The sequence below is a fragment of the Pandoraea sp. genome (assembly GCF_004297875.1).
Taxonomy (GTDB): domain Bacteria; phylum Pseudomonadota; class Gammaproteobacteria; order Burkholderiales; family Burkholderiaceae; genus Pandoraea.
In genome coordinates, this window is sequence record NZ_SCSK01000060.1 from 1 (window position 1) to 54,890 (window position 54,890).

At 61.4% G+C, this 54,890-nt stretch carries 43 protein-coding genes, 1 tRNA gene, 1 other RNA gene and 1 pseudogene; 28 read left to right on the forward strand and 18 right to left on the reverse strand.

Annotated features, from left to right (window positions below; genetic code table 11):
- Positions 1–118, reverse strand: a pseudogene (locus EPN80_RS17090) (allantoicase); the annotation flags it as partial.
- A gap of 30 nt (positions 119–148) precedes the next feature.
- Positions 149–1,480, reverse strand: coding sequence for a C4-dicarboxylate transporter DctA (locus EPN80_RS17095; protein ID WP_293030021.1), 1,332 nt, complete (start codon positions 1,478–1,480; stop codon positions 149–151).
- A gap of 250 nt (positions 1,481–1,730) precedes the next feature.
- Here EPN80_RS17095 and EPN80_RS17100 point away from each other — a divergent pair, with 250 nt between their 5' ends.
- From EPN80_RS17100 to EPN80_RS17125, 6 genes are all read left to right on the forward strand, one after another.
- On the forward strand, positions 1,731–2,465 hold the full coding sequence (locus tag EPN80_RS17100; protein WP_293030024.1) for an FCD domain-containing protein: 735 nt from the start codon (positions 1,731–1,733) through the stop codon (positions 2,463–2,465).
- Between the two features lie 206 nt (positions 2,466–2,671).
- Positions 2,672–3,835 carry a glutamine-hydrolyzing carbamoyl-phosphate synthase small subunit gene (carA, locus tag EPN80_RS17105; protein ID WP_293030028.1) on the forward strand — a complete coding sequence of 388 codons (1,164 nt, stop codon included), beginning with the start codon at positions 2,672–2,674 and terminating at the stop codon, positions 3,833–3,835.
- 10 nt (positions 3,836–3,845) lie between these two features.
- A complete protein-coding gene (gene leuE, locus EPN80_RS17110; RefSeq protein ID WP_293030030.1) occupies positions 3,846–4,499 on the forward strand; it encodes a leucine efflux protein LeuE in 654 nt (217 codons plus the stop codon).
- A 17-nt stretch (positions 4,500–4,516) separates the two neighbouring features.
- Entirely contained in the window at positions 4,517–7,756 is a 3,240-nt protein-coding gene (carB, locus tag EPN80_RS17115) for a carbamoyl-phosphate synthase large subunit (RefSeq protein ID WP_293030032.1), read from the forward strand.
- A 177-nt stretch (positions 7,757–7,933) separates the two neighbouring features.
- Complete coding sequence (greA, locus tag EPN80_RS17120; RefSeq protein ID WP_293030034.1) at positions 7,934–8,410, forward strand: transcription elongation factor GreA; 477 nt, start codon at positions 7,934–7,936, stop codon at positions 8,408–8,410.
- Positions 8,394–8,924, forward strand: a complete 531-nt coding sequence (locus EPN80_RS17125) for a DUF4149 domain-containing protein (protein WP_293030036.1) — start codon at positions 8,394–8,396, stop codon at positions 8,922–8,924. Before greA ends, EPN80_RS17125 begins: the two co-directional genes overlap by 17 nt.
- Here EPN80_RS17125 and EPN80_RS17130 read toward each other — a convergent pair.
- Positions 8,899–9,381, reverse strand: coding sequence for a YhbY family RNA-binding protein (locus EPN80_RS17130; protein WP_293030124.1), 483 nt, complete (start codon positions 9,379–9,381; stop codon positions 8,899–8,901). The genes EPN80_RS17125 and EPN80_RS17130 overlap by 26 nt on opposite strands.
- A gap of 99 nt (positions 9,382–9,480) precedes the next feature.
- On the opposite strand from EPN80_RS17130, the gene EPN80_RS17135 reads away from it, so the two are divergent.
- The 11 genes from EPN80_RS17135 to phoR all read left to right on the forward strand — a co-directional run bounded on the left by EPN80_RS17135 (position 9,481) and on the right by phoR (position 21,320).
- The gene (locus tag EPN80_RS17135) at positions 9,481–10,134 is read left to right on the forward strand and encodes an RlmE family RNA methyltransferase (RefSeq protein ID WP_293030038.1); all 654 of its coding nucleotides are present in this window, start codon (positions 9,481–9,483) and stop codon (positions 10,132–10,134) included.
- Positions 10,135–10,251: 117 nt separating this feature from the next.
- Positions 10,252–12,132: an ATP-dependent zinc metalloprotease FtsH gene (gene ftsH / locus EPN80_RS17140; RefSeq protein ID WP_293030041.1), complete on the forward strand. Its 1,881-nt coding sequence runs from the start codon at positions 10,252–10,254 to the stop codon at positions 12,130–12,132.
- Positions 12,133–12,312: 180 nt separating this feature from the next.
- Positions 12,313–13,110, forward strand: a complete 798-nt coding sequence (folP, locus tag EPN80_RS17145; RefSeq protein ID WP_293030127.1) for a dihydropteroate synthase — start codon at positions 12,313–12,315, stop codon at positions 13,108–13,110.
- 7 nt (positions 13,111–13,117) lie between these two features.
- Complete coding sequence (glmM, locus tag EPN80_RS17150; RefSeq protein WP_293030044.1) at positions 13,118–14,467, forward strand: phosphoglucosamine mutase; 1,350 nt, start codon at positions 13,118–13,120, stop codon at positions 14,465–14,467.
- Positions 14,468–14,663: 196 nt separating this feature from the next.
- Positions 14,664–15,698, forward strand: a complete 1,035-nt coding sequence (gene pstS / locus EPN80_RS17155; RefSeq protein WP_293030047.1) for a phosphate ABC transporter substrate-binding protein PstS — start codon at positions 14,664–14,666, stop codon at positions 15,696–15,698.
- 71 nt (positions 15,699–15,769) lie between these two features.
- Entirely contained in the window at positions 15,770–16,753 is a 984-nt protein-coding gene (gene pstC / locus EPN80_RS17160; RefSeq protein ID WP_293030050.1) for a phosphate ABC transporter permease PstC, read from the forward strand.
- Positions 16,750–17,643 carry a phosphate ABC transporter permease PstA gene (gene pstA / locus EPN80_RS17165; protein WP_293030053.1) on the forward strand — a complete coding sequence of 298 codons (894 nt, stop codon included), beginning with the start codon at positions 16,750–16,752 and terminating at the stop codon, positions 17,641–17,643. The genes pstC and pstA overlap by 4 nt, the downstream gene beginning before the upstream one ends.
- Before the next feature lie 15 nt (positions 17,644–17,658).
- On the forward strand, positions 17,659–18,441 hold the full coding sequence (gene pstB, locus EPN80_RS17170) for a phosphate ABC transporter ATP-binding protein PstB (protein ID WP_293030055.1): 783 nt from the start codon (positions 17,659–17,661) through the stop codon (positions 18,439–18,441).
- Positions 18,442–18,461: 20 nt separating this feature from the next.
- On the forward strand, positions 18,462–19,169 hold the full coding sequence (gene phoU, locus EPN80_RS17175; protein ID WP_293030058.1) for a phosphate signaling complex protein PhoU: 708 nt from the start codon (positions 18,462–18,464) through the stop codon (positions 19,167–19,169).
- Between the two features lie 26 nt (positions 19,170–19,195).
- A complete protein-coding gene (gene phoB, locus EPN80_RS17180; protein ID WP_293030060.1) occupies positions 19,196–19,897 on the forward strand; it encodes a phosphate regulon transcriptional regulator PhoB in 702 nt (233 codons plus the stop codon).
- Positions 19,898–19,973: 76 nt separating this feature from the next.
- On the forward strand, positions 19,974–21,320 hold the full coding sequence (gene phoR / locus EPN80_RS17185; RefSeq protein WP_293030064.1) for a phosphate regulon sensor histidine kinase PhoR: 1,347 nt from the start codon (positions 19,974–19,976) through the stop codon (positions 21,318–21,320).
- A 56-nt stretch (positions 21,321–21,376) separates the two neighbouring features.
- On the opposite strand, the gene ppk1 is transcribed toward phoR, so the two are convergent.
- Positions 21,377–23,479, reverse strand: coding sequence for a polyphosphate kinase 1 (gene ppk1, locus EPN80_RS17190; protein ID WP_293030067.1), 2,103 nt, complete (start codon positions 23,477–23,479; stop codon positions 21,377–21,379).
- Between the two features lie 130 nt (positions 23,480–23,609).
- Here ppk1 and ppx point away from each other — a divergent pair, with 130 nt between their 5' ends.
- A complete protein-coding gene (gene ppx / locus EPN80_RS17195) occupies positions 23,610–25,115 on the forward strand; it encodes an exopolyphosphatase (protein WP_293030069.1) in 1,506 nt (501 codons plus the stop codon).
- Positions 25,116–25,181: 66 nt separating this feature from the next.
- On the opposite strand, the gene EPN80_RS17200 is transcribed toward ppx, so the two are convergent.
- Both EPN80_RS17200 and EPN80_RS17205 read right to left on the reverse strand, forming a co-directional pair.
- The gene (locus EPN80_RS17200; protein ID WP_293030072.1) at positions 25,182–26,009 is read right to left on the reverse strand and encodes a GNAT family N-acyltransferase; all 828 of its coding nucleotides are present in this window, start codon (positions 26,007–26,009) and stop codon (positions 25,182–25,184) included.
- A gap of 186 nt (positions 26,010–26,195) precedes the next feature.
- The gene (locus EPN80_RS17205; protein WP_293030074.1) at positions 26,196–26,672 is read right to left on the reverse strand and encodes a histidine phosphatase family protein; all 477 of its coding nucleotides are present in this window, start codon (positions 26,670–26,672) and stop codon (positions 26,196–26,198) included.
- A 137-nt stretch (positions 26,673–26,809) separates the two neighbouring features.
- Here EPN80_RS17205 and EPN80_RS17210 point away from each other — a divergent pair.
- A tRNA-Pro gene (locus EPN80_RS17210) sits at positions 26,810–26,886 on the forward strand.
- 158 nt (positions 26,887–27,044) lie between these two features.
- Positions 27,045–27,518, forward strand: coding sequence for a WbuC family cupin fold metalloprotein (locus EPN80_RS17215; protein WP_293030077.1), 474 nt, complete (start codon positions 27,045–27,047; stop codon positions 27,516–27,518).
- Between the two features lie 58 nt (positions 27,519–27,576).
- On the opposite strand, the gene cphA (EPN80_RS17220) is transcribed toward EPN80_RS17215, so the two are convergent.
- A complete protein-coding gene (gene cphA, locus EPN80_RS17220) occupies positions 27,577–30,159 on the reverse strand; it encodes a cyanophycin synthetase (protein ID WP_293030079.1) in 2,583 nt (860 codons plus the stop codon).
- Positions 30,160–30,179: 20 nt separating this feature from the next.
- Complete coding sequence (gene cphA, locus EPN80_RS17225) at positions 30,180–32,402, reverse strand: cyanophycin synthetase (protein ID WP_293030082.1); 2,223 nt, start codon at positions 32,400–32,402, stop codon at positions 30,180–30,182.
- 258 nt (positions 32,403–32,660) lie between these two features.
- Here cphA (EPN80_RS17225) and EPN80_RS17230 point away from each other — a divergent pair, with 258 nt between their 5' ends.
- Both EPN80_RS17230 and EPN80_RS17235 read left to right on the forward strand, forming a co-directional pair.
- The gene (locus EPN80_RS17230) at positions 32,661–34,982 is read left to right on the forward strand and encodes an ABC transporter ATP-binding protein (RefSeq protein ID WP_293030084.1); all 2,322 of its coding nucleotides are present in this window, start codon (positions 32,661–32,663) and stop codon (positions 34,980–34,982) included.
- A gap of 18 nt (positions 34,983–35,000) precedes the next feature.
- Positions 35,001–35,471, forward strand: a complete 471-nt coding sequence (locus EPN80_RS17235; RefSeq protein ID WP_293030087.1) for a DUF1854 domain-containing protein — start codon at positions 35,001–35,003, stop codon at positions 35,469–35,471.
- Positions 35,472–35,520: 49 nt separating this feature from the next.
- On the opposite strand, the gene EPN80_RS17240 is transcribed toward EPN80_RS17235, so the two are convergent.
- Positions 35,521–35,793: a hypothetical protein gene (locus EPN80_RS17240; RefSeq protein ID WP_293030089.1), complete on the reverse strand. Its 273-nt coding sequence runs from the start codon at positions 35,791–35,793 to the stop codon at positions 35,521–35,523.
- Positions 35,794–36,035: 242 nt separating this feature from the next.
- Here EPN80_RS17240 and EPN80_RS17245 point away from each other — a divergent pair, with 242 nt between their 5' ends.
- Complete coding sequence (locus tag EPN80_RS17245; RefSeq protein WP_293030130.1) at positions 36,036–36,476, forward strand: hypothetical protein; 441 nt, start codon at positions 36,036–36,038, stop codon at positions 36,474–36,476.
- A 107-nt stretch (positions 36,477–36,583) separates the two neighbouring features.
- On the opposite strand, the gene EPN80_RS17250 is transcribed toward EPN80_RS17245, so the two are convergent.
- A complete protein-coding gene (locus tag EPN80_RS17250; RefSeq protein ID WP_293030092.1) occupies positions 36,584–37,336 on the reverse strand; it encodes a YoaK family protein in 753 nt (250 codons plus the stop codon).
- Positions 37,337–37,663: 327 nt separating this feature from the next.
- Here EPN80_RS17250 and EPN80_RS17255 point away from each other — a divergent pair, with 327 nt between their 5' ends.
- Together EPN80_RS17255 and EPN80_RS17260 are read left to right on the forward strand one after the other, a co-directional pair.
- Entirely contained in the window at positions 37,664–38,455 is a 792-nt protein-coding gene (locus EPN80_RS17255; protein WP_293030094.1) for a hypothetical protein, read from the forward strand.
- A 101-nt stretch (positions 38,456–38,556) separates the two neighbouring features.
- On the forward strand, positions 38,557–41,517 hold the full coding sequence (locus EPN80_RS17260; protein WP_293030097.1) for an EAL domain-containing protein: 2,961 nt from the start codon (positions 38,557–38,559) through the stop codon (positions 41,515–41,517).
- 16 nt (positions 41,518–41,533) lie between these two features.
- Here EPN80_RS17260 and EPN80_RS17265 read toward each other — a convergent pair whose 3' ends face one another.
- Positions 41,534–41,758: a hypothetical protein gene (locus tag EPN80_RS17265; protein ID WP_293030100.1), complete on the reverse strand. Its 225-nt coding sequence runs from the start codon at positions 41,756–41,758 to the stop codon at positions 41,534–41,536.
- A gap of 97 nt (positions 41,759–41,855) precedes the next feature.
- The gene (locus EPN80_RS17270) at positions 41,856–42,380 is read right to left on the reverse strand and encodes an Lrp/AsnC family transcriptional regulator (RefSeq protein ID WP_293030102.1); all 525 of its coding nucleotides are present in this window, start codon (positions 42,378–42,380) and stop codon (positions 41,856–41,858) included.
- Between the two features lie 150 nt (positions 42,381–42,530).
- Here EPN80_RS17270 and mdeB point away from each other — a divergent pair, with 150 nt between their 5' ends.
- Complete coding sequence (mdeB, locus tag EPN80_RS17275; protein ID WP_293030105.1) at positions 42,531–45,251, forward strand: alpha-ketoglutarate dehydrogenase; 2,721 nt, start codon at positions 42,531–42,533, stop codon at positions 45,249–45,251.
- Here the strand turns inward: mdeB and EPN80_RS17280 are convergent.
- Positions 45,237–46,235 carry a LysR family transcriptional regulator gene (locus tag EPN80_RS17280; RefSeq protein ID WP_293030107.1) on the reverse strand — a complete coding sequence of 333 codons (999 nt, stop codon included), beginning with the start codon at positions 46,233–46,235 and terminating at the stop codon, positions 45,237–45,239. The genes mdeB and EPN80_RS17280 overlap by 15 nt on opposite strands.
- A 127-nt stretch (positions 46,236–46,362) precedes the next feature.
- Here EPN80_RS17280 and EPN80_RS17285 point away from each other — a divergent pair, with 127 nt between their 5' ends.
- Both EPN80_RS17285 and EPN80_RS17290 read left to right on the forward strand, forming a co-directional pair.
- Complete coding sequence (locus EPN80_RS17285) at positions 46,363–47,727, forward strand: Gfo/Idh/MocA family oxidoreductase (protein ID WP_293030109.1); 1,365 nt, start codon at positions 46,363–46,365, stop codon at positions 47,725–47,727.
- A 187-nt stretch (positions 47,728–47,914) separates the two neighbouring features.
- On the forward strand, positions 47,915–48,823 hold the full coding sequence (locus EPN80_RS17290; RefSeq protein WP_293030112.1) for a DMT family transporter: 909 nt from the start codon (positions 47,915–47,917) through the stop codon (positions 48,821–48,823).
- Positions 48,824–49,019: 196 nt separating this feature from the next.
- Here the strand turns inward: EPN80_RS17290 and ssrA are convergent.
- The 5 genes from ssrA to EPN80_RS17315 form a co-directional block, all read right to left on the reverse strand.
- Positions 49,020–49,379, reverse strand: a transfer-messenger RNA (tmRNA) gene (gene ssrA / locus EPN80_RS17295).
- Between the two features lie 29 nt (positions 49,380–49,408).
- Positions 49,409–53,239 (reverse strand): DUF748 domain-containing protein, encoded by a 3,831-nt coding sequence (locus tag EPN80_RS17300; RefSeq protein ID WP_293030114.1) that lies wholly within the window; start codon positions 53,237–53,239, stop codon positions 49,409–49,411.
- 55 nt (positions 53,240–53,294) lie between these two features.
- On the reverse strand, positions 53,295–53,981 hold the full coding sequence (gene gph / locus EPN80_RS17305; protein WP_293030117.1) for a phosphoglycolate phosphatase: 687 nt from the start codon (positions 53,979–53,981) through the stop codon (positions 53,295–53,297).
- On the reverse strand, positions 53,974–54,669 hold the full coding sequence (gene ubiG / locus EPN80_RS17310; RefSeq protein WP_293030119.1) for a bifunctional 2-polyprenyl-6-hydroxyphenol methylase/3-demethylubiquinol 3-O-methyltransferase UbiG: 696 nt from the start codon (positions 54,667–54,669) through the stop codon (positions 53,974–53,976). Before ubiG ends, gph begins: the two co-directional genes overlap by 8 nt.
- Positions 54,666–54,890, reverse strand: a 225-nt coding sequence (locus EPN80_RS17315) for a hypothetical protein (RefSeq protein WP_293030122.1), incomplete at its 5' end; no start/stop codon positions are given. The genes EPN80_RS17315 and ubiG, both read right to left, overlap by 4 nt.

The following is a 54,890-nucleotide window of genomic DNA, read 5'->3' on the forward strand; positions in this document are numbered from 1 at the left end:
TGGCGGCGAAGAATTCGTCGGTGGCAAACAGGGCCTGCGCGCCCAGCCGCGGATCGGCCAGGTTCACGTAGCGGCGCACATACTCCGGTGCGTTCGGGTCGAGGGTGACGACTGCCATGGGGGATTCCTTTGAGGTGAATGCGGACAGTTAGATGGCTTTGCGGGCGAGTTGCGGCGACGGCAGCGCATCGCTTTCCGTGAGTTCGGGGGCGACCGGCTCATACGCCAACTCACCATTTAGCACGCGGTGCGCGCGAGCCCTGTCGATATCTTTTTCCCACGAGGAAATGATCACCGTGGCGACGCAGTTACCCAGCAGATTGGTGACTGCGCGGGCGATCCCGACGAACCAGTCGACCGGCAGAATCAATACCAGGCCGAGCAACGGAATGGCGGGAATGGCCGTGAGCGTCGCGGCCAGAATCACGATGGCCGAGCCGGGGATGCCATGCGCGCCCTTGGACGTGAGCAGCGAGACGAGTACGACCAAAATCAGATCGTGCATCGACAGCGGCGTGTTGGTCGCCTGGGCAATGAAAAGCACCGCGAGCGTGAGATAAATCGAAAAGCCGTCGAGATTGAACGAATAGCCGGTCGGAATCACCAGCCCGACCGTCGAATCCTTGATTCCCATCCATTCCAGCTTGCGCATGATCTGGGGCAACACCGCGTCCGAGGAGGCGGTCCCGAGGACGATCAGCAGCTCTTCCCGGAAATAGCGGACGAACTTGAAGATACTGAAACCCGCCAAACGCATGACGATGCCCAGCACGCCCACGACGAATACCACGCAGCTCGCGTAGAACACCAGTACCAGCAGGCTAAGCTGCTTGAGCGATCCGACGCCGTATTTGCCGGTGGTGAAGGCCACTGCGCCAAGTACGCCCAGGGGGGCGAGCTTGATGATGAAACTCATGACGCGAAAAAAGACTTGCGCCAGGCTATCGATCAGACTGGCCACGGGCTTGCCTTTTTCACCGAGCAGCGACAAGGCGGCGCCGAACAGGACGGAGAAAACCAGCACTTGCAGAATGTCACCTCTGGCAAAGGCGTCGAACACCGTGTGGGGAATGATCTTCAAGATGAAGCCGGCGGTGTCTTTCAGGCTTTTCGCGTGCTCGGTATAGGTCGTCAGCGCGGACGCGTCAAGGCTATGGACGTCGACGTTCATGCCGGCGCCAGGCCGGGTGAAATATGCCAGGCCGGCACCGATCACCAGCGCGAAAGTGGTGATCAGCTCGAAATAGACAATCGACTTGACGCCGACGCGGCCGACTTTCTTGAGGTCGCCGGCGCTGGCCATGCCGCTGACCACGATACAGAACACGATAGGCGCAATCACCATATTGATGAGCTTGAGAAAGCCGTCGCCAAATGGCCGCAGACTTTCGCCGAAATGCGGGAAAAAGGCACCTAGTCCGATGCCGACGACCAGCGCGATGACGACGCGGCCAAACAAAGAATTGAGGAAGCGGGGCATGGCTTGTCTCCAACGGTTTTCATTGTACGGGGTAACACATCATACCGGTCAGACCAGTTGTGTTATGGCGGATATTAGTAATTCGATATGCGGCGGTCAAGCACTTCTTGCTCCGGGATATCCCTAGGCCCCGGCGGCGCGAGTTTGCGCCGCGCGGCATGAGGCGAGGGTGATCGGCTGCCGCGCGCGTCGTACAATGGCGTGATAAGGCCCGGCATCGGCACGGGCGCTCAACGACAGGTGATGTTGAATGAAGACAAATTCGCACGCGGTGACTGATGCGGCCGTTGCGACGATCCGGGAGCGGATCGAGCGGCAGGTCTATCCGGCCGGGGCGATGCTGCCGTCGCAGCGTCAGTTGGCCGAGGAACTCGAGATCAGCCGGGCCTCGCTGCGCGAAGCTTTGTCGACACTGGAAGCGCTGGGAATGGTGGCGATCCGGCCGGGCAAGGGGGTCTATGTCAGCGATCTGTCCGAACGCACCGGCGTGGCGTGGCGTTTTGCCGATCAGATCTCGCTGGCCGATACTTATCAGTTGCGCTATGCCCTCGAGGGGTTTGCAGCCCGTCTGGCGGCGTTGGCGTCGAGCGCCGATGAAATCGCATGGCTGGCCGATAACGTCGAATCGATGCGCATTGCGCTGAGCGAGGGGCGTTTTGACGAGGCCGCGCAACTGGATTTCGCATTTCACCTGCGCATCGTCGGCATGGCGGGCAACGGGGCGATTGCCGATATCTTGCGCGGCAGCACCGAAATCGTGATGGAGAGCCAGCGTCTGCCGTTCTATCAGCGCGAGCTGGTGCTGTCGACCTATCATGAGCATGTGGAGATACTGGAGGCGCTGCAGCGCCGCGACGCAACCGCTGCCGGGCGCGCGATGGAATACCATATCGTCAGGGCTGCGCAGCGTGCGGGCATCCATTTTCCGGTGCCGCCGACCATGCAGGCGAGCCCCGACGAAGTGCTGGCGCAGGGCGCGCCCTAACGCTATGGCTTTGAGAATTAAGGCTTTTGGGATATAATTTTAAGGTTTAAGTCATTCAACCTTCACCCTAGCGCCGACCCCATCCTAAACTTTCGTCCGTTGCCTGAAGCCGGCCGCGCGCCTTACCGAGCGCGTCTGCATTCGAGGCGAAAGCCGTTGCGGCGGACGATAGGGTGGCAGCCTGGGTGATCCCTTCAGGAGTTCCCGTGCTGCCGTCTTTTTCTCCCGCTCTGCTTGCGCTCGCTGACGGCACGGTCTTTCGCGGATATGCCATCGGCGCTGCCGGGCATACCATCGGTGAAGTGGTGTTCAACACCGCCATCACCGGCTATCAGGAAATCCTCACCGACCCCAGCTATGCCCGCCAGATCGTCACGCTGACGTATCCGCATATTGGCAACGTGGGGGTCAATCATGAGGACGTCGAGGCCGGCAAGGTGCATGCCGCCGGCTTGATCATCCGCGATCTGCCCGTGTTGTCCTCTAATTTCCGCCAGGAGCAAACGCTGTCCGAGTATTTGAAGGCCGAGGGCGTCGTGGCGATCGCTGGCCTCGATACCCGGCGCCTAACGCGTATTCTGCGCGACAAGGGGGCCCAAAACGGCTGCATCCTCGCTGGCGAAGTCGACGAAGCCAAGGCGATCGCGCTGGCGCGTTCGTTCCCCGGGCTGGCCGGCATGGATCTGGCCAAGGTCGTCTCGACCACCGAGCCGTACGGCTGGACTGACACCGAGTGGCGACTCGACAACGGCGACGGCAAGCCTGGTTTCGGCACCCTGACGGCGCCGCGCTTCAAGGTTGTGGCCTACGATTTCGGCGTCAAGCGCAATATTCTGCGCATGCTCGCCGCGCGCGGCTGCGATGTTACCGTGGTGCCGGCGCAAACCAGCGCGGCCGAGGCGTTCGCGCTCAATCCCGACGGGATTTTCCTGTCCAACGGTCCGGGCGATCCGGAGCCGTGCGATTACGCGATCGATGCGACGCGCGAATTTCTGGCGCGCGGCATTCCCACCTTCGGCATCTGCCTGGGGCACCAGATCATGGGCCTGGCGGTGGGCGGCAAGACGCTGAAAATGAAATGCGGCCACCACGGCGCGAACCACCCGGTGAAAGATCTCGCTGACGGTCGCGTGGTGATCACCTCGCAAAACCACGGATTCGCGGTCGATGCCGATTCGCTGCCGGCCAACACGCGTGTCACGCATGTGTCGTTGTTCGACGGCACCTTGCAGGGGTTCGAGTTCACCGACAAGCCGGCGTTCTGCTTTCAGGGCCACCCGGAGGCGTCTCCCGGACCGCACGATGTGGGGTACCTGTTCGACCGCTTCATCGCATTGATGGACGCGGCGAAAGCGGCCGCCAAGGCGTGAGGGAGATCCCGTGTTTGCCGAATCGTTCGGGATTGTGAACCTGTGGACCTATCTGGCCGGCGTGATCGTTATCGTGCTGCTGCCTGGGCTGAATTCGCTTTACGTGCTGTCGGTAGCCGCCCAGCGGGGCGTGCGTCGCGGGTACCAGGGCGCGTGCGGCGTGTTCCTGGGCGACACGGTGCTGATGACGTTGTCGGCCGCCGGCGTGACCTCGCTGCTCAAGGCCAATCCCGCGGTTTTCTTCGCCGTGAAGTACGCAGGCGCCGCTTACTTGCTCTACATGGGCGTGAACATGCTGCGCGCTGCCTGGCGCAAGACGCGCGCAGCGGTGCCGCAGAGCGTCGCGGCGCCGGTGGATGACCGGCAGCCGTTTTCGAAGGCGTTGGTGATCAGTCTGCTCAATCCCAAGGCGATATTGTTTTTCGTTTCCTTTTTCATCCAGTTCGTCGATCCGGCCTATGCCCATCCAGCGTTGCCGTTTGCCATTCTTGGCTTGATTTGCCAGTTTTTCAGCTTCCTCTATTTGAGCACGCTGATTCTCGCGGGGGCGCGTCTTGCCGAGCATCTGCGCCGTCGGCGCAGGCTGAGCGCCGGCGCGACCGGCAGCGTCGGCCTGCTGTTCCTCGGCTTCGGCCTGAAGCTGGCGACGGCGACACTGAGCTAATTTTTATCGAGATCGTTATGCCAAAGCGCACAGACATTCAAAGCATACTCATTATCGGCGCAGGCCCGATCATCATCGGGCAGGCATGTGAATTCGATTACTCCGGTGCCCAGGCCTGCAAGGCGCTGCGCGAAGAGGGTTACAAGGTCATCCTGGTCAACAGCAATCCGGCCACGATCATGACCGACCCGGACACCGCCGACGTGACCTATATCGAGCCCATCACGTGGGAGGTCGTCGAGCGCATCATCGCCAAGGAACGACCCGATGCGATCCTGCCGACCATGGGCGGGCAGACGGCGCTGAACTGCGCGCTCGACCTGCATCGGCATGGCGTGCTCGACAAGTACAAGGTTGAACTGATCGGCGCCTCGCCCGAGGCGATCGACAAGGCCGAAGACCGTCAGAAGTTCAAGGACGCGATGACCAAGATTGGCTTGGGGTCGGCCAAATCGGGGATCGCCCATTCGATGGAAGAGGCCCTCGCGGTACAGCAGGAGATCACTCGTCAGATCGGCGGCAGCGGCTATCCGATGGTGATTCGTCCGTCGTTCACGCTGGGCGGGTCGGGCGGCGGCATCGCCTACAACCGCGAAGAATTCGAGGAAATCTGCAAGCGCGGCCTCGATCTGTCGCCGACCCGCGAGTTGCTGATCGAAGAATCGCTGCTGGGCTGGAAGGAATTCGAGATGGAGGTCGTGCGCGACAGGGCCGACAACTGCATCATCGTGTGTTCGATCGAGAACCTGGATCCGATGGGCGTGCATACCGGCGACTCGATCACCGTGGCGCCAGCCCAGACGCTGACCGACAAGGAATACCAATTGATGCGCAACGCGTCGCTGGCGGTGCTGCGTGAAATCGGGGTGGATACCGGCGGCTCCAATGTGCAGTTCTCGATCAATCCGAAAGATGGCCGGATGATCGTGATCGAGATGAATCCTCGCGTGTCGCGCTCTTCGGCGCTGGCCTCGAAGGCGACTGGCTTCCCGATCGCCAAGGTCGCGGCCAAATTGGCGGTGGGCTATACGCTCGATGAATTGCGCAACGAAATTACCGGCGGCGCTACGCCGGCCTCGTTCGAGCCGACCATCGATTACGTCGTGACGAAGGTGCCGCGCTTCGCTTTCGAAAAATTCCGCGAGGCCGATCCGCACCTGACGACCCAGATGAAATCGGTCGGCGAGGTGATGGCCATTGGCCGCACGTTCCAGGAGTCGTTCCAGAAGGCGTTGCGCGGTCTGGAGGTCGGCGTCGACGGGCTCGACGAGAAGAGCGCCGACCGGGACGAAATCATCGAAGAGATTGGCGAGCCGGGGCCGGACCGCATCTGGTACGTCGGGGACGCCTTCCGTCTGGGCATGAGTCTCGAAGAGATTTACGCGGAAACCTCGATCGACCCGTGGTTCCTGGCGCAACTGGAAGATATCGTGCGTAAGGAAAGGGCGCTGCAGGGCCGTGCGCTGGCGAGCGTGTCTGCCGAGGAACTGCGCTTCCTCAAGCAGAGCGGTTTTTCCGACCGTCGTCTGGCGAAGCTGCTTGGCGCCAAGCCGGCCGAAGTGCGTGCGGCGCGTCTGGCGTTGAATGTTCGCCCGGTTTACAAGCGCGTCGACACTTGCGCGGCCGAATTTGCCACCAAGACCGCCTATATGTACTCGACCTACGAGGAGGAGTGCGAAGCGCAACCGACCGACCGCAAGAAGGTAATGGTACTCGGTGGCGGCCCGAACCGCATCGGTCAGGGCATCGAGTTCGATTATTGCTGCGTGCATGCTGCGCTCGCGCTGCACGCGGATGGCTATGAAACCATCATGGTCAACTGCAATCCGGAGACAGTGTCGACCGATTACGACACCTCGGATCGCCTGTATTTTGAACCGCTGACGCTCGAAGATGTGCTGGAAATCGTAGACAAGGAGAAGCCCTTCGGCGTGATCGTGCAGTACGGCGGTCAAACACCACTCAAACTGGCGCTCGATCTGGAAGCCAATGGCGTGCCGATCATCGGCACCAGCCCGGACATGATCGATGCGGCCGAAGACCGCGAGCGCTTCCAGAAACTGCTGCACAAGCTTGGATTGCGCCAGCCACCCAACCGCACCGCGCGCACCGAGGACCAGGCGCTCGTGCTGGCCGCTGAAATCGGCTACCCGCTGGTCGTGCGGCCGTCCTATGTGCTGGGCGGGCGAGCCATGGAGATCGTGCATGAGCCCCGCGACCTGGAGCGCTACATGCGCGAGGCGGTCAAGGTCAGCCACGACAGTCCGGTGTTGCTCGATCGCTTCCTGAACGATGCAATCGAGTGCGATGTCGACTGCATCTCCGACGGCAAGGAGGTGTTCATCGGCGGGGTCATGGAGCACATCGAGCAAGCTGGCGTGCACTCGGGCGATTCTGCGTGCTCGTTGCCGCCGTACTCTCTGTCGGAGCAGACAGTGGCCGAACTGAAGCGGCAGACGGCCGCGATGGCCAAGGCGCTGAATGTGATCGGGCTGATGAACGTGCAGTTCGCCATCCAGCAGCAAGACGGGCAGGACGTCGTTTATGTGCTGGAAGTGAATCCGCGCGCGTCCCGCACGGTGCCGTATGTATCCAAAGCCACCGGCCTGCAATTGGCAAAGATCGCCGCACGCTGCATGGTCGGGCAGTCGCTCCACGCGCAGGGTGTCGAGAAGGAAGTGACGCCGCCGTATTTCAGCGTCAAGGAGGCGGTGTTCCCGTTCGTGAAATTCCCGGGCGTCGACCCGATTCTCGGACCGGAAATGCGCTCGACCGGCGAGGTCATGGGGGTGGGCGAGACGTTTGGCGAGGCGCTGTTCAAGTCGCAACTCGCCGCCGGCTCGCGCTTGCCGGCGTCCGGCGCGGTGCTTATTACTGTGAAGGACAGCGACAAGCCGCGCGCGGTGGAAGTTGCCCGTATGCTGCATGGGCTTGGCTATCCGATCGTCGCCACGCGCGGTACCGCCGCTGCCATCGAGTCGGCCGGCATCCCTGTCAAGGTGGTCAATAAGGTCAAGGACGGCCGTCCGCACATCGTCGACATGATCAAGAACGGCGAGTTGGCGCTGGTGTTCACCACTGTCGATGAAACGCGCACTGCGATAGCCGATTCCCGTTCGATCCGGATGTCCGCTCAAGCGCACAAGGTCACCTATTACACGACCATCTCGGGCGCGCGTGCGGCCGTCGAAGGGCTGAAATATCTGCAAAACCTGGAAGTCTACGATTTGCAGGGTCTGCATGCGCGCCTGAACTAGACGCGGCGTTGCGGAGCGCGGCGGCGGGCCGTTGCGTCAGGAGCGAGCTGGCCGCCGGCTTTTTGAAACGCGTGCCTAAACCCGTTATACTGTTTTGACACAGCCGCGGTTGAGCGGCGTTCGCGAAAGCGAATGCGGCTTTGCTGCGGTAATTTTTTTGCCTTTTGGAATTTGCGTATGAGTACCGTCCCATTGACCAAGCAGGGAGCCGAGCAGTTGAAGACCGAGCTCCATCGACTCAAGACCGTCGAACGTCCGGCTGTCATCAATGCGATCGCCGAGGCCCGTGCGCAGGGCGATTTGTCAGAGAACGCAGAGTACGACGCGGCCAAGGAAAAGCAAAGCTTCATCGAGGGCCGGATCATGGAGATCGAGTCCAAGTTGTCGGCAGCGCAGATCATCGATCCTGCGCAATTGGACGCCGACGGCCGCGTGGTTTTCGCGGCCACGGTCGAGCTCGAAGATCTGCAGGATGGCAAGACCGTGGAGTATCAGATCGTCGGGGACGATGAGGCCGATCTCGATACCGGCAAGATTTCGGTAAGCTCGCCGATCGCTCGTGCGTTGATCGGCAAGTACGCCGGGGACGTGGCTGAGGTGCAGGCTCCCAGCGGCGTGCGCGAGTACGAGATCATTGATGTCCGCTACATCTGACTCGTACAACGCGGTCGGCGCACCCGTCCCGGCGAGGCTGTTTCGTTTGCTGGCGACTGTCTGGTGCGGCAGTCAATGGACCATCGGTTATCTGGTTGCGCCGACCCTGTTCTTGCTGCTGGATGATCGTCGGACGGCCGGTTCTCTGGCCGGCAGTCTCTTCCGCTCGGAGGCCATTCTGGGTGTCGTTTGCGGCTTTTTTCTGTTGCTGTTGGCCAATACGCTGTCCCGGCAGCCTGGCGGTGCAGCAGCATACCGCCCGCTGCGCTGGATCGTGGCGGGCATGATGGCGTGTGTTCTGCTCGGATATTTTGCGCTGGCGCCCTGGATGGACCAGTTGCGCGCCTCGGCCGCCGCCGCCGGAGTCGACGTCGAGCACTCCGCCTACGCGGCGCGCTTCGGTTTGTTGCATGGCGTGTCGACCGGCTTCTATGTCCTGCAAAGCCTGTTTGGGCTGGCGCTGATCTGGCGGCTCCCGGCCGGCGCCGTCATGCGTCAGATTGACGGCGCTTGACGCTGCTCTGCCGTTTTTTTGCCTTTTTGAGCAAGCCACCCGAGGTCAGCCGCTCATTGCCCCGTACCACCACTTTCTTCACCGTGGGCCGACGGCCCGGGTTGGTGCTGGACTTGATTACGGTGACCACCTTGGGGCCACGGCCCTTGCGGGTTCCAGGGGCGTCGGTCGACTTGCCGGGTTCGGCCGGGCGCCAGATGACCAGGAGTTTACCGATATGCTGAACGGGCGCGGCGTTAAGCTGGTCGCAAATCGATTCGTAAATGGCGATGCGCTCCTCGCGCTGATCGCCGAAAACGCGCACCTTGATCAACTGATGCGCGTTCAAGCCGAGATCGATCTCCTTGAGAACGGCTGGAGTCAGCCCATCCGCGCCGATCAGGACCACGGGATTCAAGGCGTGTGCCGCAGCGCGCAGTTCGGCGCGGCGGGCAGGGGAAAGAGACAAAGCGGGCATAGCGGCGGCCGGGAGAAAATCGGAGAAGCGCCCATAAAATCGTTTGCTGGGCGTGCGAAGGCGTATTATCCAGCAAATTTGCAGGGTTTTTAGAGTTTCATGGCAAAAAACCGCTTTAACCAGTCGTGGCTGCACGATCACATCAATGATCCCTACGTCAAAATGGCGCAGCGCGACGGGTATCGGGCTCGCGCGGCATACAAATTGAAGGAAATCGACGAGCAGGACAAGTTGATTCGGCCTGGACAGGTGATCGTCGATCTCGGGGCGGCGCCAGGCAGTTGGAGCCAGTACGTGCGCAACAAGCTGGCGGACGGTAAAAACCGGGTTGAGGGTGGCATCGACGGCACCATCATCGCGCTGGACCTGCTGCCGATGGCTCCTGTGGCTGACGTCCACTTCATTCAGGGGGATTTCCGGGACGACGAAGTGCTCGGCCGGTTGGAAGAAATTCTCGGCGAGCGTCAAGTGGACCTTGTACTTTCCGATATGGCCCCCAACCTATCCGGCATTGCCGTGGCGGATGCGGCGCGCGTCGGGCATATATGTGATTTGGCGCTGGAATTCTCTCAACGACATTTGAAGCCGGAAGGCGCATTGTTGGTCAAATGCTTTCATGGCAGTGGCTACAGTCAGATCGTGGAAAAATTCAAGCGGCAGTTCAAGGTGGTGGCGCCGCGCAAGCCCAAGGCCTCACGCGACAAATCGGCGGAAACGTTCATTTTGGGCAAAAACCTTAAAAATCCCGGATGATTGGCCGCAAAGCCAAGTTTTTGGCTATCGGCCGGTTAAATATTCGTTATGGCGGCACCTACGGGAGTGGATTAAAATGAAAGCTGGCGCAAAGCGATTTCATGAAGGAGTAGCGCTTTGAACAACAATATGTTTTCCAAGGCAGCGGTGTGGTTGGTGATCGCACTGGTGCTGTTTACTGTTTTCAAGCAATTCGATAAGCCACACGTTCAGAATAACGTGAGCTACTCGCAATTCATGAACGATGCCAAGGACGGCAAGGTCAAGGGCGTGGTCGTCCAAGGACGCAACCTCCAGGTCACCCCCGTCGAAGGTCAGAAATATTCGATTGTGTCGCCCGGCGATATCTGGATGGTGGGCGACCTGATGAAATACGGCGTTCAGGTGTCCGGCAAGGCGGACGACGAACCCAACCTCCTGATGTCGGCGCTCTACTATCTGGGGCCGACGCTGCTCATCATCGGCTTCTGGTTTTACATGATGCGACAGATGCAGGGGGGCGGGAAAGGCGGTGCCTTTTCGTTTGGCAAGTCCCGTGCGCGACTCATCGACGAGAACAATAACGTCATCACTTTTGCCGACGTCGCGGGCTGCGACGAGGCCAAATACGAGGTCGGCGAATTGGTCGACTTCCTCAAGGATCCGCAAAAATTTCAGAAGCTCGGTGGTCGAATTCCGCGCGGTGTGCTGTTGATCGGTCCGCCAGGCACCGGTAAGACATTGCTTGCCCGAGCCATTGCCGGCGAAGCCAAGGTACCGTTTTTCAGCATCTCCGGTTCGGACTTCGTTGAAATGTTCGTTGGCGTTGGCGCGGCGCGTGTGCGCGACATGTTCGAGAACGCGAAGAAGCAGGCGCCCTGTATCGTTTTCATCGACGAAATCGACGCCGTCGGGCGGCATCGCGGCGCCGGCATGGGCGGCGGTAACGACGAGCGCGAGCAGACGCTGAACCAGATGCTGGTCGAAATGGACGGCTTCGACGCCAATTCGGGCGTCATCGTGATTGCCGCGACCAACCGTTCCGACGTGCTTGACAAGGCACTCCTGCGTCCTGGCCGTTTCGACCGTCAGGTGTATGTCGGCCTGCCCGATATTCGCGGCCGTGAGCAGATTCTCAAAGTGCATTTGCGCAAAGTGCCGATCGCTAATGATGTCGATCCGTCGGTGATCGCTCGCGGTACCCCCGGTTTCTCGGGAGCCGATCTTGCCAATCTCGTCAACGAGGCGGCGCTGTTTGCCGCGCGCGGCAACAAGCGCATCGTCGAGATGCAGGATTTCGAGGATGCCAAGGACAAGATATTCATGGGGCCGGAGCGCAAGTCGGCCGTGATGCGCGAGGAAGAAAAGCTGGCAACGGCCTATCACGAATCGGGGCACGCCGTGGTGGCCAAGATGCTGCCAAACGCCGATCCGGTGCACAAGGTCACGATTATGCCGCGTGGTTGGGCCTTGGGCGTGACCTGGCAGTTGCCCGAACATGACACCTATTCGGAATACCGCGACACCAAGTTGACTCAGATTGCCATTCTGTTCGGCGGTCGCGCCGCGGAGGAAGTATTCCTCAACAAGATGTCGACGGGGGCCTCGAACGATTTCGAGCGTGCCACGAAATTGGCGCGCGACATGGTCACACGCTACGGCATGTCCGATGCGTTGGGGCCGATGGTCTACGTCGACACCGAGCAGGAATCCGTGTTCGGGCGCATGTCGGCCAAGTCGGTATCCGAGGCCACGCAGCAGAAAGTCGATGCCGAGATTCGCCGTATTCTCGACGAACAATACGCGCTGGCCAAGCGTCTGCTCGAGGAGAATCGCGACAAGGTCGAGGCCATGACCCACGCGTTGATGGACTGGGAGACGATCGATGCCGACCAGATCAACGACATCATGGACGGCCGGCCACCGCGTCCGCCGAAGAGTGGCGGCGCCTCGGGTGGCAGCACGCCGCCCGGCGGGAATGCGCCGTTGAAGCCGACCAATGCGCCGGCGACGATCTAAGACAAATACATTCAGTATCGGGGCCGGCCTAGCGCCGGCCTTTTTTATCGCGCTACCGATTGCGCTGCGCCCCCTGCCTGATCAACCCCGACAAACACCATGAGTTTCACTGCTGCGCTGCCAGATTCTGCCGTCTACACGTGCGGAAGATTCACCTTTGACCTGAGTCGTCCGTTGGTGATGGGTATCCTCAACATCACGCCGGATTCATTCTCCGACGGCGGTCGATTTATCACTCGGGATAGCGCATTGCAGCAGGCCGAGCAACTCCTGGCGGAGGGTGCCGATATTATCGATATCGGCGGCGAGTCCAGCCGGCCGGGGTCAGACCCCTTGCCGCTGGAGCAGGAGCTGGAACGGGTCATTCCGGTCGTGGAGGCACTCAGGGAGTGCGGCGTGCCATTGTCGATCGATACCTATAAGCCGGCCGTCATGCGGGCCTCGCTCGATGCCGGCGCCGATATGATCAATGACATTTGGGGGTTTCGTCAGCCCGGTGCAGTCGACGCGATCGTCGGCAGCCGGTGCGGCGTGTGCGTCATGCATATGCTCAACGATCCGTTGACCATGCAATCGGGCCCCAGTTACCGCGACGTGACGGCCGAGGTGGGGCAATTCCTGGCGATGCAGGCGAGCATGCTGGAGGCGAATGGCATTGCCCGTTCCCGCATCTGTATCGACCCGGGCTTTGGATTCGGCAAAACATTGGATCACAATCTCACGCTGCTAGGTCGCCTTGGGGCGCTGGCGCACGGTCCATGGCCCGTGCTCGTAGGCATGTCGCGCAAATCCATGCTCGGGCAACTGACCGGGCGTAAAATGCCGACCGAGCGACAAGCCGCCAGCGTTGCCGCCGCCCTGTGCGCGGCCGAGCGTGGCGCTTTCATCATCCGGGTGCACGATGTGGCGCCTACAGTCGACGCATTGAAAGTGTGGCAAGCCGTCAAAGCCGCCACTCCCAAGGTAGAACAAGCATGAGGAATGCATGAAACGACGTTATTTTGGTACCGACGGAATTCGTGGCACCGTTGGGCAGACGCCCATTACACCGGATTTTGTGCTTCGACTCGGTTACGCGGCGGGCGTCGTGCTGGCCGCGAATGCGCCGGCATCGGGCCGCCCCACCGTACTGATCGGCAAGGACACCCGAGTGTCCGGCTATATGCTTGAAGCGGCGCTCGAAGCCGGCTTTGCCGCTGCCGGCGTAGATACGATGCTCGCCGGGCCAATGCCGACTGCCGCGGTGGCCTACCTCACCCGCGCGTTGCGCTTGAACGCCGGCGTCGTCATCAGCGCCTCGCACAATCCCTACCAGGATAACGGCATCAAATTCTTCTCGGCCGATGGCAACAAGCTGGCCGATCAGATCGAAGCCGATATCGAGCGTCAACTCGCCGAACCCATGCAGTGCGTCGCCTCCGAAGAGCTGGGCAAGGCCCGCCGCCTGGACGATGCGGCGGGGCGCTATATCGAGTTCTGCAAAAGTACATTCCCGAACGATTACGACTTGCGTGGCCTGAAACTGGTGATCGATTGCGCCCACGGCGCGGCCTATCACATTGCCCCGCACGTCTTCCACGAACTCGGCGCCGAAGTGATTGCCATCGGTAATCAACCCAACGGGTTCAACATCAACGACGGCTATGGGGCGACGGCACCCGACAACCTGGTACGCGCGGTGCAGGCGCATCAGGCAGACCTCGGCATCGCACTCGACGGCGACGCGGATCGGCTGCAGGTGGTCGATGGCAGCGGGCGTCTTTTCAACGGCGACGAGCTTCTCTACGTGCTGGCCAAAGACCGCTTGCGCCACGGCGAGATCAACGGCGTGGTCGGCACGGTCATGACAAACATGGCGATCGAGCTGGCCCTGCAGTCGCTGGGCGTGCAGTTCGTGCGCGCCAAGGTCGGCGATCGCTACGTCCTCGAACAGCTGCGCGCGCACGGTTGGCTGCTTGGGGCCGAAGGGTCAGGGCATATCCTTTGCCTCGACAAGCACACCACGGGGGACGGCATCATCTCCGCGCTCCAGGTGCTGGCGGCGCTAAAGCGCGCGCAACAACCGCTGGCACTGCTGCTCGATGGCGTCGATCTTTTCCCGCAGCGCATGATCAACGTACGGATGCCGGCCGGCTACGACTGGCAGTCCAGTGCGGCGCTGCAAAGCGAGTGCTCGCGGGTCGAGCATGAGTTGGCCGGAGTGGGGCGTGTGCTGATCCGGGCCTCCGGTACCGAACCGGTCCTGCGGGTAATGGTCGAGGCGCATCAGGCGGATATCGCCACCCAGTGTGCCGAGCGGTTGGCCAATACGGTGCAAGCCGAAATTACCGGCTGACACGATCACGCCGCCACGCGAGCAACGCCTGCCACGCTTTCGCCTGGCGGGCGTTTTTATCCTGCCGACAGGCCGAACCCGGCAAATTGGGTTGGATGACAGTCATGTGAAAGACTATAATTGACACAATATTGTCATATATCGTCGTTAAGCTTCGCGGTGTTCAAATCTCGTTCCACAAATCATTGGGGGATCCATGAAGTTCATGAAAACAGCAGTGGCTGGCTTGGCAGGTATCGTTATCGCCGGTTCGGCTTTTGCTGCCGATATCACCGGTGCCGGCAGCACGTTTGCTGCGCCGATCTATACGAAGTGGGCTGATGCCTATCAAAAGGCGACCAGCAACAAGGTTAACTACCAAGGTATCGGATCTTCCGGCGGTATCAAGCAGATCATTTCCAAAACGGTTGACTTCGCCGGCTCGGATGCTCCGCTGACCGACGAGCAACTGGCCAAGGATGGCCTGTTCCAATTCCCGACGGTCATCGGCGGGATTTTGCCGGTCGTGAACCTGAAGGGTGTCAAGCCGGGTGAAATGGTCTTGTCCGGCCCGGTTCTGGCCGACATCTACCTGGGCAAGGTCAAGAAGTGGAATGATCCGGCGATCCAGGCGCTCAACCCGAAACTGAATTTGCCCGACCAGGCCATCGTGCTGGTGCGTCGTGCCGACGGTTCCGGTACGACATTCATTTTCAGTAACTATCTGTCGAAGGTCAGCCCGACCTGGAAGAGCGAAGTGGGTGTTGGCACGTCGCTCAAGTGGCCCGCGACGTCGGCCGGCGGTAATGGCAACCCGGGTGTCGCCGCTTTCGTGCAACGCCTGCCTGGCGCGATCGGTTATGTCGAGTCCGCTTACGTGCAGCAGAACCACATGACCTACACCGCGATGAAGAACGCCAGCGGCAGCGTGGTCGAGCCGAAGGAAGAAACCTTCAAGGCGGCGGCGGCCGGCGCGGATTGGTCGAAATCGTTCTACCAGATCCTGACCGATGAGCCGGGCAAGAATGCCTGGCCGATCGTCGGCGCGACCTTCGTGCTGCTGCACACCAAGCAAGACAAGCCGGTTCAAGGTGCCGAAGTGTTGAAGTTCTTCGACTGGTCGTTCAAGAATGGTCTGAAGATGGCTTCTGACCTCGACTACATTCCGTTGCCGGAGAGCGTGATCAACCAGATCCGCCAGGCATGGAAAAAGTCGATCAAGGATGAGAGCGGCAAGGCTATCTATCAATAAGGTCTAAGTAGGCTGTAACGCTGCAAACGCCGCCCAACCCTGGGCGGCGTTGTGTTGGGAGAACTCGATTTATGGCTGATGACGCCACCTCCTCCAAGTCGTTCGCCGCGGGCATGGCACGGCCCCCCGGACATGCCGGAGATGTCGTGTTTGCGGTGGTAGTGCGCCTGGCGGCGCTGGTTGCGTTGATTCTGCTGGGCGGCATTATTATTTCGCTTTGCATACAGTCGCTGCCGACCATCCATAAATTCGGGTTCAGGTTTCTCTGGACCAGCGACTGGGACCCTGTCGCTAACCAGTACGGTGCGCTGGTGCCGATCTACGGTACCATCGTCACATCGATTATCGCGTTGATCATCGCGGTGCCGGTCAGCTTCGGCATCGCGCTGTTTCTCACAGAACTGTCCCCACTCTGGCTGCGGCGTCCGCTAGGCACGGCCATCGAGCTGCTGGCCGCCATCCCCAGCATTGTCTACGGCATGTGGGGATTACTGGTTTTTGCACCGATTTTCAGCGTCTACTTCCAGGCGCCGCTGGCGGACCTGCTGGGCAACGTTCCACTGATCGGGGCGCTGGTTCAAGGGCCGCCGCTGGGCATCGGTCTGCTACCCGCAGGCGTAATTCTGGCGATCATGATCATCCCCTACATCGCCTCTGTCATGCGTGACGTCTTCGAGGTCACGCCCGTTTTGCTCAAAGAGTCGGCATACGGCATCGGATGCACGACTTGGGAAGTGATGTGGAATGTGGTCCTGCCGTTCACCAAAAGCGGAGTCATCGGCGGCGTGATGCTCGGTTTGGGGCGCGCGCTGGGCGAGACAATGGCCGTCACGTTCATGATCGGCAACACCAATATCCTCGATAACGCGTCGCTGTATTCGCCGGGCAACAGCATCACGTCCGCACTGGCCAATGAATTTGCCGAAGCCGGTCCTGGCCTGCACACCTCGGCGCTGATGGAGTTGGGGTTGATTCTGTTTTTCATTACCTTCGTGGTGCTGTCGCTATCGAAATTGATGCTGCTGCGTCTCGAGCGAATCGAGGGCAAAAAATGAACGATCGCTCACTCGAAATCACGCCCGCCTTGAAGCAGATCAATGCCGGCACAAAACTCAGGCTGCAAGCTCGCCGTCGTCGCAAGAACGCGTTGGCGATCACCCTGTCCATGCTGGCGATGGCCTTCGGTCTGTGGTGGCTGCTCTGGATTCTTTACACCACCATCACGCTGGGTATCGGCGGCCTCTCGCTGAATCTGTTCGTCGCGGCAACGCCGCCACCCGGCTCGGCTGGCGGCGGTTTGGCCAATGCGATCGTCGGCAGCCTGATTCTCGTTTCACTGGCGACGTTGATCGGCACGCCGCTTGGCATTCTGGCTGGTGTGTATCTGGCCGAATATGGTCAGTCGTCGTGGGCGGCCAGCCTGATCCGCTTTATCAACGATATTCTGCTGTCTGCCCCCTCGATCGTGATCGGTCTGTTCGTTTATGCGGTAATGGTCGCGCACATGGACCGCTTCTCCGGTTGGGCCGGCGTCATGTCGCTGGCGTTGCTGGAGATTCCGATCATCATTCGCACTACGGAAAATATGCTCAAGCTGGTGCCTAATGCGCTGCGCGAGGCCGCTTTTGCGCTTGGCACGCCAAAATGGAAGATCATCTCCCTGATCACGCTCAAGGCTTCGGTCGCCGGCATCGTCACCGGTGTGCTGCTGGCCGTGGCCCGGATTGCCGGCGAAACGGCGCCGCTGTTGTTCACCGCGCTGTCCAGCCAGTTCTGGAGCGTTGACTTGAATCAACCGATGGCGAACCTGCCGGTCACCATCTACAAGTTTGCGATGAGCCCCTACGCGGGCTGGCAACAACTCGCCTGGGCGGGCGTTTTCATCATCACGCTTGGCGTGCTCGGATTGAACATTCTGGCGCGTGTGATATTCGCAAAAAAATAAACTGGCAAGGCGATCATGACTTCAATGTTGAGCGAAACTTCCTTCAAGCCGAAAATCGAGGTCAAAGACCTCAATTTTTACTATGACAAGTTCCATGCGCTGAAAAATGTCAATTTGCGCATCCCGGAACACAAGGTAACCGCGTTCATCGGACCTTCCGGCTGCGGCAAGTCGACGCTGCTGCGCACCTTCAACAAGATGTATGCGCTGTATCCGGAGCAGCGCGCCGAGGGCGAGATCCTGATGGACGGCGAGAATCTGCTGACGTCCAAGCAGGATATCGCGTTGCTGCGCGCCAAGGTCGGCATGGTGTTCCAGAAACCCACGCCGTTCCCGATGTCGATCTACGACAACATCGCATTCGGCGTGCGGTTGTTCGAAAAGCTCTCTCGCTCCGAAATGGACGACCGCATCGAATGGGCGCTGACCAAGGCGGCGTTGTGGAGCGAAGTCAAGGATAAGCTCAATCAGAGCGGCCACGGTCTGTCCGGCGGACAACAGCAGCGATTGTGTATTGCCCGCGGCATTGCGATTCGCCCCGAGGTGTTGCTGCTCGATGAGCCCTGTTCGGCGCTCGACCCGATTTCAACCGGCCGCATCGAAGAGCTGATCGCCGAGCTCAAGAGCGAATACACCGTGGTCATCGTGACGCACAACATGCAGCAAGCTGCACGCTGCTCCGATCACACCGCATACATGTACCTGGGCGAGCTCATCGAGTTTGGTGAAACGGAGAAGATCTTCATCAAACCGAGCCGCAAGGAAACCGAAGACTACATTACTGGCCGTTTTGGCTAACTCATGACACAGGAGAAGCCATGTCAGACAAACATCTGTCCAGCCAATTCGACTCAGACCTGAATCAGGTATGCTCGCGCGTCCTGGAAATGGGCGGGCTGGTCGAGTCTCAGATCGTCAATGCAATGCAGGCGCTGAACAATTTCGATCGTGGCCTGATCGAGACCGTGCGCGCGCAGGAGCACAAGCTCAATGCGATGGAAATCGAAATCGACGAGGAGTGCAGCAACATCATCGCGCGACGTCAGCCGGCCGCACGCGATCTGCGGTTGCTCATGGCGATTTCAAAAACCATCACCAACCTGGAGCGCGCGGGTGACGAGGCCGAAAAGATCGCCAAGCGCACCGGTCGGATCATGGACGATGCGGCTGGCCACTCATTGAATCATTCCGAGATCAAAATCGCCGGCGACATGGCGGTGGCGCTGTTGCGCCGTACGCTCGACGCTTTCGCCCGGCTCGACGTTGCCGAAGCTGCCGAGATCGTGCGTGACGACAAGGCTATCGATGATGAATTCCGCGCGTTCGTCAGAAAGCTCGTCACCTACATGATGGAAGATCCCCGCACCATTTCGGTCGGCCTCGACTTTTTGTTCATCGCCAAAGCGGTCGAGCGCATTGGCGACCACGCGAAGAATATCGCCGAATTCGTGATCTATATCGTGCGCGGCACCGACGTGCGCCATGTATCGCAGGAAGATCTGGAACGGGAAGCGTTAGGTAAATAACACCAGCGACAGTTTGAGAGGATGCAATGCCGAGCAGCATATTGATTGTCGAAGATGAGCCAGCGATTTCCGAGTTGATTTCGGTCAACCTGCAACATGCGGGTCATTATGCGATTCGAGCGTACAACGCCGAACAGGCGCAGACGCTGATCAGCGACGTATTGCCCGATCTGGTCTTGCTCGATTGGATGCTGCCTGGTCAATCAGGTGTGGCCTTCGCGCGCGAATTGCGCAATAACGAACGCACAAAGCACATTCCGATCATCATGTTGACCGCGCGCAGCGAGGAGCAGGACAAGATCATGGGGCTCGAGCTCGGCGCCGACGATTACGTCACCAAGCCGTTCTCACCCAAGGAGCTCATGGCGCGCATCAAGGCTGTGTTGCGCCGCCGGGCGCCGCAGTTGACCGAGGACGCGGTCAGCGTCAACGGCCTGCGTCTCGATCCGGCCACCCACCGCGTCACCAGCCAGCGAGAAGGCGAGGAAATCAAACTCGATCTGGGGCCGACGGAATTCCGCCTGTTGCATTTCTTTATGACGCACCCGGAGCGCGTGCACAGCCGCACTCAGTTGCTCGACCAGGTCTGGGGCGATCATGTGTTCGTCGAAGAACGCACGGTAGACGTGCATATCAAGCGATTGCGCTCAGCGCTCAAGCCGACTGGCTACGATTCCATGATTGAAACGGTGCGCGGCAGCGGCTATCGCCTGACGAAATCCGGCTGACATGCCGCGCGTGGCGGGCTGTGCCGCTGCCATACGTCATGGCAGTCACGGGGGACATGGTTCAATTGCTTAAGCTATGAATATCATCTGGGCGCGAACAGTCGCCTTGGCTTGCCTGCTCGGTGTGGTGGCGGCGGCGCTGGGCTGGCTTTTCGGATCGAAAATCGGGTTTGCCTTCGCGATCGCCGCCCTGTTGCTGCAGGTCCTGTTCAATACCTACCATGCGCAGCGCCTATGGCGGCTGCTCGACGCCCCGGTCTATGGCGAAGTGCCCAGCGCGATTGGCATGTGGGGGGAGATCTATTACCGCCTGTATCGGCTGGCCAAGCGCTGGCATAACCAGGTCAGGCAGGTCGAGCAGCAACACAATCGTTTTATCCAGGCGATTCAGGCGTCGCCCAATGGCGTCGTGATGCTCGACGAGCACAATCAAATCGAGTGGTGCAACGCCATTTCCGAGCGGCATTTCGGCCTGAATGCGCGGCGCGACGTCCGCCAGCAAATCACGCATCTGTTGCGTCAGCCGGAATTCGTTCACTACCTGGCGATGCACCGCTACGATGAGGCGCTCAGCATGCATCACATGGGTGAGCAGCACAACAACGTCCTGTCGGTGCAGGTATTCCCGTATGGCGATAATCGCAAGCTGATTCTGTCGCACGACATCACGCAACTGGAGCGCACCGAGACAATGCGACGCGATTTCGTCGCGAACGTGTCGCATGAACTGAAAACGCCGCTGACGGTGCTCTCGGGGTTTCTCGAAACGATGAAGGAACTCCCGCTCAACGAGGAAGAGAAGGCCCGTTACCTCGACATCATGCAGCGCCAGGCCGAGCGCATGAAGAACATCGTCGACGATCTTCTGACCTTGGCCAAGCTGGAGGGCAATACCTTGCCGCCGGTCGATCAGCGGCTCGACATGACTCGCATTCTGAAGCAATTGGGTATCGACGCGACGGGGCTATCCAACCAGACGCACGATATATCGGTCAATTGCGAGAGTGGATTGGCCGTGCTGGGCGCGGAAACCGAACTGCAAAGCGCTTTCAGCAACCTGGTGTCGAATGCGGTGCGATACACGCCGGCCAAAGGACGAATCAAAATCGATTGGCGCGGCACGGAAGACGGCGGCGCCATCTTCAGCGTGACCGATTCCGGATTGGGGATTCCGGCGCAACACATTCCGCGTCTGACGGAGCGCTTTTATCGCATCGACCGCAGCCGTTCGCGCGACACCGGCGGCACCGGCCTTGGACTGGCCATCGTCAAGCATGTACTGACACGCCATCAGGCCCATCTCGAAATCAAGAGTCAGGAAGGGCGGGGCAGCACCTTCTCCATCATTTTCCCGGCAAGCCGCATCGTGCGGGATCAGGTGCAGGCCGACGCGGATGCCGCCTCGTCGGTCTCGCGCGACTGAGCCGGGCTCGGCGCTTGGCACCTGTTGTGCCCGACCCGGCGGGCCCTGCGATGACGCTATTCTCCGCACAACTCCGTCAATAGCGCCTTTTGGCTGTTATAAATTCGCTTGCCGTGACGTCGCCGCTGATAGCGGCCGTCGCTTTGCATGACCCAGGCCGATTGATTGTCCCGCAGGTGGACCATCAAGCCTTCGCGAATCACACGGGCCTTGAGCTTTTTATCGAGCACCGGGAATGCGACTTCTATCCGGCGGAAGAAGTTGCGGTCCATCCAATCCGCGCTCGACAAATACACTTGCTCCGTACCGCCGGCGTGGAAGTAATAGATCCGGTGATGCTCGAGAAAGCGGCCGACTATCGAGCGCACGCTGATATTTTCCGAAAGACCCGGCACGCCGGGTTGCAGCGCGCACACGCCGCGCACGATCAGATCGATCTTGACGCCAGCCTTGGACGCCTTGTACAACTCGGCGATCACGCTTGGCTCGAGCAGCGCATTCATTTTGGCAATGATGCGAGCCTTTTTGCCGGCCTCGGCTGCGCGCGCCTCGAAGCGGATCGCCTCAAGCAATGCCGTGTGAAGCGTGAACGGCGACTGCCACAAATGACTCAGGGTAATTTGCCCGCCAATGCCCGTGAGTTGCTGGAACACCAGGTGAACGTCGCGGCACATCGCTTCATTGGCAGTCATCAGGCCGAAGTCGCTATAGAAACGGGCCGTGCGAGGATGGTAATTGCCGGTCCCCAGGTGGACATAGCGCTTGAGTCGCACTTGCTTGCCGGTTTGCGTGCGGCGCACGATCAGCAGCATCTTGGCATGGCATTTATGGCCCACGACACCGTACACCACATGCGCGCCGACCGCCTCCAGTTGTGCGGCCCAATTGATATTCGTCTCTTCGTCGAAGCGCGCCAGCAGTTCCACCACTACGGTCACTTCCTTGCCATTGCGTGCGGCTTCCATCAGTGCATCCATCAGCGCCGACTCGTTGCCAGTGCGATAGATGGTCTGCTTGATCGCCACCACGGCAGGATCCTTGGCCGCCTGAAGCAGAAGCTCCAGGACGGGCTGGAAGCTGTCGTAAGGGTGATGCAGCAGGATATCCCCCTGGTCGATCGCGTCGAAGATCACAGAGGTATTAGCGAGCCGCCTGGGCAGTGCCGGCACATGCGGCAGGAATTTCAAATCGGGCCGGTCAACCAGGTCGGGCAGTTGCATCAGCCGTACCAGGTTGACGGGGCCCTTGACCCGGTAGCAGTCCGCGTCGCTCAGGCCGCACTCGATCTGCAGTCGGCGTATCAGGCGCCCGGGGGTATTGGCGTCGACTTCGATCCGCACCGCGTCACCCAGGTGACGGGCGGGCAGTTCGCCTTGCAGTGCTGTGCGCAAATTGGTGATTTCGTCTTCGTCGACAAATAATTCGCTATTGCGCGTGACCCGAAACTGGTGGCAACCCTTGGTCGTCAGGTTCGGGAACAGCTCACCGACAAAGCATTGCATGAGAGACGACAACAGGACGTACCCGTAAGGATGCCCGGACAAGGCCGGCGGCATCGCCACTAGCCGGGGCAGCGAGCGCGGCGCTTGCACGATCGCCAATTCGGCGTCGCGGCCGAAGGCATCCTTGCCCTCGAGTTCGACGGCAAAGTTCAAGCTCTTGTTGAGCACGCGGGGAAACGGATGCGCCGGATCGAGGCCGATTGGCGTGAGCACGGGCATCAACTCCTGCTGGAAAACGTCCTTGGCCCACTGCCTTTGCGCGTCGTTCCACCCGTCCGCGCCATGAAAGAAAATTCCCTCTTTCTCCAACAGCGGCAAGAGAGTGTCCGACAGCATTGCGTATTGCCTGGAGACCAGCGACTGGGCCTGCTGGGACACTTGCGTGTAGACTTGCAGGTGCGTCATGCCGTCCTGCGTCAGTACGCCCGGATTGTCCCGCATCTGTTCCTTGAGACCGGCCACGCGGATCTCGAAAAACTCGTCGAGATTGCTGCTGACGATACAAATGAAGCGAAGTCGCTCCAGCAAGGGGGTTTCCGGATCGGCCGCCTGAGCGAGAACGCGTTCGTTGAAAGCCAAGATGCCAAGCTCGCGATTAAGCAGGGGGTAGCTCATTTTTTGCCGAGAATCGCCAGTAGTAGTATTGTGATTTTTCATACCGATTGTTACGGTTACATGACATTCATGATTTTCACGCCATTGTCATACCGCCTTCCTATTTTATCGTCGGCCTTTGCCGCTCGTCGCCTGAATCGCTCAGGTCGCCGATGACACCATGCTAGCGCTTATGACAGCACAACCTCACTTGTTGGCCGCGGTAGACCTGGGCTCAAACAGTTTCCGCCTGATTATTGGCCGGGTGGAAGAAATCGCCGCCGGCAGTCAGATTTATCAGGTTGATGCGCTGCGCGAGCCGGTACGACTCGCCGCTGGGCTCAATGCCGACAAGTATCTCGATAATGCATCACAGAAACGTGGACTCGAAGCGATCAAGCGATTCGGCGAGCGCTTGCGCGACTTTCATCCCGATCATGTGCGGGCGGTTGCCACCAACACCCTGCGGGTTGCCAAGAATGCCTCGGAGTTTCTCGCCAAGGCGGAAAAAGCGCTGGGCTTTCCCATTGAAGTGATCGCCGGGCGCGAGGAGGCGCGGCTGATCTATGCCGGCGCCTCGCATTCGGTACCGACCTGCGCCGGGCAGCGCCTGGTTGTTGACATCGGCGGCGGATCGACCGAATTCATCATCGGCCAGGACTACCAGCCGCTGATCATGGAGAGTCTGTATATTGGCTGTGTCAGCCACAGTCGTCAGTTCTTCCCCAGCGGCAACGTGGACGAGTACGCGATGAAGCAAGCCGAGCTTGCGGCGCGGCGTGAAATTCAGATCATCGCTGCAACCTATCGAGAATCCGGCTGGGCCCAGGCCATTGGATCTTCCGGCACGGCCCGTGCGTTGGCCGAATTGATCGAAGACAACAATTTCAACGACGACGGCGTCACCGGTCTTTCGCGCGTTGGGCTCGAACGCCTGAAGCGGAGTTTGATCCGCGCGGAAAACGTCAACCGGGTCAAGCTCAGCGGGCTCAAGTCGGACCGTATTCCGGTATTGCCGGGCGGCCTGGCGATCATGCTGTCGGTGTTCAACGAGTTCGATATCGACGTGATGGAAACCACCGACGCCGCGTTGCGGCTCGGCGTGCTGTATGACCTGCTCGGTCGTTCGCATCGCGAAGATATGCGCGCTGTCACGGTCGCGCAGTTCATGCGACGCTATTCGGTCGATCGTGCCCAGGCCGAACGGGTCGGGCGGCTGGCAAACGCACTGTATTCGCAGTTTCCCGAGCCGGACGAGGAGTTTCGGGCGGCCCAGCAAGCGTTGCTGCAGTGGGCTGCGTCGTTGCACGAGATGGGGCTGTCGATTTCGCACAGCGCCTACCACAAGCACTCAGCCTACATCGGCAGCAACGCGGACATGCCCGGTTTTTCCCGTCAGGATCAGGCGCGTCTGGCGGCGTTGTTGCTCGGCCATGTCGGCAAGTTGGGAAAACTGACCTCGCAGTTCCATGCGCCGGAATGGCGTTTATTGTTTTGTCTGCGGCTGGCGGTGCTGTTTTGCCGGCGTCGCACCGATACGCTACCGCCGAGAATCGAGGTGGCCGAGCTGGTCGACGGGTTCGAGGTCAGCCTGTCCAAAGCCTGGATCGACGCCAACCCCCTGACCGATTACAGCCTGACCCGGGAAGCCGCCGAGTGGGAGAAAATCGGCCTGCGTTGTCGGGTCGTCTATAACTAGCGGGCGCCGGCCAGACCGGCGAGAGCGCGGCGGTGCCGCGTCGCCGTGTCTCGACCTCGGCGCGCTTTACAAGGCCAGGGCATCGAGGGCGGCCTGGCCGAGGAAATGGCGGGCATAACGAGGATTGATCTCCGACAGCCTGAACAGCGTCAGAAAATCCGCGGTATTGAAATCAGGGTCCCACGCCGGCGCGCCGCAAATGCGTGCGCCCAGACGTAGATAACCTTTCATCAGGGCGGGCGGCTCAACTTCCAGATTCGACTGCAGATCGGCAATCGGCAGTGGAATGTGGGGCGTGGCGCGATACTCGGGCGATGACATTGCGCGCTGCTGCAACCCGGTGTACAGGCTGGCGGCGTAGTGACCGCCGTCGGCCATCGGCACGCTGGCGCAGCCCAGCATCGTCTCATAGCCGTGCTTTTTCATATAGCCTGCGAGCCCGCTCCACAACGTCATGATCACTGAGCCGCTGCGGTAATCGGGGTGCACGCAGGAGCGACCCAATTCAAGCATTTTGGGGCGCAGATGGTTGAAGCGAGAGAGGTCGAATTCCCCTTCCGCATAGAGCTTGCCGAGCCGCGCAGCCTGATGAGGCGGCAACACCCGGTATGTGCCCACTACCTTGAGCGAGGCCTTGTCGCGCACCAGCAGGTGATCGCAGTACTCGTCGTATTCATCGATGTCCAGACCAGTGGCACCTTTGAGCGTTGCGCCCATTTCGTCGGCGAAAACGCGATATCTGAGATGCTGCGCTTCGCGGATCTCCTCGCTGTCGCGAGCCCAGGCGACAATCAGGTGAGGTTGCGTCGGGTCGTCGTGACGCGGCGATACCGGTTTTCTCAGTGTCGGCGCAGGTGCGGCAATGATCACGTTCTGGTGCGGCAAATCGTGCATACAATTTCCTGTATGGCAGCTGTATTACGCACAATGTAAAAAATCGCAATGTCTATTCCGTGACAAATCCGCGATAATTCAGTGACATGAAAAATCGTTCCAGCACATCAGGGAAAATTTTTCAATTATTGAGCATATCTAAATAGATTTTCTTTACGTGCCCGACATGAGCCCGGTTGCCGGCATCTAAAGCAAGTCGGGCGTAATGGCCGCGCGCAGCACGATTTGGCCGTCGTCCTCGCGCGGCCGCGAGGTCAGCCACCAGATGCCGCCTTTCTTGATGCTCCAGTCGCTTTCCTGGCCCGCCAGCAGCAGGCTTGCCAAGCGGCCAAGCGCCGGCTGGTGACCAACCACCAGCGCGCTGGCCGGGCCGTCGGGCCAGCCGGTGGCCGCCAGCACCTCCAGCGTGCTGGCGCCGGGAGCGATCGCCCGCACGACACGGTAATTATCGGTCAGCGCCTGTGCGGTCTGAATTGCGCGCTGGGCTGGACTGCAGAGCACCACGGTGCCCTCCGGCAAGCGTTGCCTCAGCCAGGCAGCCGCACGGGTGGCCTGCTTTTGGCCGCGCGGCGTCAGTTCGCGGGCCAGATCGGCGCTTGGCCGGCCGATCAGCGAGTCGGGCAGCGATTGCGCGTCGGCATGACGCCACAGAATCAAATTCATGAGTGATATAACTGCTGAAAATAGCGCTATCTTGACGCGGTTCCGTGGCGTTATGGTGAAACGGGCGCGGAACGTCCCGGCAACACAAACGTTTCATTGACGCTGCATGTGCTTGCTTATAGAATAGCCCCCTTCGTCGGAGCGTAGCGCAGCCTGGTAGCGCATCTGATTTGGGATCAGAGGGTCGTAGGTTCGAATCCTATCGCTCCGACCACGAAACCCCCAGGGCTCATCGGCTTCGTTTGCCGCGGCCCGAATTCCCGAACGGCGTCGACGGCGACTGGCCCGAGTCGCGGGCGCTTGCCTTCAGTGGCAGCGCAAGCGCGAGCGACCGACGCCTTGCCGCGAGTCTTCCATCGCAGGAAAACTTCCGTGAAAACACTCCCTCTCGACCAACTCGACGTGCTGACCGATGCAGCCCGGCGATCGTCGCGCCTGCGCATGAACCACAACCTGCATGCGGAGTTGAGCGATCCGATCCAGCGTTTGGCCATCGCAATGGAGCCGGGTACATACATCCGGCCGCACCGCCACAGGCATACCTGGGAACTGCTCTTGCCGCTGCGTGGCCGCTTTGCGGTACTTGAGTTCGACGAGCAGGGCGCGGTGACCGGCCGCACCACGCTCGGCGCCGGCGCGGCCGTCGTCGAGACACCGCCCGACACGTTGCACACGGTCGTCTCGCTCGACGATGGCGGCGTGATTTTCGAGGTCAAGCACGGGCCGTATCGGCCGTTCGTTGACGCCGATTATGCACCCTGGTCGGCCGAGGCGAATACGCCGCAGGCAGAGGCGTTCATGACCTGGTGCAGAACGGCCGCCGTGGGCGATCGCTGGCCGGCTTGAGCCGATTACCGGACTGTGCATCGTTAGCGGGCGGCCGCAATGGCCACCCCGCCTGCGTTCACGATACGTTACCCGCTTCGGCGATCCGCTGCGCGATGTGCGTCAGCGCTTCTTCCACCTGATCCACCAGGATCAGGCACAGATCGCCTGGGGCCAGGCGTGCGAGCGCCCTGTCGATGGCAAGGAATTCGCCGTGCACTTCCTCCGTCACGGCGGTGCGCTTGGCATGTTTCAGGCCCTCGCGCAACAGCGCCAGCACCTCTCCGTCGGCACGACCGCGCTGGCACTGATCTTCATACAAAATCACTTCGTCGAAGGCATCGCCCAGAATCTCCGTCTGACGGCGGATATCGACGTCGCGCCGGTCACCGGCGCCGCTGATCACCGTCACGCGGCGCCTGGCCGGCAAGGCGTCGATGGCATCGACCAGCGCCAGAATCGCATCGGGGTTATGGCCGTAGTCAGCGATCAGGGTCGCGCCGCGGTAATCGAACATATTGAACCGACCCGGCGCGGTACCCGCGTCATTGACGAAAGTCGCCAGCCCGGCGCGGATGGTATCCCAGTCGAGTCCCAGCGCCCAGGCCGCGGCTGTGGCCGCCATGGCGTTTTCCACCTGGAAGGTGATCAGCCCGTTGGCGGTGAGCGGAATGGTGGCCAGCGCAACACGGTATTCGAGGTGCCCTTCGGCGGCGACGATATGACCATTTTCCGTGTACACCACGCGCTTGCCCTGAGCGCGGTGGGTGGCCATCACCGGATGATTGCGTTCGCGCGCGAAGTAAATCACCGACCCCGGGCATGAATCCGCCATATTGGCCACCATCGGATCAGCGGCATTCAGCACTGCGGTGCCGTGCGGGGCCACATTCTGCACGATGACGCGCTTGACCACGGCGAGATCTTCCACTGTGCTGATGAAGTTCAGGCCGAGGTGGTCGCCCATGCCGATATTGGTGACGATTGCAACGTCACAGCGGTCGAACCCGAGCCCCTCGCGCAAAATCCCGCCGCGCGCAGTCTCCAGCACCGCCGCGTCGACATCGGGGTGCATCAGCACATTGCGTGCGCTTTTCGGGCCGCTGCAGTCGCCGGTGTCGATGCGCTGCCGCTCGATATAGACACCGTCCGAATTGGTCATGCCCACGCGCCGCCCGCTGGCGGCCAGCAAATGCGCCGTGAGCCGCACCGTGGTGGTCTTGCCGTTGGTGCCGGCCACCGCGACCACCGGGATGCGCCCGTCGTCGCCACTCTCGAACATGGCCGAGATGATCGCCTCGCCCACCGCCCGGCTTTTGCCGAACGATGGACTCAGGTGCATGCGCAGACCCGGCGCGGCATTGACTTCGACGATACCGCCGCCTTGCTCCTCGAGCGGCTTGTGCACGGTCTCGCACACCATGTCCACGCCGCAGATGTCCAGGCCGACCATCTGCGCGGCGGCGATGGCGCGCTCGGCCACTTCCGGATGCACATCGTCGGTGACGTCGGTGGCGGTGCCGCCGGTGCTCAGATTGGCATTGTTGCGCAACACCACGCGCTTGCCCTTCGGGGGCACCGAGTCGGCCGTGTAGGCTTGCTTGGCGAGGGTCGCCAGGGCAATGTCGTCCAGCCGGATCTTGGTCAACGAGGTTGCGTGACCCTCGCCGCGCAGCGGATCGCAGTTGATTTGCTCGACCAGCTCACGAATTGTCTGGACGCCGTCGCCGATCACTTGCGGCGGATCGCGCCGCGCCGCGGCAACGAGTTTGTTGTCCACCACCAGCAGACGGAAATCGTGCCCCGCGATGTGCCGCTCGACGATCACTTCCGAGCTGATTTGCGCTGCGGCTTCATAGGCAGTCATGATCTGCTCGCGGGATTCGATGTTGACCGCGACACCTTTGCCCTGGTTGCCGTCGCGAGGCTTGACGACCACTTGCCCGCCGATCTCGCATGCCGCCGCCCAGGCGTCTTCGGCATCGGTTACGGTGCGCCCTTGTGGCACGGGCACGCCAGCCACCGCGAGCAGGTGTTTGGTCAGCTCCTTGTCCTGCGCGATCGACTCGGCGATCGCGCTGGTCGCGCTCGACTCGGCGGCTTGAATTCGCCGCGCCCGGCTGCCCCAGCCGAACTGCACCATGCTGCCTTCGGTCAGGCGATGATATGGAATGCCGCGCGCGACTGCCGCGCTCACGATTGCGCCGGTGCTCGGCCCCAGGCGCACGTCCTCATCGAGCTCACGCAGGCGCGCCAGCGCATCGGCCAGGTCGAACGAGGTATCTCGCTTGGCTGCGCGGCAGAGTACCTCGGCCAATTCAAAGGCGAAGCGGCCGACGGCTTCTTCGGTATATTCGACCACGACCTGGTAGACGTGCGGCTCGACCGTGGTGGCTGTGCGGCTGAAGGTCACAGGGCACCCGGCCTGTGCCTGCAGCCCGAGCGCAGCGGCTTCGAGCGCATGAGCCAACGAGAGAGGCTGCTGAATGCCTTCCGGTTGCAGCATGCCGATCTCCGGAAAGCGGGAACGCAGCCGGGCTTCGAACCCGGGCAGATTGTCGATCGAACATTCGGCCTCGGTGCACTTGACGATGGCCTCGATGGCGGTGCGCCGGCTCCATAGGTTGGGACCTCGCAACGCCCTGATTCGCGATACTTCCATGATGGCTGTGCTTTCCTGTCTTATGCGGCAGTGGCGGCGCTGCGCGCGCCCGTACTGTGATTGTTGAGGCCGCTGGCCGGCGCGGCATGATTCAGCGCGAACGTTTCGATGCCGGTGCGCAGCAGTCCCGCCGGGACGTCCAGCGCCCAGGCCGCGCCGACCGCAGCCAGCACATTCTCGACCTGCAGGCGAGGCTGGCCCGGCCGCGCGACCGGCACGGATGCCAGTTCGACCAACGGCATTTCGTCCTGGCCGCGCGCCATGATCAGATAGCCGTCGCGGGCAAACACGCATCTCCCGCCGATTGCGCGATGCGCCGCCAGCGTCGGCGAGGCGGGTACGAGGCTGAAGAAAATGACCTCGCCGTCGCACAACGATGCCATCTCGGCAACGCGCGCGTCATCAGCGTTGAGCACTGCCACGCCGTCGGGCAACACCACGTCGACCTGTGTGCGCAGGACGTTGGCCATCTGCTCGGGTTCGTGAATCGAGTATTCCGGCAATGGCGCATCGGGGTCGAGATTGGTGATTACGCCGACCTGGCAGCGGTCGTAGGCCAGACCCTCGCCCAGAATCGAGCGGCTGCCGTTCTCGCAAACCGCCGCTTCGACGGCGCGATTGAGCAGCACTTTGCGCGCGCCTTGCCAATGGGCGGCGTTACCCTGCTGGATTTGCCGGCGTCCCAGAAAGAGTCCGTCGCTGCAGGCCAGGCCGACGCGCTGGCCGTTGAGTTGCAGCAGCCGTGCCACCAGGCGCGCTACCAGGGTCTTGCCGCGCGTGCCGGTGATGCCGACCACTGGAATGCGGCCGCTGTCACCGGGCGGGAACAGGTGCTGAATAATGGCTTGCCCCACCGGACGGGGCTTGCCCTCGGCGGGCTTCAAGTGCATCAGGAGGCCCGGACCGGCGTTGACTTCGACGATCGCGCCGCGCTGGCCTTCGAGCGGCTGCGAAATATCTTCGGCTACCAGGTCGACCCCGGCAATGTCCAGGCCAACCACGCGCGCGGCCAGCGCCACGTGCGCGGCGACGCTCGGGTGCACTTGTTCGGTCACATCGATCGCGACGTTACCGTTGCGCTGGATCAGCACTGACTGGCCGGCCGGCGGGACCGAGTCTCCCTCGAACCCCTGCCGTGCAATCTCCAGCCGTGCCGCGGAGTCGAGCCGCACCGGATTGAGCGGCGAATCTTCCAGGCTGCCGCGGCGCGGGTCGGTGTTGATTTGCTGCTCGATCAATTCGCGGATGGTCGAGCGTCCGTCGCCAATGACCGATACCGGCTCGCCGCGCGCGGCGGCCACGACCCGCCGGCCGACCACCAGCAAGCGATGCTCATTGCCCGGCACGAAGCGCTCGACCAGTACGCCGCTGCCTTCCTCTTCGGCCACCGCGAAAGCCGCCTCGATCTCGGCACGCGTGCGCAGGTTGGTAAATACTCCGCGTCCGTGATTCGCATCGCACGGCTTGACCACCACCGGCACGCCGATATCCTCGGCCGCGTCCCAGGCGTCTTCGGCGCTTTCCACCAAGCGGCCCTCGGGCACCGGCACGCCGCATGCGCTGAGCAGGCGCTTGGTCAAATCCTTGTCGCGCGAGATGCTCTCGGCAATTGCGCTGGTCCGATCGGTTTCGGCAGTCCAGATGCGGCGCTGGCGGGCGCCATAGCCCAATTGAACCAGGTTGCCCTCGTTCAGGCGAATCGCGGGAATGTCGCGGTCGTCCGCGGCGTCGACGATGCAGGCGGTGCTCGGGCCCAGACACAGCGAGTCGGTCATGTCGCGCAGGCGCGTCACGGCGGCGTCGACATCGTAGCTGCGGTCCTCGATGGCGGCCATCACCAGATCGCGCGCCGCGTATAGCGCGGCACGCGTGACCTCCTCGTGCCAGGCGCGCACGATCACTTTGTAGACGCCGCGCGTCGAGGTTTCCCGCGCCTTGCCGAATCCGCCGGGCATGCCGGCCAGGTTTTGCAGCTCGAGCGTGACGTGCTCCAGAATATGACCTGGCCAGGTGCCTTCGCGCAGCCGTTGCAGAAATCCGCCACGTTCGCCGATGCTGCAGCGATGCTCGATCAGGGTCGGAAGCCACGTCGACAGGCGTTCATAGAAGCCCGGAATGGTATTGGACGGAAAATCCTCCAATTCGCCAATATCCACCCAAGCCTCGAGGACGGGGCGGTAGGTCCAGATGTTCGGTCCGCGCAGCGATTTGACATCCAGAATATCAATGTCTTTTTTGGGCATGTGGGGCGTAGTGAGCTCGTTAAGCCTGGGGGTGACCGGGAATCGGTCGAAAATTGGCGTAATGCTGGGTTAACGTCCTCGTCGGGGAATGGTTTACACAAAAATGTAAAAAATATCTGTCCTCGACCGGGCAGCCGCGGGGGTCCGCTTCGTTATACTATTGGGCGCCGATGGTGGTGGGGGTAGCCCTGCGGCACGGCGTTGTTTTGCAAAGAAAATTCATGAGATGTCCATTTTCAGGGACACTGTGTCGTACCGATGAAGACCGAATCCCCCAATCCCCGCGTTTTGGCTGTTGACGCCGGCGGCATCCCCGAGGCCTGGCGCCACGAGGTCGCCGCGCAATTGGCCGATGGCGAAAAAATCCTTGCCTGGCTTGAACTGGACGTCGATCGGCGCCTGCACTTCACGCGCGGCCTGCTGATCGTCACCGAGGTGCGGCTGTTGGCCAAAGGGCAGGAGGAGCCGCAATGGCAGGCGTGGCGCTATCGCGAGGATCTGATCCTGCGACACCGCGATCACGCAGGGGTCGGCAGCCTGGAGCTGTGCGACGCCGAGGCGCGCCTGGGTTGCTGGCATTACACGCTCGGGCGCAATAACGCGGCGCTCCGCCTGATCGATCATTTCGAACGACAGCGCGACAGTGCGGTGGCCGGGCGTCCTGCGCCGGCGCCGGCGCCCGCGACCTGCCCCAAGTGCCAGATGGAGCTCGACGCGAAGCAGGAAATTTGCCCGACATGCGACGCCGAAGCGCTGTCGCCGCCTTCGACATGGGCGTTGTTGCGGCTGTGGCGCTTTGCCAAGCCCTATAACCTGCCGTTGCTGGCCGGCTTTTTGCTGACGCTGGCGGCGACCGCCGCAACGCTCGTGCCGCCGTACCTGACGATGCCGCTGATGGATGAGGTCCTGATACCGTTCCAGGATGGCAAGGCAATCGACTACGGACTGGTGCGGATGTACCTCGGCGGCTTGCTGCTCTCCGCGTTGGCGGCCTGGGTATTGGGTTGGGGGCGCACTTATATCCTGGCGTGGGTCAGCGAGCGCATCGGCGCCGATTTGCGCACTTCCACCTATGAGCACCTGCAGCATTTGTCGCTCGAATATTTCGGTGGCAAGCGTACCGGCGACCTGATTGCCCGGATCGGCAGTGAAAGCGACCGGATTTGCGTGTTTTTGTCGCTGCACCTGCTGGATTTCGCCACCGATGTCCTGATGATCGTCATGACCGCGTTCATCCTTTGCTCGATCAATCCCTGGCTGGCGCTGGTCACGCTGGTGCCGTTGCCCTTCATCGCCTGGATGATCCACATCGTGCGCGACCGGCTTCGCCATGGCTTCGAGAAGGTCGACCGGGTCTGGTCGGAAATCACCAACGTGCTGACCGACACGATTCCAGGCATTCGGGTTGTCAAGGCATTTGCGCAGGAAAAGCGCGAAGTCACGCGATTTCGCGAAGCCAATAATCGCAATCTGGCGATCAACGACCGCGTCAACACGGTTTGGTCGCTGTTCTCGCCCACTGTCACGCTGCTGACGGAAATAGGCTTGTTGATCGTGTGGGTATTCGGGATCTGGCAGGTATCGAAGCATCAGATCACGGTCGGCGTGCTGGTTGCATTCCTTGCCTACATCACGCGTTTCTACACGCGACTCGACTCGATGAGCCGCATTGTCTCGTTCACGCAGAAGGCGGCCGCCGGCGCCAAGCGCATCTTCGACATTCTCGACCATGTCTCTAGCGTGCCCGAACCGGCCAATCCGGTGCACTTGCCGCACGTCAAGGGGCAAATCGACATTCGCAACGTCGGCTTTCGCTATGGCAACCGGGCAGTGCTGCGCGGGGTCAATCTGAGCATCTCTCCTGGCGAGATGATCGGTCTGGTCGGCCACAGCGGCTCGGGCAAAAGCACGCTGGTGAATTTGATTTGCCGCTTCTATGACGTCTCGGAGGGTTCGATCCGGATCGACGGCGCCGACATCCGGGCCTTGCCGGTGAGCGAATACCGACGCAACATCGGTCTGGTGCTTCAGGAGCCATTCCTGTTTTTCGGCACGATTGCCGAAAACATCGCCTATGGCAAGCCGGACGCGAGCCGAGACGAGATCATCGCCGCCGCTCGCGCGGCACACGCGCACGAATTCATTTTGCGTCTGCCGCACGGTTACGATTCGCTGGTCGGCGAGCGCGGCCAGGCGCTCTCGGGCGGGGAGCGCCAGCGCATCTCGATTGCGCGGGCATTGCTGATCAATCCGCGCATCCTGATTCTGGACGAGGCGACCTCATCGGTAGACACCGCCACGGAGAAAGAGATTCAGAAGGCGCTCGATAACCTCGTGCGGGGCCGTACCACTATCGCGATCGCGCACCGCCTGAGCACCTTGCGGCGGGCTGACCGGCTGGTCGTGCTCGATCGCGGCGAAGTCGTTGAAGTGGGGCAGCACGAAGAACTGATCGATCGCAATGGCGCTTACTACCGCCTGTATCAGGCTCAGGCCCGGCAGGTCGATACCGAGGACTCCGAGACGTCGGCCGACGAGGCCGCCTGGACAGAGGAAGAGGTTGTGCAGAGCGCGGCCTGAAAGAAGAGAGCACACCCGATGTCGATACATGGTTTCACATTGACGCGCAACGCGTTCGGCCGACTGGTGCTGCACGCGCAGGACGGCACCACGCACGAGGGCGTCGTGCCGGTGCGTGCTTTCCCGATTTCCTCTCCAGAGCAGGGTATCGCGCTGGTCGATGCCGATGGTCATGAGCTGGCGTGGATCGCGCAGTTAGCGGACGTGTCGCCGCAAATCCGGGCCATGATCGAGGAAGAATTGGCTAATCGCGATTTCATGCCGGAGATCCGGCGTATCCGGCAAGTCTCCAGCTTCTACACGCCGAGCACCTGGAGCGTGGAGACCGATCGCGGGCCCACCACCTTTGTGCTCAAGGGCGAGGACGACATCCGTCGGCTGGCCTCGCCGATGCTGTTGATTACCGACAGCCACGGCATCCATTTCCTGATTCGCGACCAGCATGCGCTGGACGGCGCCAGCCGCAAGATTCTCGATCGCTTCCTGTAATGCGCGAGCGCGCCGGGTCGCCTGCGCGGCCCGGTGCTGCAGGCGGCGTTCAAGCTGCCGACGATACTGTGACGAAATTGGGCGCGACCGGCGCCATCCGTGGCGCCTGAGGCGCCGATTTCTGTTTGTCGGCAACGCTTTCCACGCCGACCGTCGAGACTTCTTCAAGGAACCCGATGAGATTCCGGTAGTAATCGACTTGCAGTTGCGCCTCCAGCAGGCGCCGCTCGGCCTGGAATAACGTCAGCCGCATTTCCTGCAGTTCTTTTTCCGCCAGTTTTTCTGGCGCAGGCGAGTTGAATACGCTAAAAAATGAACGCATGTCGAGACCTCCTGACGGTCGATCGGTTGATTTGACGCCCCCCGCAGGCGTTTTCAATATAGATCAGAAGCGCGTCGTCTGCACTTGCCGAGCGTCGGGGCGTGGCGCCAAGTCGACAGCACAGGCGTCTGCGAGGATGATTTTGTAAAAAAATGTTAAAGGCCGCCGCTCGCGTCATCGATTTTGGGATGGCCGCGTTAACGAAAGACGCACGTACTTCCGTGCGCCTCTTGGGGAATGTCATGAAGAAACTGCTTTTGACGATGGCTGCAGGTACCGTTTTGGTGATGTCGAGCGCTTTCGCGAAAACGGAAGCCACGCCAGCGGCCGCGTCGGTCAGCGCGGTTTGCAAGGACGGCACGTCCTACTCCGGCAAATCAATGAGAGGCGCATGCCGTGGCCATGGCGGCGTCGATAAGGCGGCCACGGCCAAGATGAAAGAGGAACCAAAGGCAGCCCCGAGCGCGGCCGCTGGTGTAGCTCCGGGCACTGCGGCGCCTGCCGCAGCGAAAGCGCCGGCGATGGGCGGCGGTGCCGGTCAGGTGTGGGTGAACAACACGTCGAAGGTCTATCATTGCCAGGGCGATCGCTTCTACGGCAAGACCAAAAACGGCGCTTATATGAGCGAAGCCGAGGCCAAGGCCAAGGGTTTCCGTCCCGATCACGGCAAGGCCTGCAAGTAACCGGCAAGCCGCTCAAATCAAAACGCCACCGCATGTCGCGCGGTGGCGTTTTTTTTCGGCGCTCGGCTGCCGCGCTCTGGCGTCCGTCCGGCATCCGGGCCGGCGGTTCAGTGACGCAGTCGGCCGGCCAAATCATCCAGCAGAGGGACCGCGGCCAGCGCCAGCAGAATCGTCGCCAACGGTACCGTCACCACGAACCCCAAGTGCTTGAAGCCAAGCGCGCCGGACAGGCCGCCGATCATGAACATGCCGAGCAAGCCGGCCAGTAGCGCGAGCTTGGACCGGTTGGCCCAGACCTTGGGGGTGCCTGCATCGCGGTCGTGGATGTTCCAATACAGCAGCTTACCCAATTCGATACCGATATCAGTGACGATTCCCGTGACATGCGTGGTGCGGATCTCGGCTTTCGAGATCTTGGTGATGATGGCATTTTGCAGGCCCATCACGTAGCACAGCAGGAGCACCGTTATCGGCATGAACAGCAGGTGATGTCTCGCCAGATTGGCCCCAAGCAGGCCGAAGCACAACAGCAGCGCCGCCTCGAGCGTCAGCGGCAGCGCATATTCGCTATGGGTGCGGCGCCGTCTTCCCCAATTGATCAGGATCGCCGAAGTTGCCGCACCGATGATGAAGGCAAGCAGCGAGCCCAGTCCTGTGAACACCAAGCCGATCTCGCCCAGCGTCAGATTGTCGGCCAGCGACGAAACGATGCCCGACATATGCGAAGTGTATTGACCGACGGCCAGAAAGCCGCCGGCATTGGCTGCGCCGGCGACGAATGCGAGTGAATAGCCCAGGCGGCGGTTGGCCTGGTCGGTGCGGGCTGGATGGGTGAAACCGCGAAAATAGTCGATCGGCATAGTGAAAAATGATCAGGGGGCTTGGCAGGCGACGTGCCAAGTTTGCACCAAAAAACCTCGCTTCGCGTGGCTTGGATCAAGAAAACGGCAGGCATGCGCCGCGCCCATGGTGGTGGCCCGGAGCACGGGGTATGGCGCATCGCGCAGCGGTGATGCCTTGCGCGTTTTATCTGGCCCTATTTTATTTATGCGGCGCTGCTTCCCCCGAAGGCTTGCTGGTAATACCACTGTACGGTTAACGGCAAACTCGTGGCATTCTTTAGCGGTGTATCAAAAAAATACACATGACGCATTTCAGTCGTCTACCACACCCTATGGAGCCATACCATGCGCGATCAAATCATTTCCCATGCCAACAACATCAACAATACTAACCATCACCTCGCCGCCATGCTGGCACCGGCTAGCCAGACCAAGGTTGAGCGGTTGCCGTTTACGGTGCGGATTGCCCGCAGCGAGCAGGATATCGACAAGGCCGTGGCGATCCGCCATGCGGCCTACGCCCGGCATGTGCCGGATCTCGCCGCTGGTCTGAAAGAGCCCGAAGCCTATGATTTTGAAGACGGCGCAATGATTCTGCTCGCGGAATCCAGGCTCGACGGGGCTCCGCTGGGGAGCATGCGGATCCAGACCAATCGCTTCCGCCCACTGGGTCTGGAGCAGTCAGTGCAGTTGCCGGAGCGCTTCAAGGGCTGCGTGCTGGCCGAGGCGACCCGCCTTGGCGTCTCGCCCGATCGCGTCGGCCGGCTGGTGAAAACCCTGCTGTTCAAGGCCTTCTATATGCATTGCCTGGATACCGGCATCGACTGGATGGTGATCACGGCCCGCTCGCCGCTCGACCGCCAATACGAGGCGCTGCTGTTCCAGGACGTGTTTCCGCAGCAGGGCTTCATTCCCATGAAGCACGTTGGTAATATTCCACATCGCGTCTTTTGCCATGAGATCGACACGGCAAAAGAACGCTGGGCGGAAGTCGAGCACCCTTTGTATGATCTATACTTCCGGACGCACCATCCGGATATCGATGTCGGGCACCAAAATCATCTGCCCGAGTTTCTGCAGGATTTCGAGACACGCCATCGGGCCATGCCTCGTGTGGAGTTCTCGCTGGAGGCGTGATGGGTGATGCAGTACCGACAAGAATAGTCCGCGTTTGTTCGATGAAGGCCGCAGTGCCCCTCGCGGGGACTGTGGCCAACATTTTTGATTAGAGGATATGGATGTCCGCGGACACGGGGGCAACGGGTAAGCGAGCTTCGGATCGATTCATCGAATCGTTGCTTTACGCATTGTCGGTGTACCTTGCGCCGATCGGGATTGCTGCGATCACAGTTGTCGCGCTATTCCTTTGGCACTCGCAATATCCGCTGCTCGAGGGTACTCCCCTCGACGTTCATGCGCTCGTTGCTGATTCAAGCACATCGGAGCCGACGCCTGCGTTGTTGACGCAACTGGACGCCGCGCCGGCCAAACCCTTCCACCGTACTCATCTATCCACGGCGCCGGTCTGGTTCACCGTCGCGGTGCCCGTGCGCTTCGGCGCTCGCTCGGTGGTCGAATTTCCTTCCCGCCATGCCGTCGATATCGCCTGTTGGGACGCCAATACGATGCAGTTGCTTGGGCGTGCCGACAGAGGCGGGGCAAGTGGTGCGTTCATGCTTGCCAGAGCCGGTTTCGCACTGACCGGCGCTCATCTCGACGGCCAGCGCCTATTGTGCCGCGGGGACTTCGCCGGCCCGGCGCGCTTGACGGTGAGGTATTGGAATAGCGAGTCATTCGATTCGGCAACCCAGGCATTCGATCGCGATTCAGGTTTGCTCGACGGCGGGCTGGGCATCCTGGCGCTGTTCGTTCTGCTCACGGCGTTGATCAATCGCGAGTGGATTTACATCGTCTTCTCGGCCTGGCTGGTTGCCAACCTCCGGTTGGCGGCGCTTTCGACCGGATGGGACGCCCAATGGCTGGGTCAGGAAATCCCGGTGCACTGGTTGCTGTTCGCCAGAAAGCTCAATATCTCCGCCTACTACATGTTGACGGTGACTTTGTTCGGCTGGCTGTTCAGCGACGACCTCAAGCGGGTCGGCCATCGTTGGCTGCTGCGCTGGAACCAATGGACCTGCCTGCCGATGCTGGCGATGGTCGCATTGCCGTATGGCTGGTACCTGCCGGGCATGTGGGCGATGACCGGTATTGCCGGCAGCATTATTGTCTTCTACCTGTGCCGCATTTTGTTCGTGACACGCTCCAAGGTGGCGGTCTGGTTCAGCGTCTCGCTCATTATTGCGATGTTCTCCGGATTCAGCGAGGTCGTGGCGGCCTGGCTTGGATTCAAGGGCTTGCTGGTATACGTGAACAGCGTTACGGCAGCGCTTTTCTCGAGCCTGATGGCAGCCTTGGCGATTTCGCAGCAGATGCGCGACGAGCGGCTCGAGCGCCGGCGCGCGCAGGCCGAACTCAGCAAGACCTATAACGAGCTGCCGATCGGACTGTTCACGCTGGACGCCAACGGCGTGCTGCTGCGCGGCAACCCGACGCTCAAGGCCATGCTGGGGCGTGAAGTGTCATGGGCGCGGCATACCTGGGCCGACTATTTCGGGCCGGCCTCCTGGACTGCGCTGAGCCAGCGCGTTGCCGCCGGCGCGACCGCTGAAATGGAGATCGAAAGCGTCGACGCGCGGCATGCCGACATGTGGTTCATGGTGCGAGCCAAGCTGGCGGGCGCGCATATCGAGGGTTCGTTGCAGGACATTACCGAGCGCGTCCATGCCACTGAACGGTTGAGTTTTCTGGCCGACCACGATCCGCTCACCGGCGTGCTGAACCGGCGCGGCATCGAAAAGCGGCTCGATTTCGGGGTGGCCCAGGTCGCGAAAGGGCGCAGCCTGTCAGTTGGCTATCTCGACCTTGATCGCTTCAAGCTCATCAACGATCTTTATGGTCACGGCACCGGCGATGAGGTACTGCGCCAGATATGCCTCAGGGTTCAGCCCCATCTCGACGACAACGATGTGCTCGGTCGGATCGGCGGCGACGAATTCGTGCTGATTTTCATGGATAAGCCGGTCGACGCGGTGGCGGCATCGTGCCAGCAGATGATCGACGCGATCCAGACCATGCCGTTCATCATCGCGGACAAGGCGTTCCGGGTCGGCTGCTGTGTCGGGCTGGTCGAAGTCACCGATCGAATGGGGGTTGCCGAGACGATCTCCAGCGCGGACCGGGCTTGCCAGGAAGCGAAGCAGGGCAGCGCCGATCTGGCGATATGCGAGAAGGATTCGCCGGTCTTCCACCAGCTCGAGGAGGAAATGCGGATCCTCAAGAGCTTTGGCCTGGACTCGGCGCCCGACCGGCTGTTCCTGGTGATGCAGCCGTTGATGTCGCTGCGCGCGCCGTTCGCCTCCCTGAATTTCGAGGTGCTGCTCAGAATGCATGGCGAGAACAATACGGTCGAGCCGGCCTGGAAGGTGATTTCCACTGCCGAGAAAAATGGCCGTATCGCCATCATTGACCGGTGGGTCCTGGTGCATGTGCTCGAATGGATCGAAAAGCATGCCGACGCGCTTGACCGAACTCAGTTCGTTTCGGTGAATCTGAGCGGCGGCTCGCTAAACAACGAGCGCTTTATCGAGGACGCGTTCTCGATCATGGCGCAATATCCGCGTGCGGTGCACCGGCTTTGCCTGGAGATCACCGAAAGCGTGGCGGTGCGCGATATCAAGAACACCCTGCGCTTTATCGAGCGTGCCCGGGACCTCGGCGCGAAGATCGCACTGGACGATTTTGGCGTCGGCTATACGTCGTTTGCCTACCTGAGCAGTCTGTCGGCCGATTTGCTGAAAATCGATGGCTCGCTGGTCACGCAGGCGATCGCCCATCCGGCGAATCTGTCGATCATCGAAGCGATTGCCGGGCTATCGCACAACCTGGGCATGACCAGTGTCGCGGAATGGGTCGATAACCTCGATACTGTCAAGGCCATGGCCGAAGTCGGAATCGATTATATCCAGGGCTTCTGCATCGCCCGGCCGCAGTTACCCGGTGCGATCCTGGGCGCTCGCTCGGCGGCGGACTTCATTCAGGATCCGGCGATTGAAGCGTATGTAAAAACCGTCCTGGCCGGTACCGAAACCGGCGACCTCTGGGACAGCGCGGGGATATTAGCGCGGCGAGGGTTTCACTGAGACCGGGCGGCTCGCTTCAGACCGCACGGGCGCAATCGTGAATGAGCGCTCGCAGCATGTCTTCGACGGTCGCCCCGCGGATGTCCTCGTCGTCGTCACGCTCCTCGGCCAACGCGGCAAGCGCATCATTCAACGTCAACCGGCTGCGCTCCCGCCCGTGTTCCTTGAATATAACGATGCCGGTGCGCTCGAGCTGCGCTGAAAAATCGCGCGTGCCGACCGTTTCTGAGATTTCGATCATCGCTGGCCTCCAGCATCTCTGACTTATTCATTCAGTCTAGTACACCGGTGGCCGATGATCGTGCGTCACGGCCTCGCATGTTGCCGGACTGGAAGGCTCAGCGCCAGTCCGTCGAGTCGTCACCTGAGTCGATCGTCAGCCCCGACGACGGCAACGGCAGCGCAGTCTTGTAGCGCACCTGCTTGAGAGCGAAGCTGGAGCGGATATTCGAGACGCCCGGGATGGTCGTCAGACGCTCCAGGATGAAGCGCTCGAGCGCCTTGATATCGGGCATGACCACGCGCAGCAGATAGTCCGCATCGCCCGACATCAGGTAGCACTCCATCACCTCCGGCCTTTGTGCGATGGCCTGCTCGAAGCGTTGCAGCGCGTCTTCGACCTGCTTCTCGAGGCTCACCTGGATAAAAACGTTGATTCTCAAGCCCAGCGGCTCGGGATTGAGCAAGGTTACCTGTTGCTTGATCAGGCCGAGGTTCTCCAGCGCGCGTACGCGATTGAAGCATGGTGTCGGCGAGAGATTGACCGCGCGCGCCAGTTCGGCATTGGTGATGCGTGCGTTTTGCTGGAGTTCGCTGAGAATGCCGATATCGATTCGATCGAGCCGTTTGGGCGATGAAGTCATTGGATAAATATTCCATAGAATTTTATTTTGCAGTATAAATATACTGCCTAAGGCCCTGAAAATCAGTAAATGAGAGAAATATTTTTCCCTGGGATGATTAAAATATATCTCTTAACTTAGCTCTGACACTTCCTTCGGGGGAGTTCTGCCATGACGAATTTAGCCAGCGGTAGCGAGCAGATACGCGCGCTCGCCACCGAGAGGGAAGACAGCGATCCCGCAGAGACGGCCGAATGGCTCGAAGCGCTCGACGCGGTGGTCGCGCACGTGGGCAAAAGCCGCGCGCAGTACCTGTTCGATCGGCTGGCGGAGCATGCGTTGTCGCTCGGTGTCGAATCGGCGCGCGCGCGCATCACGCCCTATGTCAACACGATCGGACTCGATGAGCAGCCGCCTTATCCGGGCAATCTCGAGCTCGAGGAGCGGCTGGGGGCGGCGCTGCGCTGGAATGCGCTGGCCATGGTGGTGCGCGCCAATCAGGCCTATGGCGAGCTCGGCGGCCATATCGCGAGCTATGCGTCGGCCGCCGATCTGTTCGAGGTGGGGTTCAATCATTTTTTTCGGGCCGCTGCAGCGGGCGTCGCCGAGAGCGCAGGCGGCGATCTCGTCTATTTTCAGCCGCATTCGTCGCCGGGCGTCTACGCCCGGGCCTACCTCGAGGGGTTTCTGAGCGAGGAGCATTTGCAGCACTACCGGCGCGAAATTTCCGGACCCGGGCTGTGCTCCTATCCGCATCCGTGGCTGATGCCCGACTTTTGGCAATTTCCGACCGGCTCCATGGGCATCGGTCCGATCAACTCGATCTATCAGGCGCGCTTCATGCGGTACTTGCAGAACCGTGGCCTGGCGCACACCGAAGGTCGCAAGGTCTGGGGATTTTTCGGCGACGGCGAGATGGACGAGCCAGAGTCGATTGGCGCGTTGTCGCTGGCCGCGCGTGAAGGGCTCGACAATCTGGTGTTCGTGATCAACTGCAATCTGCAGCGACTCGATGGTCCGGTGCGCAGCAACGGGCGCATTATCGACGAGCTCGAAGCGCAATTTACCGGCGCCGGCTGGCATGTGATCAAGGTAGTGTGGGGCTCGGACTGGGACGCGCTGTTCGCGCGCGATCGCACCGGCGCGCTGGCGCGCGCCTTCGCGCAGACCGTCGACGGCCAGTTCCAGACCTTTTCGGCTAACGACGGCGCTTATAACCGCGAGCGCTTTTTCGGGCAAAATCCCGAGCTTGCGGCGCTTGCCGCCCAATTGAGCGACGAGGAGATCAACCGCTTGCGGCGCGGCGGTCACGATACGCGCAAGCTGTATGCCGCGTATGCGAAGGCGCTGTCGTGCCGCGGCCAGCCGACGGTGATTCTTGCCAAGACCATGAAAGGTTTTGGCATGGGCGTGACGGGCCAGGGCCGCATGACGACGCACCAGCAGAAGAAGCTGGGCTTTGACGATCTGAAGGCGTTTCGCGATCGTTTCCGTCTGCCGCTGTCCGACGAGGATGTCGAACAAGTGAAGTTTTACAGGCCAGCGGACGATAGCCCGGAGATGCAATACCTGCATGCCCGGCGGGAGGCCCTCGGCGGGTATCTGCCCAGACGACGCACAACGGCCTCGCAGGGCCTGTCCGTGCCTCCGATGCAGGCCTGGGGGCAATTCGCGCTACACGCCGGCGGCAAGGCGATGTCGACTACGATGGCGCTGGTGCGCATGCTCGGCGCGCTGCTCAAGGACCACGCGCTGGGCCCGCGGGTGGTGCCTATCGTCGCGGACGAGGCGCGCACGTTCGGCATGGCCAGCCTGTTCCGGCAGGTCGGGATCTATTCGCCGCTCGGCCAACTGTACGAGCCGGAGGATCTCGGCTCGATTCTCTATTACCGGGAGGACACGAGCGGCCAGATTCTTGAGGAAGGCATTTCGGAGGCGGGCGCCGTGTCCTCGTGGATCGCTGCGGCCACCTCATACAGCGTGCACGATCTGCCGATGCTCCCGTTCTACATTTATTACTCGATGTTCGGGTTTCAGCGCATCGGCGACATCATTTGGGCCGCGGCCGATCAGCGTGCGCGCGGCTTTCTGATCGGCGCGACGGCCGGCAAAACGACGCTCGGCGGCGAGGGCTTGCAGCATCAGGACGGCAGCAGCCATCTGGTCGCCTCGACGATCCCGAATTGCCGCGCGTATGACCCCGCCTTTGCTTACGATGTCGCGGCGATCGTCGACGAAGGGATGCGCGAGATGGTGGAGCGCCAGCACGACGTGTTCTATTACGTCACGGTGATGAACGAGAACACTGTCCAGCCGTCAGCCCCGGAAGGGGATTTCCAGGCAATCCGCGAGGGCATTCTCAAGGGCATTTACCGGCTGCCGTCGGCGTCGAGCGAAGCGGCGCGCGTGCAATTGCTCGGCGCCGGGGCAATTCTTGGCGAAGTGCTCATCGCACGACAGATGCTGATGGACGACTGGGGCATCGAAGCCGCCGTCTGGAGCGTGACCAGCTTCACCGAGTTGCAGCGCGACGGCATGGCCGCCGAGCGCCTGGCGCGTCTGGGCGAGCCGGCGCCAGCGCCGTATGCGAGCCAGGTGCTGGTCGCTTCGGCCGGCCCGGTGATCGCCGCCACGGATTATGTGCGGGCCGTGCCCGAGCTGATTCGCGCGTATGTGCCACGCCGCTACGTGACGCTGGGCACCGATGGCTTCGGTCGCAGCGATACGCGCGAGGCGTTGCGCCGGTTCTTCGAGGTCGACCGCGCATCGATCGTGATTGCCGCGCTAAAGGCGCTCGCCGACGACGGCGAAATCGACGCCGATGTCGTCGTCAGCGCGCGTGAGCGTTACGGCAAAAACAAACCGGTGCAAGCCGGCTCATGGCAACGGTAGATCATCTTTCGCCGGCGCGTGCATCGGCGATGCCGCGTCGGCGGGGCGGTCTGCCAGAATCTCGCCGGCGCTGGGCAGAAGCGCCGGCCGGCTGCGCGCGGCGGCCTCCTCGAGGAAGTTCTTCATTGCCCTGACCAGCGCGGGCGCACGCACTTCGGCGTGCGTGACCCACCAATACGAGCGGGTCAGGCAAACGGCCTGTGGCAGAACCCGCGCCAACTCCGGGTGCGTATCGGCCATGAAGCAGGGCAGCACGCAGAGCCCATAACCGTCGAGCGTGGCGCTGAGCTGGGTCAGGATATTCGAGATCTGCAGATCGGCCTGGCGATTGCCAAAAATCTCCTTCAGATAGTCGTGCGCGGGCGTTGGCAGGAGATCCGGGATGTAACCGATCAGCCGATGCGCGGCCGCATCTTCGAGAATGCTGAGCTGCGGCCGTGTGCGCAGATAAGCTTGGGACCCGTAAAGCCCGTATTCGTAGTCCGCCAGTTTCCTCGCCCGCAGCGGCCCGCTCTCGGGGCGGAACATCGTGACGGCGATATCGGCCTGTCGCTTGGTCAGGCTGACCGCGCCGGGATTCGCAATCAGCTCGACTTTGACTTCGGGATATCGCTTGGCGAACAGGTGCAGTTGCCGCGCCAGGAAATAGGTGCCAAAGCCTTCCGGTGTCGCAAGCCGGATCGATCCCGTCATTCGGCGGCCGGCCTCCGATAGATCCGAACAGATACGAATCGCGACGCTTTCCATCGCCTGCGCTTCGGTGGCCAGACGCTCGCCGGCCGCCGTCAGTAAATAGCCGGTCGGCAGCCGGTCGAAAAGCCTTACCTGAAGGGCGGCCTCCAGCGCCGCGATGCGCCGGCTCAAGGTCGAGTGATCGATCTGCAGCTGCAGGGCGGCGGCGGTGAGGCGGCCGGCGCGCACCACGGCCAGGAAGGAACGCAGATCGTCCCAGTCAAAGGTCGGGGTATGGGGTTTTGCGCACACCGGCTTTGCTCCTTTGCGAATTTACACAAAGGCATCGTATTGAATAATCTCTAGCGAAACAAGCATCCGTGCCCGGCCAGACGACCAACCGGCCGGGCGTTGAAATTGCCCGATCCAGGAGGAGCGCATGTCGATGTTCGCAAAATTGCAGCGCCGCGCAGCCGAAGGCAAGCCGGTTCGCGTCGGCCTCATTGGCGCCGGAAAATTCGGTTCGATGTATTTGTCCCAGGCGTGGCGAACCGTCGGCATTCACCTGACCGGCGTCGCTGACCTGTCGCCCGCGCGCGCGCAGGACGCCATGCGGCGCGTCGGATGGGCGCCGGAGCGGTTTGCCGCCAGATCGTTCGAGGAGGCGGCCCGCAGCGCGGGCACGTTCGTGACCGACGACGCGCAGGCGCTGATTGCCAGTCCCTTCGTCGATATCGTGATCGATGCGACCGGCAGCCCGGCCGCAGGCATTCGCCACGTGCTCATGGCCTGCGAGCATCGCAAGCATGTGGTGATGGTCAACGTTGAGGCCGACGCATTGGCAGGCCCGCTGCTGGCGCGACGTGCCGCGCAGGCCGGCATTATCTACTCGATGGCCTCCGGCGATCAGCCGGCGTTGATTGCCGAGTTGGTCGACTGGGTCCGCACGGCCGGTTTCGAGGTGGTGTGCGCCGGCAAGGGCACCAAATACCTGCCGGTGTATCACCAGTCCACGCCCGATACGGTCTGGGGACACTATGGTTTTACGCCGGAGCAGGTCGCCGGCGGCGATTTCAATCCGCAGATGTTCAATTCCTTCCTCGACGGCACGAAGTCTGCCCTGGAGATGGCGGCCGTTGCCAATGCCTGCGATTTGAGCCCACCCGACAATGGCCTGTCGTTTCCCCCTTGCGGCGTGGATGACCTGCCGAGCGTGCTGCGTCCGATGGAACATGGCGGCATCCTTGCCAGGCGCGGCACGGTGGAGGTCGTGTCTTCGCTCGAGCGTGATGGGCGCCCGGTGTTTCGGGATCTTCGGTGGGGCGTCTATGCCGTGTTCGACGCGCCGACCTTGTACGTGCGCGACTGCTTCAAGCAGTATGGTCTCAAAACGGACGACAGCGGCCGCTTTGCCGCGACTTACAAACCGTATCATCTGATCGGACTCGAACTGGGGACGTCGGTGGCGAGCATTGCCACGCGGGGCGAGCCAACGGGCGCTACCAATGGCTGGCGCGCCGACGTGGTGTCGATCGCCAAGCGAGCGCTCAAGCCCGGCGAGATGCTCGACGGCGAGGGCGGCTTCACCGTGTATGGCAAGGTGATTCCCGCGTCGACGTCGCTTGAACTCGGCACGGTGCCGATCGGGCTCGCGCATGGCCTGAAGCTCGAGAGGGCGGTCGCCGCAGGCTTGCCGGTCAGGTGGTCGGACGTCAGTTTCGATCGCGCCAATCCGGCGATCGGCTTTCGTCTTGAAATGGAGGCGATCTTTCGCGGGGAATGGGGCGCGCGGTCGTCACGGTGAGCCGCGGCGTCGACTTTAGCGGCTGTGCGCGCACCTGGTCCACAGTGACGGCATGGGCGTACTGCGGGCAACAGGACGACCGGCGCCCTAAAGCTCGCCGTCGAAATCGGCCTGGGTGGCGAGTGATCGGGATTTTTAAGTATTTATTGCATAATTGCGTGAAACGAAATCAAAGGTCCGACGCGTTATGCCCCCTCCCGCCTCCGGCAGCACACGCCTTAGTTGGTCGACACTCTTTCTATTGACCTTTCCGCCATTGAGTTGGGCCGGCAATGCCATTGTCGGGCGGCTTGCGATCGGCGCGGTGCCGCCAATCACACTGAATTTTGCCCGTTGGGCGTTTGCCGGACTGCTGCTGGCCCCGTACGCCTGGCGCGGGGTCGTGGCGCACCGGGCAACGCTGCGGCAAAACCTCGGCGTGATTACGGCGATGGGCGTGCTCTCGATCGCCAGCTATAACGCCCTGCAGTATCTCGCGCTCACCACCTCCTCCCCGATCAATGTCACTCTGATCGGCGCATCGATGCCGCTGTTCCTGCTGCTGGTTGGGGTGGTCTTTTTCCGCGAGCGCGTGGCGGGATGGCACGTCGCCGGCGCGGCGTTTTGTCTCGTCGGCGTGTCGCTCGTGCTGGTGCGCGGGCAACTGAGCCGTCTGGTCCAGTTCGATTTCGTGCCGGGCGATCTGTTCATGCTGGTGGCGACGATTGCCTGGAGCGGCTATACCTGGCTGCTGCGCAAGAACCGACCGGCCGTGCCGTTGGCAGTGTTTTTGTTCGCGCAGATCGTGATAGGCGTGATTGTCAGCTTGCCGTTCACGGTCTGGGAGCTGACCGTCGACCACCAGGCCATTCACTGGAGCGGGAAAGTCGTGGCGATCATGCTGTACGTCGCGACGACACCATCGTTACTGGCGTATTTCGCGTGGGACCGCGCGGTCGCCCGGGCCGGCGCACACCTGCCGGTGTTCTTCATCACGCTCACGCCGGTCTTCGCGGCGCTGCTGTCGACCTTGCTATTAGGAGATTGGCCGCATTGGTATCACGCCGCCGGACTGGTCACCATCGTCGCGGGCATCTGGCTGGGACAGCGGGCTTGACTGTCCTCGCGTCATACGTTGCGGACTTCGATGTCTGTCAGGGGCTTGGGGGCAACTGATTTTCCGGAAAGCGGGTTGCCCTCGAGTTGCCTCGCCTGTGACGCAATAACAATCGACGGGGCGATAAAGGAAAAACCCCGCGCAGCCAGGCTGGGCGGGGTTTTCAGGCTGCTCCGTGCAGCTTTGGAGGGGGTGTTGGTGGAGCCGGCGGGAATCGAACCCGCGTCCGTAAGTCTTCTGCAACCAGTTCTACATACTTAGTCCTGTCTTTTGATTTAACCGTTCCGACGCGGACAGAACACGCTTCGGCACGGCGATTCGCTAGGTTTTAGTACCGGACGTCGCGACGCCATCTGGCACGATCTGATGAAAATGACCTCGCGCGGTCTTGCGACCCTACCCCATCAGCAGGCTAGTGCGAGGTTGGCCGGTGTTAAGCGGCCAGCTGGAAACGAGAGTCGTTTGCAGTTAGTTGATTCCCATTGATTTACGAGGTGACGGGTCCTCGGTATGCCCTGAATTGCGTCACTACCCACGTCGAAACCAAGTCGGCCCCGTGTGTTCTGCAATTATCCCATAGATGGGTCACTTCAGCGAGAAATCAACCCGGGTGGTGTCACCTTTATCCTTGATTCCCTCGGCAGTGAGTTTGGGGGCCACGACGTACAGCCGGTTGGCGGCAATTTTGCCGGTGAACCATTCGCGTACCGCATTGGCGCGCGCGTTGGCCAGCGCGCGCAGATCCTGCTCGGTGACCGTCATGTTGGCGGCCAGGAGCTTCTTCATTTCAGCCGGCGGCAACGATTTGGCGAAGCCAATGAAATTGCGCGGCTTGGGGAATTTGGCTGCTTTGTAGGCTAATTCAAGGTACTTGTTGTATTCATCCGGGGCGACCGTAATCGGGCCAGTGTCGGGGTTGGCTCCCTCGGCGATCAATGCCTCGCGTTTTTGCGCGCGCACCAGACGCATGACCTTGGCTTCGCGCAGTCCCTCGGTGTCCTTGTCCGGGTCGACCCGACCAATGATGTCGAGTTGCAGTGCAGGCCGGTCGTTGAGCGCTTTGACCAGAGTTTCCAGCTTTTTGATGCTGGCCGCGTCCAGGGTCGACGAACCTGGGGCAAAGGCGACGAAGCCGAGTTGCTGGTCGCCACCACCGAAGGCCGATGCCAGCAGATTGAACGGCGCGGTCACGGCTTTGACGATCAGGTTGACGACGGCGCGCACGATCACACTGCCCAGACTGAATTGCGGGTCTGACAGCGAGCCCGACACGGGGATTTGCACGTCGATTTCGCCGCGCGAGTTCTTGAGCAGGGCGACCGCGAGCCTGACTGGCAGGTTGGTGGCGGTGTCGTTCTCGACCCGGTCGCCGAAGGTCAACTGGTCGATGAAAATATGGTTGTCGGCAGTCAGTTTGCCCTGGTCGAGCAGGTAGTGCACATCGAGGCTCAACTTGCCTTTTTCGATCGGATAGCCGGTGTACTTGTCCGAATAGGGCGTCAGGTTGGTGAGTTCGATGCCATCGGCCTTGGCTTTGATATCGACGAACGCCATCGGCGTGAGTGGATTGATTTTGCCGTTGATGTTGATCGGGGCATCATTATCCACGCTGCCTTTGAGCACGACGTCGGCCGGCGCGTTGGATTGCGTGCCGAAGGCGCCGACGCTGCCGCCGATTTGCGTGAGGTTGGCGGTGTAATTGGGCTTGATGAAGTTGTCGGTGAAGTTGATGCGTCCGCCTTGCAAGGTGACTCGCCCGATCGCGATGTCGGCCGGAATCGCTTTGCCGGCACCCGCCACCGGTGCGCCGGCGGGTGTGGCTGCAGACGTGGCTGCAGACGTGGCCGGCGTGCCTTGAGGCTCGGCGCGCGTCAGCGATTTTGGTGCTTCGGATTTTTTCGCAACGAGATCTTCCAGATTGAGCCGGCCGTTGCTGTTGATGATGATGCGCGAGTAGAAGCGGGAAAGCGACAGGGCGCCGACGTGAATCTTGGGCTCGCCGGTGCCGTAGTGTAAATCGATATGCTCGGCGCTGAGCGCGCCCCAGCGCAGAAAGCTCTCGGAAGTCAGCTTGTCGCGCATCAGGACATTGCCGAGCGTGGCATTACCGAGGTAGCTGATTTGTATTTTGTCGTGTTGTCTCGCGAATCCGAGCTTGCCTTCGGCGCTCAGCAGCGCGCTGGCGATGGAGGCGTTCAAGGTCATGTCGATGTAGGGTTCGAACGCGGCAAGATCAAGGCTTTGCGTGCGCACCGCCAGAGTGCCCTTGAGTGGTTCGGGACTCACTGTGCCGTTGACGCTTAGCGTGCCGCGACGTTGGACCGTGCCATTGATTTCGAGGTGCAGCGGCTTGGCGAGATCTTGCGAAATATCCTGCACCTTGGCGTTGAGCGAGGTGAGTTGCACCTTGACCGGATGGCCGGCAACCGCTTCATCGTCAAAGCTGACGGCGGCGTTTTCCAGACCGAGCGTCCCGATTTGCCATTGCCAAGGAGCACTGCGGCTTTGCTCCGCGGGGGGAGCTGACCGATGCCGCTCTGGCGCTTTGGCGGGGGTGCCGGCTGCGCCGTGCGCGGGGGCGGCTGCGACCAGCCTGAGCAGATTGATGGCACCGTCATGTTCGCGGCGGATCGAGGCATCGAGCCCCTTGACGGTGACGCTGCCGACGTCGACGTGCTTGCGCAGCAGGTCAAAATTCGTCAGATGAGCGCTCAGCGCCGCGACTTTGAGGGGGGTGTCGCGTTTGTCGGGGCTGCGCACGTCCAGACGATCGAGCGCGAGGCTCGCGGGGGCCACTTGCAGGTTGGGCTTTCCGGCCGCGAATTCGCCTTTGAATTTCGCTTGCGCGGAGAGTGTGCCGCCCTTGATGTCGCCCGCGAGGACGGATTTGAGCAACGGCTGGAGTGCCGACAGGGCGATGTCGTGTAGCGTGAGCTCACCGTTGGCTTGCGCGCTGGAAAGCGTGAATCCGCCCTGGGCCGCCAGGCTGCCTCCTGCGGGCAATTGTGCGCCGATATCGTAGCTGGCTGGCGTGCTGCCCAGCGTTTGCACGCCTCTGAGCGCAATATGGATATTCTCCAGCGTGGCAGCGACGGCCGGAGCGGCGCGCTCGTCACGGTAATGGAGGGTGCTGTTGGTCAGGTTGAATGCTGTGATCGCCAGATCGAGCGGAGCAGGCGCCGTTGCCTTGGCCGCCGCAGCCGAGGCGGTGTTTGCCGCTGCGGTGGACGATGCTGAGGGCGATGATGCGGGTGCGACGGACGATGGTGATGGCGCCGCTGCGGGTTTCGCGGCCGCGACTGTCTGACCAGCCGCCGAAGCAGTGCGCGCGGGTGTGCCCGGCGCGGTGACAAGTCGCTGGAAATTGAGCTTGCCGTCTTTCTCGACCACGACGGTCGGCGCCAGTCCGTCGATTCTCACGGCATTCAAATGAACGATATTGCGCAACGGCTCGACATCGCCCAGGTTGGCCTCGGCGTGCTTGAGCGAGACGAGCGGGGCGTTGCGTGCGTCGCGCAAATCGACGTTGTCCATGCCGAGCGTGCCGCTGAGCGTGATGTTCGGCGTGCTGCCGCTGCGAACGAATTGAACGCGCAAGTCGGCCGACAGCGTGCCTTGCTTGAGGTCGAATGGCAGCGCCGCAGGCGCGTAACCGAGGTAGCGCGGCAAGTCGAATTGATCGAGCTTCAGGTCGATGATGGAGTCGAGCGACGAGGCGAAGGGCTTGAGCTTGCCGGTCAAACGGAGTGGGCTGCCATCAATGGACGCTTGCAGCAGTGGCTGAACGAAGACGTTTGTGTCCGACGACAGGTTGGCGATGAACGGGATGCCGAGTTGCAGGTGCTGCACGTGATGCTGCGCATTGAGAACGCGGTCGTCGAACTGGATCGTGCCATCTCGCACCTGGACGTTATAGATGGCAAAGCGCGTCGGCTTGCTGGGCTCCTTGGGTTTTGGGCCCTGGGTGGCTTTGTCGATCAGATCGGAGAAATTGAAGCGCTGCTCGGCTGTGCGAACGATGTGAACCTTTGGGCGATCGATGGTCAACTCATCGATGACCGGAGCGAACCGCCATAACGATGACCACGAGACGTCGACGTGCAGCAACCCGATGTCGACAAACGGCTGACCCGGCTGCCGGTCCCCGATATGCACGTTGTGAATATCCAGGCGCAGCGTATAGGGGTTGACGCTGACCTCGCCGAAAGATACCGGGCGCTCGAGCCATTGACCAAGCTTTTGCGCGACGACCCGATGCATGAGCGGCGGAACACTGAAGTATGTGATCAGGCCGAACGCGAGTATGACAACCAAGGTTATCAGGCCGCCCTTGCGGGTGCGGGGCGAGCGGCCGATTTCCTGCATGCGCTGGAGGGCCAACTTCGAGCGGGTTGGGTGGTGCGCCGGATCAGCCATGGTTTTCCTTTTGGGGGTTTGCTGCGCGATCTCAGCAAGGAAGACTGGTAAACAATCAGGCCGACACGCTTGCCATATCGAGCAGGTCCATCAGATTCACGGCCGCATTCACCAATGCGTCGGCTTGCCACTCGGCGGGTGCCAGGCCATCGCCGCAGTAGCCGTAGGCCGCCGCGACGGTGGGCATGCCTGCGGCCTTGCCCGCCTGAACGTCGCGCAGGTCATCGCCTACGTAGACGATATGCTGTGGCAGGATGCCAATCTTTTCGGCAGCGAACAGCAGTGGAGCGGGGTGAGGCTTGCTGTGGGGCGTCGTGTCGCCGCAAACGACGCAGGCCGCCTTTTCGCTCAGGCCGAGCTGACGCACCAGGGGAGTCGTCAGCCACGTGATCTTATTGGTGACGATACCCCATGGCATGCCTCGGCGCTCGAGCGCCTCGAGCACCGTAGGAATACCGTCGAACAGGCGGGTGTCGACGCACAGGGCGGCGGCGTAGTTGGCCAGGAATTCCTGCTTCAGGGGCTCGTATTCGTCGTCGCCCGGTCGTCGGTCGAAGGCAGCGCCGACGAGCCCGCGGGCACCGTGCGACGCCAGCAGGCGCAAGGGTTCGTAAGGCAGCGCCGGCATGGCGCGTGCGAGGCGCATTCTGTTGATGGCCGCGACCAGATCCGGCGCGGTATCGGCCAGCGTGCCGTCGAGGTCGAAAAGCACTGCGTGGATGGGGTGAGGCAATTTAGGCATCTCGCGTACAGGCAATCAGATAATTGACATCGGTATCGTCGTTGATCGCGTAGCGTTGCGTGAACGGGTTGTAGGTCAGACCCTTGATGTCGGCCAATTGCAATCCACTGCTGCGCGCAAAGCCTGCCAACTCGGCGGGGCGGATGAACTTGGCGTAGTCGTGAGTGCCACGCGGCAATAGCCGTAGCACGTACTCGGCGCCGATGACGGCGAACAGGTACGATTTCAAATTCCGGTTCAGCGTGGAAAAAAACACGTGACCGCCAGGTTTGACCAATGTCGCGCACGCGGCGACCACAGCGGCAGGATCCGGCACGTGTTCGAGCATCTCCATGCATGTCACTACGTCGTAGTGCCCTGCTTCGCGGGCAGCCAGCGCTTCGGCTGCGATTTCCTCGTACGCGACGGTCAGGCCACTTTCGAGGCTGTGCAGATCGGCCACGCCGAGCGCTTTTTTCGAGAGGTCGATACCTTTGACGTGGGCGCCTTGGCGCGCCATCGACTCGGTCAGGATGCCACCGCCGCAGCCAACGTCGAGGACTTGCTTGTCGGCCAGCGAGACGTGCTGCTCGATCCAGTCGAGCCGCAGCGGATTGATTTGGTGCAGAGGCTTGAATTCGCTATGCGGATCCCACCAACGGTGGGCCAGCTCACTGAATTTCTGCAATTCTTGGGGATCGGCGTTCATGCGGTCTTTTTCAACAGGCAAGCAGGCGAGACGATAGCGGGCAATCCTTGCCCAGCAAGGAGCAACGCGGCCAGTATAGCGAACGGTTCTTGCTCATGGCAAAAAAAAAGGTTCATCGCGGAAAACCGTGGGGTTTTCAAGGCAGTTGATAATCTGACGACGCAAGGAAAGGTCATCGGAGGATAAATTGCTGGATCGCAAAGCATTGCAAGCGCTGGGCT

What these genes read in the sequence shown, in the direction of transcription:
- EPN80_RS17095 (WP_293030021.1), bottom strand. Translation starts at nt 1,480, where the DNA reads ATGCCCCGCTTCCTCAATTCTTTGTTTGGCCGCGTCGTCATCGCGCTG.
- EPN80_RS17100 (WP_293030024.1), top strand. Translation starts at nt 1,731, where the DNA reads ATGAAGACAAATTCGCACGCGGTGACTGATGCGGCCGTTGCGACGATC.
- carB (WP_293030032.1), top strand. Translation starts at nt 4,517, where the DNA reads ATGCCAAAGCGCACAGACATTCAAAGCATACTCATTATCGGCGCAGGC.
- greA (WP_293030034.1), top strand. Translation starts at nt 7,934, where the DNA reads ATGAGTACCGTCCCATTGACCAAGCAGGGAGCCGAGCAGTTGAAGACC.
- EPN80_RS17125 (WP_293030036.1), top strand. Translation starts at nt 8,394, where the DNA reads ATGTCCGCTACATCTGACTCGTACAACGCGGTCGGCGCACCCGTCCCG.
- EPN80_RS17130 (WP_293030124.1), bottom strand. Translation starts at nt 9,381, where the DNA reads ATGCCCGCTTTGTCTCTTTCCCCTGCCCGCCGCGCCGAACTGCGCGCT.
- EPN80_RS17135 (WP_293030038.1), top strand. Translation starts at nt 9,481, where the DNA reads ATGGCAAAAAACCGCTTTAACCAGTCGTGGCTGCACGATCACATCAAT.
- folP (WP_293030127.1), top strand. Translation starts at nt 12,313, where the DNA reads ATGGGTATCCTCAACATCACGCCGGATTCATTCTCCGACGGCGGTCGA.
- glmM (WP_293030044.1), top strand. Translation starts at nt 13,118, where the DNA reads ATGAAACGACGTTATTTTGGTACCGACGGAATTCGTGGCACCGTTGGG.
- pstS (WP_293030047.1), top strand. Translation starts at nt 14,664, where the DNA reads ATGAAGTTCATGAAAACAGCAGTGGCTGGCTTGGCAGGTATCGTTATC.
- pstC (WP_293030050.1), top strand. Translation starts at nt 15,770, where the DNA reads ATGGCTGATGACGCCACCTCCTCCAAGTCGTTCGCCGCGGGCATGGCA.
- pstA (WP_293030053.1), top strand. Translation starts at nt 16,750, where the DNA reads ATGAACGATCGCTCACTCGAAATCACGCCCGCCTTGAAGCAGATCAAT.
- pstB (WP_293030055.1), top strand. Translation starts at nt 17,659, where the DNA reads ATGACTTCAATGTTGAGCGAAACTTCCTTCAAGCCGAAAATCGAGGTC.
- phoU (WP_293030058.1), top strand. Translation starts at nt 18,462, where the DNA reads ATGTCAGACAAACATCTGTCCAGCCAATTCGACTCAGACCTGAATCAG.
- phoB (WP_293030060.1), top strand. Translation starts at nt 19,196, where the DNA reads ATGCCGAGCAGCATATTGATTGTCGAAGATGAGCCAGCGATTTCCGAG.
- phoR (WP_293030064.1), top strand. Translation starts at nt 19,974, where the DNA reads ATGAATATCATCTGGGCGCGAACAGTCGCCTTGGCTTGCCTGCTCGGT.
- ppk1 (WP_293030067.1), bottom strand. Translation starts at nt 23,479, where the DNA reads ATGAAAAATCACAATACTACTACTGGCGATTCTCGGCAAAAAATGAGC.
- ppx (WP_293030069.1), top strand. Translation starts at nt 23,610, where the DNA reads ATGACAGCACAACCTCACTTGTTGGCCGCGGTAGACCTGGGCTCAAAC.
- EPN80_RS17200 (WP_293030072.1), bottom strand. Translation starts at nt 26,009, where the DNA reads ATGCACGATTTGCCGCACCAGAACGTGATCATTGCCGCACCTGCGCCG.
- EPN80_RS17205 (WP_293030074.1), bottom strand. Translation starts at nt 26,672, where the DNA reads ATGAATTTGATTCTGTGGCGTCATGCCGACGCGCAATCGCTGCCCGAC.
- cphA (WP_293030079.1), bottom strand. Translation starts at nt 30,159, where the DNA reads ATGGAAGTATCGCGAATCAGGGCGTTGCGAGGTCCCAACCTATGGAGC.
- cphA (WP_293030082.1), bottom strand. Translation starts at nt 32,402, where the DNA reads ATGCCCAAAAAAGACATTGATATTCTGGATGTCAAATCGCTGCGCGGA.
- EPN80_RS17230 (WP_293030084.1), top strand. Translation starts at nt 32,661, where the DNA reads ATGAAGACCGAATCCCCCAATCCCCGCGTTTTGGCTGTTGACGCCGGC.
- EPN80_RS17235 (WP_293030087.1), top strand. Translation starts at nt 35,001, where the DNA reads ATGTCGATACATGGTTTCACATTGACGCGCAACGCGTTCGGCCGACTG.
- EPN80_RS17240 (WP_293030089.1), bottom strand. Translation starts at nt 35,793, where the DNA reads ATGCGTTCATTTTTTAGCGTATTCAACTCGCCTGCGCCAGAAAAACTG.
- EPN80_RS17245 (WP_293030130.1), top strand. Translation starts at nt 36,036, where the DNA reads ATGAAGAAACTGCTTTTGACGATGGCTGCAGGTACCGTTTTGGTGATG.
- EPN80_RS17250 (WP_293030092.1), bottom strand. Translation starts at nt 37,336, where the DNA reads ATGCCGATCGACTATTTTCGCGGTTTCACCCATCCAGCCCGCACCGAC.
- EPN80_RS17255 (WP_293030094.1), top strand. Translation starts at nt 37,664, where the DNA reads ATGCGCGATCAAATCATTTCCCATGCCAACAACATCAACAATACTAAC.
- EPN80_RS17260 (WP_293030097.1), top strand. Translation starts at nt 38,557, where the DNA reads ATGTCCGCGGACACGGGGGCAACGGGTAAGCGAGCTTCGGATCGATTC.
- EPN80_RS17265 (WP_293030100.1), bottom strand. Translation starts at nt 41,758, where the DNA reads ATGATCGAAATCTCAGAAACGGTCGGCACGCGCGATTTTTCAGCGCAG.
- EPN80_RS17270 (WP_293030102.1), bottom strand. Translation starts at nt 42,380, where the DNA reads ATGACTTCATCGCCCAAACGGCTCGATCGAATCGATATCGGCATTCTC.
- mdeB (WP_293030105.1), top strand. Translation starts at nt 42,531, where the DNA reads ATGACGAATTTAGCCAGCGGTAGCGAGCAGATACGCGCGCTCGCCACC.
- EPN80_RS17285 (WP_293030109.1), top strand. Translation starts at nt 46,363, where the DNA reads ATGTCGATGTTCGCAAAATTGCAGCGCCGCGCAGCCGAAGGCAAGCCG.
- EPN80_RS17290 (WP_293030112.1), top strand. Translation starts at nt 47,915, where the DNA reads ATGCCCCCTCCCGCCTCCGGCAGCACACGCCTTAGTTGGTCGACACTC.
- EPN80_RS17300 (WP_293030114.1), bottom strand. Translation starts at nt 53,239, where the DNA reads ATGGCTGATCCGGCGCACCACCCAACCCGCTCGAAGTTGGCCCTCCAG.
- gph (WP_293030117.1), bottom strand. Translation starts at nt 53,981, where the DNA reads ATGCCTAAATTGCCTCACCCCATCCACGCAGTGCTTTTCGACCTCGAC.
- ubiG (WP_293030119.1), bottom strand. Translation starts at nt 54,669, where the DNA reads ATGAACGCCGATCCCCAAGAATTGCAGAAATTCAGTGAGCTGGCCCAC.